Below are 50029 nucleotides of genomic sequence, written 5' to 3'. Positions count from 1 at the left end.
ACGAAGATGCCCTACAACGAATCAAAATATTTAGAAGCATTAAACCGAAGAGGATCGCCACTGTTAAAATTTGCAATAAATAGCTAAATTTTACTAGTTGTCCACCTCAGGGCGTGTTGTTATGTACATTTTATTGACCCGAAAAATCTCTATGAACTGTTACGACTATTTGTCCATCAGTAACTACTGGATTAAAATTAATGCTATCATTTTTATCATACCAACTTTGTTCTTGAATAACTTTTGAAAGCATTGCGCCTAAATACATACTATTAGACTCATCTGCTGTCATTTTTAATTTACACGCTGTAGTTTTACAAGAAAGGGACTGTATATCAAATCCATACTTGTCATCATTCTGAACTAATTCTCTAACATTTTGTTCGTATTCATAAGCCCATTCATGGTCAACTTCTTCTTGTTCAAACTCTTCATCAACATCTTGGCGAGAGTCATAATTACTTTCATCAATAATTTTTTTTGAAAAAGCCTGTAAATTCACCATCTCATCCTCAGATAGAGATTCTTCTTTTACTAAAACATCAATAGCTTCGACTTTCTCAGAATCCTTTAAATCAGTTTTTGCTACGATTAGCATTCCTTTAAATAGAAGAAATTCATTCTGCAGATTACTGAGAAGTATATTTGACTGCTCTAATTTAATTGAGTTTTTTTTATTTAATTTTTTCAAATCATTGATTATTAAATTCAATTCGTTTTTTTCTTTTTCCAGTAATTTAACAGTAACTTTTTCTGACATTAAATCATTGTACAAATATCCACCTAAGCAAACTAAAGTACTTATAATTACTGCATATACAACATTAAGCTTTTCCATTAAACATCCTTATTAAATTTAGTATGATCAGATATCTTGTCACATTCACTATCAAGTGACTCATACGATATGTACATAACGCCCCACTAAGAGGCAAATGATAGTTGGCTATAATAGAGAGCGCAGCGAACAAAGCCAACTGTTATTTGTCCTGCTTGAGTGGCTTGTTATACGAATTATTTGCCAAAAATACCAGAATAGATTTCATCTCTTAATTTATTGAAACTTGAGATAGAACTACCATTGGATAAACTTAAAACCACACCTACAATAATTAATAAAATAGGGATAAGTAAAGTAAATATTTTAGCCTCCATATCCTGCCTTACGATATCATTAACAATAACTGTAGAATTAGGGTCAAGAACAACTTCAAGGGCTGGGTATCCAATTAAAACACCGATACAAACAAATACGAAACCTATAATTTTAGGAAATTTTAAATGAGTTCTCTGCAGTTTAAACATACTCTGCCCTAATTTGTATAACAGTTTATTATGGAGACTTCTCAGTAATGTCCGTCCCATAAATATTATTTAATTGACATTAATATCCCATAATTTCATAGCTTTAGGAAATACAAATTTTATATTTTTGTCAGAACTTGGATATTACTGAGACTTCGCAGTAATATCCAATATAAAATTCGAGGTTATTACACATAAAATCAATGGATTAGGATATCATCTGGGTGTTTTTAGATTATTACTAAGACTTCTCAGTAATAAGACACGAATAATTGATTAGAAAATATATCGCAAATATTTTGAAGCTAACTTCCGCTTAGCGCACAAAGTGATCATTAATATGCTAAAGATAGTGTCAGTCTAAGCTTCGAAAAAGCTGACAATTTCGGATTTTTCATTAAAACCAGTATGAATCTTTATTACTCAGTATAATACTTTGATACTTGGTATAATACTTTGATACTTGGTATGAGACTTTATTACTCTCCCACATGTAGCGCTATGTTATATTAACCCTAAGCCTTTACTGGATGTGCTTAGAGTGGTCATAACATAATAAAATATAGGTCTAAAAACTAAGGAAAATTTAATGAAAAACTGTAACAATTTTATTTGCATTAATATCAACACCTTATGCATTGTTACACAAGAGAGGTCTAGTTAAAGAATGAGTGAACTCATTAGCACATGGTTAACTAACCAAGGTATCGCCGAAGCGTATTTAGCGATGGCCACCATTTTTGTTGGTTGCATGCTCATTTTTGTCATTTCAGCATTGGGATACTACCTCGCAAAATATCAGGTATTAGCTTTTGTTAACAAAATGGTCAGCAGAACAAAAAATACTTGGGATGATGTTTTATTAGAGCATAATGTTTTTTCTCGCTTCGCTTTTTTAATTCCGTTATTCGTACTGCTGTTTTTAACGCCTATTTTACTGCCCGAACAAGCATTACTTGGCGCCGTTTTAGTGGTTTTTGTAAAAATAGCTCTCAGCTTTCAAATTGCACGTTCTATTAGTGCTATTTTAAACGTCATTAGAAGTCTCTATCAAAATACTGCGCGTGACCGCTACTTACCCTTAAGCTCAACGATACAAGTGATAAAACTGGTTATTTATTTGGTTGCTACGATTCTATCTATTTCATTTATTTTAGATAAGTCACCTATTTATTTACTTAGTGGTTTAGGTGCATTAACTGCTGTTTTATTATTAGTATTTCAGGACACGATTAAAGGTTTAGTCGCTAGTATTCAAATATCAGCAAACAAAATGGTCGCGCCTGGTGACTGGATTGAAATTCCTAATTATGGTGCTGATGGCGATGTTATTGAGATTGGTTTAAATACGGTTAAAGTAAAAAACTTTGATAATACAGTGACAACTGTTCCTACGTACGCCTTAATAAACGGCTCATTTAAGAATTGGCGAGGCATGCTCAATTCAGGTGGTCGACGCATTAAGCGTAGCATTATTATTGATATCAACAGTATTTCATTTTATCAAAGTGCTGAGATTGAAAAACTTAAAGAAATCAGTTTATTAAAAGATTATTTACAGCAAAAATCTGATGAAATCACCACGAGTTTAAAAACGGCTAATTTATCTAACGATAATGTTAATAGCCGGCAGTTAACCAATGTCGGAACTTTTCGCGCTTATATTACCGCTTATTTAGCTAAACATGAAAAAATACATGATGAGATGACTTGTATGGTCAGGCAATTAGCGGCAACCGACTCAGGCTTACCGCTGGAGATATATTGTTTCAGTAATGACCAAAACTGGAAGAATTATGAGGGTATACAAGCCGATATTTTTGACCATTTATTCGCTATGGCGCCGGTATTCAGTTTACGTGTTTTTCAACATCCTACCGGCTATGACTGGCAAAAAAGTCGCTCGAGTCGACAACTTTAACGTTGACGAACTACGCCTTCTTGCATCGTTGAGGCAACAAGCTGTCCTTGACGATTAAAAATTTGCCCTTTAACTAAGCCTCGACCGCCACTTGCTGACGGACTATCCATAACGTAAAGCAGCCAATCATCAAAACGAAATGGGCGATGAAACCACATGGCATGGTCAATCGTGGCAATCTGTAAATTGGGTTGCCAATGACTCAAGCCGTGTGGAAATAAAGCCGTTGGTAAAAACAAGAAGTCAGAAGTATAAGCCAGCATATAGGTATGAATACGTAAATCATCAGATAAGGTGCCGTTTGCTTTTATCCACATCTGAGACTTAGGTGCTGTCTTTTCGGGTTGCAGCCAATTATAAGGTTTAACAGGACGCATTTCGATGGGCTTTTCAGCTAAAAATTTACCTCTAATTTCTTCAGGTATTTTATCTTGGTTGTCGAAAATGAAATCTGTGTAAGACGCTAAATCTTCAGGTGCGGGTACATCGGGCATAAGATCTTGATGCTCAATGCCTTTTTCATATTGTTGAAAAGAGGCCGTCATATAGAATATATCTTTACCGTTTTGAATTGCTTTAACACGCCGGGTGCTAAAACTTTTACCATCACGGATATTTTCGACTTCATAAACAACCGGCTTACTGGCATCACCTGGACGTAGAAAATAAGAATGAAGCGAGTGAACATTACGTGCTGAATCAACTGTTTCTTGAGCGGCAGAAACAGCTTGTCCCATTACTTGACCACCAAACAGCGCACGAAAGCCTAAATCTTGGCTTTGACCACGATAAATTCCTTGTTCGATTACCTCTAATTCTAATAATGAAGATAAATCATCCAACACTTGACTCATAATATTTAGCACTCACTGATATAAAATTTTGACTATAGCATATTTATAATTTATATCTTTAGCGACATTTTAAAATTGTTGAAAATTCATACGCTGCAAGGTAGTATCTAGGGAATAAGAAAATTATTGACTAAAAATACGAAGAGATCTCAATGGAAGCGCTATTAGAAAGAGAAGTATTGTTAGAAAGAAGGCAAGGTAGTAATGAGGAACAGTCGCTATGGGACAGGCTTTCTCTTGCACAAAAATTTGCCGCCAGTAGCATGACTCAGTTTGGTTACGACTTATCTTTTATTAGAAATAGCAATAACGGCAGCTTAGCCATATTACAATGCAATGGTAAAACAGCAACCATTAACGGTGAAGGTGAAGTAGACTCAACACCAAGTATAATTATTCGTCCTTAGTTATTCATCCTTGATTAAAGGCATATACCTAGCCTACTTTCAGAGATACATGAAAAGATGCCCCTATTAGGCATCTTTTTTAGTTTTAGTCAGTAATAAAGCTTCAATTAAAGAAATATACCCCGCTAAATTATTACTTGACCACATACGTCTTACGCTGGAATCTTGCTTAGCAACATGCGCCACGAACCTTTTAAAAGCGTCATCGTCAAAATTTCCATAACACTTTTTAGTGATTGACTGCAGTTTGCCTTTTCCTTTTAAACACTCAATAAAAATCGCGGCATAGTTATTAACCAGTGGTGAAATAATTTCAATCGTCTCAGGTTCTAATGCCTGGCAATTTTTAATTATTTGTAATCGATTTTTAACAAAATCTTCGTGTCGCTTGGCAATTATTGCCATAGAGTCTATATAAAACTTATTTTCTTTCTGACTACTACTGAGCTCTTTTTTCACACTAAATAATTCGCGTTGTAGAACTTCCGCTCGAAAATAAAAATAAATACTCAAAGCTACAAAAATAGCAGCAATGGACAATACAAAAATCATATTAAACCTATTAAAATAAAAAGTAATATTGACTACGCTTTAGTGGTTTCACTTAAACGCGATAAAAATATGTAAGGGTCTATATCTTGTGCTGTGGGTGATCCATAGGCGTAGCCAATTTTAAGTGAATAATCACCTAAATTGGCGAAGAATCTCAGTTTAATTGCGTTAGCTAAACTATTTAACTTAATCGCTATTTCAGCTTGAGTTTGGTGAGGACCTATCAGTAAATATTCACCATCGTTAATAGTACCCGCTTCATCAAATTCACCTTTTGACTCATTAAGTAAGATCGCTAATGTTTTTGAAACTTCGAGCATAATTTTATCATTAAAGTGAAAGGTAAGCTCTTGCCAGTTAACAACTGATAAGTAGCCAATCGCTAAGGGATAGTCGTATTTCCTCGCCATTTTATAATTCACTTGATAATTTCTTTTCGTTTGGGAGGGCGTTACCAAATAAGATAATGGCTGTTCCACTTCATCGTATACTTGATTTAAGCGCAACGTTCTTTGTCTTAATCCAAAAAAAACCAACGTAATGACTAATAGAATAACGATCACAATCAATAAATATATAACCTCTTTTTGCGCGATAAATTTTGCACTGAATTGAGTTTGTAACTTACTCTGTTCAGCGAGATTCAGGATTAAATTTCGACTTTTATCATTTGCACTTAACATTTGACTGGAGTCAATAATTAATGAGGGCTCAGCCTTTTTCTGAAACTGTTGAAGTAATTCAAGATAATTTTTATGGGCCATTAACGCATTTTTATAATCACCGTTTTGCTGATACATATGACTTAATAAAAGTAATAATTTAGCCTGCTTTTTTGATAGCTTTATGTGTTTAGCAGTTAATTCAGCTAATTGAAGGTAATGTTGATATACAGCTTTATTGTTTAATAGACTTGAGGTCTCTGCTAATAGAATTAACGAGGTTAAATAAGGCTTATTTAAGCTCTTTTCATTAAATGTAGCACTGGCTGATAATAGCCAATTATGTGAGTCACTAAATTCTCCCTGCTTTAATAACACCTCTGCCAATCCTAATTCAGCATAGGCAGCACTAATTGGAGCATTTTTATTTTTGCCGTGTTTTTGTGCTTCCCAAAAAGCATTGTAAGCATCATCAAATAAATTTAACTGAAAATAAGCACGGCCTAAGTGTAAATAAGTTTGGTCAATATTAGCCAGTTTGTCTAAATCAAATTTTAACGTTAATAGCTTATTTTGCATGGTTAGCGATGTTTGATAATCGCCTAAATAATAATATGCCGTTGCTAAAATTTCTAAAAGACAAAGGTGATCCTCATACTGAGGATTTACCGAAATCAGCACCTTAACTTGATTAAGATCATTCATCGATAAATCGTTTTTATTTTGCAACGCATAGGTAACAGCTCGATAACTCAAAGCAATTAAACGATATTTTAGCACTTGTGGAGAATCTGCCATTAAAATGACATTGGTTGCTATATTTTGAGTTTGCTCATACTTCTCCTGTAAAAAATAGCCATCTGCAACTTTCAGTAATAAATTAAACTTTATGGCTGGTTCGAGTCCTTGCAGAGAAATTCCATCTTGCGCAAAATGAAATGCTTCGCTATTTTCACCTTTATTATTGGCAACATCAGCAAGAAGGATGAAGGTTTTCCCACGAATTTGGACGGTATAATTTTCTTGAGACCCCAAAATTTTTTTTGAAAGTGTAATGATCTCTTCGTAGGGAAGGTTTTCAGCGTCTTGTAAAAAATAGCGTTCAACATCTTTAATGTTTTGCTCAACGTTTAAAGCATCATTGGCAAAACAAAATAAAGGGGCTATAAAAAAACAAAGGATCAACAACAGTTTACAGGGCATTATTAACTAAAATCCTTTATCTAATGATCAGTAGAGTGATCAGCCATAACCTATAAATTTATCTATTACTTATAGGCTTTCGTTACGGTTCAACAAATTATTCATAATAAAGGTTTACAAGCATAGTTCAACGCTTATAATGAATTTAGAGTTTCTAAAACTCGAAAAGGGCAAATCTAGTGAAAGCTAGAGACGCAAAGTTACCGGTCTAAGGGGAAACCTAGGATAGCGGAACTGCCAAGTATAGATATAGTGGGGGCTTGTCTTTATTTTGAACAGTTTGCTTTCGGTATACTTTGCGGTCCTTCCCTTCTTTTTAATTATTTTCTGTCATATATTACCTTCATTTAAAATACTATATAACTAAATATATGTTTTTTATAGACAAAAAATATATGTGGTACTTTACTTGTTTATACTAGAAAATGGTCTATTGATATTGTTAATTGGGTGTAAAAATTGAGATGGAACAATGAAGTATCATGATTCCATAAAACAAGCTGAACTAAAAATGAACATGGCCGTAAAACAATTACAGCGATGGTTTTTACCTGTCAGCCCAATTAATTATTCAGTTAGCTACGAATATATTAATAAAAAAAACATTCTTCTTAATACTGCCATTGAAAATAAACTTGCCACGGGTAAAAAGCTTGATGATTTTTTCATTGAAGAAAACTATCGTCAATTCATTTTAGGCCAAAGTAAATTCAGAGATGAACTCATTGACGACCTTGATGACGTTGTCACCCATGTTGAAAAAAACAGCCAAAAATCATCGCAGAGTATTAATAAACTTATTACCACGCTAGACAGCAATATTTCTGATCTACAATCTGCCGATAAAGAAAAAATAGTCGTTGCGGTAAATAGTATTCGCCAGGCATCTAAAGCCTTTAAACTACACCAACAAAAATTTGCTGAACATATTTCTTTTACCCGTAAAAAGACCCAGGCGTTAAAAGTTGAATTAAAAGAAGTACGTGAAGAAATTTACATGGATCCACTTACCGGTCTTTATAATCGTAAAGCTATGTCTAAGCATTTAGATTTATGGCTAACAGAAGATCCAAGTCGGCAAGTTGCCGCAATTGTCGTCTGTGTTGATCAAATTTCAGAAGTTAATCTGCAATTCGGTCATTTAATAAGTGATGTTCTCTTATCAAAAATAGCCAGTAAAGTGAGTAGTTATGTTGATGGCAGCGGTCTACCAATACGTTCAGGTGGCGATGAATTTTTAATTCTGTTACCTGATATTGACAAAGAAAGTGCTCGAGAAATTGCCAGTAAAATAACACATGGCGTTGAAAAGCTTCGCTTTGTTAGTAGTAAGTCTGGTATTAGATTACCTCAAATGACATTGTCTACTGGTGTAGACACCTTTAATATTGCTGAAAATGCCAGCAGTATCTTAAAAAAATCACGTCTGTTACTACCCGATTTATACAAAAAAAATAATACATTAAGTTCTTAATCGCTCAACAAGATTCTTTTTGCTTGATGACATTTTTCTCTCGCTGATATTTTCATTTCAATAAATAATATCAGTGATAGTATGCCCAACTTTACTCAATATAATCGGTAATAATCTTAATATACTCGGTGGTAAATCAAAGAAGATTACATTGCGAGTGCTTAGCTAAAAATAGTCGACGACAGCCTCCTTGTTTTCTCATATACTGAATGCAGTGTAAAATTCCTAACGACTAAGAGAGAAATAATTTATGAAAAAAATTACTTTAGCTGTTGCTGCTACTTTAATGATGGCGTCTCCTGTTTTTGCTGGTGATGCTGCTGCTGGTAAAGCAAAAACTGGTATGTGTGCTGCTTGTCATGGTGCTGCTGGTATCTCTGCGGTACCTATGTACCCAAACCTTGCTGGTCAAAAAGAAGCTTATCTTGCTAAACAGTTGAAAGACTTTAAAGCGGGTAAACGTAAAGATCCTGTTATGGGACCTATGGCTATGGGTTTAAGTGATGAAGATATCGCAAATATTTCGGCTTATTACGCTAGTTTAAAATAAACTCAGTAGTTATTGTTGAACCTGGTTCATCAAAAATAATATTAAAAAACGCTCAATTGAGCGTTTTTTTTTAAGCATTATGCTGTTGAATAACTTGCAAAAAGTCATGTCCATAACGGGCAAGTTTTGTATCACCAATACCATTAATATTTAGCATTTGTTGTGATGTTTTTGGCTTTATACGCGCAAGCTCTGACAACGTTGCATCATTGAAAACAATGAATGGCGCAATATCCTCTGCATCTGCAATCGTTTTACGCAAACTTCTTAATTTAACAAATAAGACACGGTCATAACGTTTATCGGTTTTATCTTGTTGCCAATAACTCGCTTTTTGCAACCTTGGTGAAGCTAACATTAAGGGTTCATCCCCTTTCAACACCGAGCGCGATGCTTGTGTTAAAAATAACGCAGATTGTTGAGAAATATCTTGCTGTAAAAATCCCAAATGAATCAATTGTCTAATAATAGCAAACCAATATCCCGGAGTTTTACTTTTACCGATAGCGAAAGTTGACACTTTTTCATGCTGCAGTTGCCTAACTTTTTCGGTTAACTCCCCTCTGAGCACTTGCACAACATGTTCAATATCACCTTGTTGCTGGATACGAAACACACAAGATAAGACTTTTTGTGCCGCTTCAGTAGCGTCAAATTGAGTGGGTGGATCTAAACAAATATCACAGTTACCACATTTTTTAGTGGTAAATTCTGCAAAATAATTAAGTACAACTTGTCGACGGCAGGTTTGAGCTTCAATAAAACCTTTTAACGCTTGAAAACGCTGTTGTTCAACGTTCACCCTTTCTTCATTATCACCATCAGCTATATACTTGGTAATGCGTTCTACATCTTTTTCATCATACAAAAATAACGCTTCTGCCGCTAAACCGTCTCGGCCAGCACGGCCAATCTCTTGATAATATGACTCGAGTGTTCTTGGAGGTTCAAAATGAATCACAAAGCGGATATTTGATTTATTGATGCCCAATCCAAAAGCTACGGTGGCAATAACCACTTGAATATTATCTTTGGCAAAACCGTCTTGGACAATATTGCGCATCTCTGTTTCCATGCCAGCATGATAGGCAGAACAATTTATACCCGCACTTGCTAACATTTTAGATAATTTCTCAACTTGCCAGCGGCTACTACAGTAAACAATGCCGCAATCATCACCACGCTTTTTAATGTAGCGTAACACCTGGTGATCGCCCTTATATTTATCCGCTAAGGTAAAACGAATATTAGGCCGGTCAAAGCTATCAAGATGAATATAAGGATCAGTCAATGCGAGTTGAAGAAGAATATCTCTTCGGGTTGTAACATCGGCAGTTGCTGTTAACGCCATAACCGGTACCGATGGAAATCGTTGTTTAATTGTATGAAGTTGTGTGTATGCCGGCCGAAAATCATGTCCCCATTGTGAAATACAATGTGCTTCGTCAATAGCAAATAAACTTATCTGTATGCTTGCCAAGCGTTGCATAAAATAATAATTTTTTAAGCGCTCTGGAGCTATGTATAACAACTTAAGCTCACTACGAGATAAACGCTCAAAAATATCATTGATTGTTTCTTGATCTAAACTCGAATTAACAAAAGCCGCTGAAATACCTTGTCGAGTCAAACCATCAACTTGATCTTTCATTAAAGCTATTAAGGGTGAAACAACGATGGTTATTCCTGGTAATAATACGGCAGGCAGTTGATAACACATCGATTTACCACCACCCGTTGGCATAAGTACTAAACTGTCTCGACCTTGAAATAATTGCTGAATAATTTCTAATTGTCCACTTCGAAAAGTTTGATAACCAAAATGATGCTTTAACGCATCTTCAAGCTGAGCTTGTGAGACTGTGGGGGGGGCTTTTAGCAACGGAGTAAACTTTATTAAACGACAATTATTGTTATTTTACCCCAGCCACAAAAAAAGTCGAGAGCACTATTTTAGTATTTATTGAATGCTTAGAAAGATAAGTGCTAAGCTACAATGAAGACATTAGACCAGTTAGAAAAATCTGCTGGTTAAATTGGAAGGATTATGACAAATAATTTAGATGAAAAACAAATGATTGAGCAACTTACTCATTTTTGGTCACACAACCTTCCCTTTAATAAATTACTGGGCCTAACCGTTAGTAAATTTGATTGTAATACCTCTGAAGTACGTTTTTTATGGCAAGATAAGTTAATGGGCAACCCATTACAGAAAACGCTACATGGTGGTGTCACTGCATCAGCCCTTGATTTTGCCGGTGGTGTTGTTGTGGCAGCGAATATGATTGAACAACTTGAGCACAAAACACCAACAACAATTCAACAAAGTTTGAGCTGCCTAGGAACGATAGATCTGCGTACCGATTATTTACGACCAGGTCGTGGTGAGGAGTTTATCGCTACAGCTCATATTATTCGTAGTGGCAATAAAGTCGCGGTTGCTCGCATGGAATTACATAACGAAAAAGGTGACCACATTGCTTTTGGCACCGGTACTTATCTAGTTGGTTAATATTCACCCGTTAATTTTTAAAGTGCTGGCTTTGTGTTCATACGATAGCTAGATTCAGGTCTATTTAAAAACGTACAACAGATATTCATTGTAAATGAGTAGTTATTAGCTAATTAAAGTGAATAACGTTAGCAAAAGTATTATCAATATACAGCCGACAGTTTGCGGTTATCGAACAAGTAAAGCGCTGAAATTAAAATCATTGTGTTATAATTCGGCTCTTTATTTTTGCTGCTAAAGTTTACTGAAAATCATGACTGTAACTGATAACAAAGACCGTAATGGCGTAATTAACGCGATTAGTGCTTATCTGCTTTGGGGTTTAGCGCCCATCTATTTCAAATTAATTTCTTCTATCAGCCCTGATGAAATTATGGTTCATCGTATTATTTGGTCGAGCCTACTGTTATTTCTAATCGTTATCATCAGTAAAAGATTTCGGGTATTAATCGATACACTCAAACAACCTAGGTTATTGGCTAAACTTGCCTTATCCGCTACTTTTCTATTAGTAAATTGGTTTTTATTCATCTGGGCGATAAATAATGATCATCTACTAGATGCGAGTTTAGGTTATTTTATCAATCCTTTATTTAGTGTCGCACTCGGTGTTATTTTTTTAGGTGAGCGTTTGCGAAAAATGCAGAAGTTTGCCGTTGCGCTGGCATTATGTGGCGTGTTAATTCAACTGGTTGCATTAGGTTCATTACCGGTAATTTCATTAGCACTTGCTGGAACGTTCGGTATTTATGGCTTGTTACGTAAAAAAATGCACCTTGATTCTTTTGTTGGTTTATTAATTGAATCAAGCATGATGCTACCGCTCGCGATTGTTTATTGGTTGTTATTTGTTAATACTAATACCGCTAACATGTTTGAAAATAGCTCAAATTTAAACCTGCTATTGATCGCTGCTGGCGTAGTTACTACAGCGCCACTGTTATGTTTTACTGCTGCGGCAAAGAGATTAACATTATCAACGCTAGGTTTTTTTCAATACATTGGACCCAGTATTATGTTTTTTTTAGCAACCTTCTATTATCAAGAAACATTGCAACCTGCTAAATTAGTCACCTTTGCTGCGATTTGGTTAGCTTTAGTTATTTATAGCCTTGACTCACTAAAAGCCAGAAATGAAAAACGTAAATTAGCATTGAATGAAGGATTAAGCCGTTAATTGTATTACCGGGATTATATCTAAGGTTGGTTAAGTACTGGCCTTAAGCTTTTTTGCCAGAGTAAGCTGAACACTAGAAACTTGTGCTAGTTTACTTTCAAGCTTTATTGGCAGGGTGATCTGAAAACTAGACCCTAGTGCTAGTTTAATTTTGATCTTACTTTGTAGTTTTTAACTGTTAGTAATGCTGTAGAGACTATTTAAAAACCATGTGATTTAGTTAAGTTAAGTATTGGCTTTAAGCTTTATTGGCAGGGTAATCTGAAAACTAGACCCTAGGGCTAGTTTACTTTTAATTTTGATATTGCCTTGTAGTTTTTGACATATAATATTATAAACAATATTCATTCCTAAGCCAGTACCGCCAGAATTTCTTTTGGTGGTGAAGAAAGGTTCAAAAATATTATCTAGCACATGTTGAGTCATGCCATGGCCATCATCTTTAAAGACGATAACAACATGACCGTCTTGGGTTTTCGTTAAGTTGATAGCAATATTGCCCTGTGCTTTATTTTCAAAAGCGTGCTTTAACGCATTCGTGACTAAATTTGTTAGCACCTGCGCTAACGCTCCTGGAATGGTGGTTATTTTCAATTCACTTTCACCGCTATATTGATAACTCACTCTAAAGCGCTTCATTTCTGCCGATAACGTAGACATGACCTCTTCAATATAACTGACTAAATCAATTTCTCGCTCTTCTCCCACCATTTGATCGGCTGCGACTTGCTTGAAGTTATTCAACAACTCAATAACACGCTCTAAAGCGTTAGTATTCAAGTTAGAAGCCTTCTCCATACCACTAAAGTAATGTTGCATTGCCGTGCGGGTTAAGTTGCCTGTTTCAAAGTTTTTACGAATCTTGAGAGTACTTTCTAAAGCTGTACTTGTTGATGTTACTGCAATACCAAGCGGGGTATTAATTTCATGGGCAACCCCTGCAGTTAAGGTGCCTAACGACGCCATTTTTTCAGATTGAATTAATTGTTTTTGCATCTTTTGTAAATTTTCCAGCGTACGAGTTAATGTTCGTGTTGTCTGCCTATTTTTAACAAAAAGTACAACCACTAATCCTGAAATCAACACTAACAGGGTAAGAAAAGAAGCCATTACAATCAAATAAAGTCGCTGTTTATCAATGCGTTCTTCGCGATTTTCTAACTCTTCATTTTTTTTATTTAATTGCATGCCTTGAAAACTTATTTGTTGCTGTTGCCGTTGCAAAATATCTTTATTAGTCAATATTTTTTCAGCCATAGCCCTATTTTCTTGTTCTTTATTGACAACCGAGCTTTGTTGGTTCTCTAAGTTTTTTTTTGCTACTTTTAACTGGGTTGCTACTTGCTGTAATTGCAGCTCTTTGGTTTTTATCGAGCGTTGCTGTTGTTCAGTATCTATTTTTAGGATATTTAGCTCTTGCTGACGCTTACCCGCCATTTTTTCTTGCTGTGTTAAATTCTTATTTAAGGTATTAAGCTTTTCTTTTGCTGAGGATATTTGATTTTCTTGATCGGTTAACTTTTGGTTCAACCTTGCTTCACGCGCCCTAATGACTTGTAATGCCAACTCTGTTTCTCTATACAAGGTAGCCACCTGAAGTTCAGTCCCACCTGACAATAATAATTCAGCAGACATCACCAAACCCTCAAAGACAATATTTGATTTATTCACTTCAAAATCTATCGCAGAATTTTCAACATCGTTAACTAGGTTGATCATCACATTATGCTTATCAATACTGTTATCAGTAATCAAAAGTGTGCTGCTACTGCGAAGAATGGCAGCAATATCGGCTATTTCAGTATTGGTATTGGCCGCAGTAAAAAACAAGTCAGTTTGTTTACCCGCTTCGATATTTTTTATGACAATAACTTTGATTGGCTTGTTTCTAATGACACGCTTAGCCAAAGTTTTATTAAGCAAGGCAGCAAAGATATCATCACCATAAACACCAACAACAAATTGCTGTTTGTTATTTTCATTTTGCCAGCTAACATGTTTAATAAAATTGTAAATATAAGCGGCTTTAACTTGCTCACTATCAATTTGCTGTGCAAAAATTGAGTTTGAGGTGCTAATAAAAAAACAAAACAACATCAGCAAATGTTTGCTCATGAGCATTATTTTTTTCTTCATTTAGTGCACCCTGTTGTTAAAATAGTTTAACCACTTTACTTTTTTTTATAAAAAAAAGCACCTTTAAGTTAATTCAAGCTCGGCATCACTTTAACATCTACATTTTAACTAAAGCGTTAATCATCGACGCCAAAAAGACTCAATTGATTGCGGCCATTTTCTTTAGCATTATAAAGCGCACTTTCCGCTTGATTCAGTTGTTTAGCAAACGTCTCTGTACTATTACAAACCAAGCCTATACTGATGTTAAAGGCAATATGGTGCTCTTCAAAAGTTAGCTGAGAAACAGAAATGTCTCGACGAAGATCGTCTAATTTAGTGTAAAGTTGATCCTCATCAGTACCGTACATTAAGATGGCAAACTCCTCACCACCTAAGCGGGCTAGCAAACCTGATCCTAGATGTTTACGCATATATAATGCCAGTACTTTTAAGACATGATCGCCGGCATCATTTCCGTAGTTATCATTGATTTTTTTGAAAAAATCAATGTCGAGCATAGCAACACAATAAGGCATGTCTCTTTTAATATATTGAGGCACCAGCTGCTCTGCTTTAGAGAAAAAAGCCCGTCTGTTAGGTAAGTCGGTTAAATAGTCTACGTTTGCTGCTTTTTGTATTTGTTCAATATTGTTTAAATTCTCAATATTTTGGGTAATTCGACAATAAAACTCTTCTGGGCAAAAAGGTTTACGTAAAAAGTCATCCGCACCATTTTTAATAAAGCGTGCCGAATGCATACCGTTGTCTGCTCCAGATATACCAATAATAGCGAGTTGATCACGACTATAAATTTTACGGATTTCATTAGTTAATTCGATACCGTCCATGATGGGCATTTCCAGATCGGTGATCACCAATTTAATGTCTTTGTGCTGCTTTAAGCGTTCTAGCGCTTGCACACCGTCATTGGCTAAATAAACATTAAAGTTGCGGCGTTTTAATAGCTGAGAAACATAATTTCGTGCCGCTAAAGAATCATCAACAACAAGAATACCTGTACTGCTGTTGGTTATTTGCCAATGTAAAATACGTTTTAAATAAAGGAAAGCTTGGCTATTCTCTTTAGGGATATAGTCAACAACGGGCTGAGCAAGTATTTGCTGTCGAGTCGTTTCATCCATTTTACCTGTCATAACGACACTTGGAATACCATGAGAGAGCACACAAGCTATTGCTTCGCCATTGGGAGCATCTGGTAAGGCATAATCTATAGTGGCAGCAAAAAAGTCATTTTTGCCCTGTAAAATTTCTTCTACTTCAGCAAGTGTGGTAGCAATAGTTACCTGATAATTTAATGCCTCGCCAATTTGCTTAATAACACGAGCAATAGGCTTACTGTCTTCTACTACGAGTAACTGCATTGACATATAATTTCATACCTTTTTTTATAATGGCATCACATGAAAGAACTAATTATTTTTATGTAATATTAAACGTTGGCTTGTAAATTAGCATAGGCGACCACCAGCCATTTACTACCTACACCAGCAAAATTAACTTGAATACGACTTTGAGCTCCTGAACCTTCATAATTTAAAACAACGCCTTCGCCAAATTTAGCATGAACGACTGACTGTCCTAAGCTAAAACCGCTGTTCTCAAAAGTTTCCAGTGTAAAAGTCGAAGAAAACTTACCTTTAGTTGATGGACGAGTCACTTGATTTTGTAATCTTATTTCTTCGGTACATTCAGGAGGTAATTCACGTAAAAAGCGACTGGCTTTATGAAATTTTTCTTGTCCATATAGTCGACGGCTTTCTGCATGACACAAGTATAGCTTACTCATAGCACGTGTCATGCCGACGTAACATAAACGCCTTTCCTCTTCTAAACGTCCTATTTCTTCTACTGATTTTTGTGAGGGAAACATTCCCTCCTCTAAGCCGGCAATAAACACTAATGGAAACTCTAAACCTTTCGCAGAGTGCATAGTCATTAACTGCACAGCAGGTTCATAATCATCGGCTTGTGACTCGCCAGCTTCAAGGGCAGCATGTGTTAAAAATGAGGTGAGTTTTGTTTGTTCTTCTATTAACTCTGGGTCCGCTTCGAAGGTTTGACAAGCGGTAACAAGCTCATTTAAGTTTTCTATTCTTGCCTCGGCACGTTCACCTTTTTCAGCTTGATACATGGCTTTTAAACCACTGTGTTGAATAACATAGTTGGCCTGTTGGTCGAGGTCGAGGTGGCTAGAGTCATCTTCGAGAGTGTCGATAATATTAATAAAATTTTGAATGACTTTCGCACTTCGTCCTTTCAATTCATCATTTTTTAGCATGAATTGACAGGCTTGCCATAATGTCATTTCTAAACTGCGCGCAGCGTCACGTATTAACGATAGGCTGGTATTACCAATGCCACGTGTTGGGGTATTAATAATACGTTCAAAAGCCGCATCATCATCGCGATTATTTAATAAGCGTAAGTAAGCAAGTGCATCCTTAATTTCTAAACGTTCAAAGAAGCGTTGACCACCGTAAATACGATAAGGTAAGCGACTCTGCAAGAGCGCTTCTTCGAGTAAACGAGATTGCGCATTACTGCGATATAAAATAGCGACATCATCTAAGCTGCCTTCTTTACGCCAATCCGTAATTCGACCCGCAATAAAGCGAGCTTCATCTATTTCGTTGAATGCCGTATAAATAGATATTTTTTCACCCGCTTCATCTTCGGTCCATAACTTTTTACCTAAGCGGTTATTATTATTGGCGATAAGTTTATTAGCCGCATTAAGAATATTGGCTGTGGAGCGATAATTCTGCTCTAAACGTATCGTTTTTGTGTCGTCGAACTCATTAAGAAAACGCTGAATATTTTCAATTTTTGCGCCACGCCAGCCATAAATTGATTGGTCGTCATCACCAACAATCATCACCTTACTCGATGCGTTACCCAGAATGTTTAACCAGGCGTATTGAATGGCATTGGTGTCTTGAAATTCGTCGACTAAAATATGCTTAAAGCGTTGCTGATAATGGGCAAGCAAAACGGGGTTGTTCAACCAAAGTTCATGGGCACGCAATAATAACTCGGCAAAATCGACTAAACCGGCTCGATCACAAGCTTCTTGATATCCTTGATAAACTTTAACAAACGTTTGCTCAGTGGGATCATCGTAAACTTCTATGTGCTGTGGACGAATACCTTCATCTTTTTTTCCATTGATATACCACTGCATCTGCTTGGGTGGCCAACGTTTTTCGTCAATACCTAATGAACGTACAATGCGCTTAACTAAGCGCAGTTGATCATCTGAATCAAGTACTTGAAAATTTTGTGGTAATTTAGCTTCTTGAAAATGCATACGAAGTAAGCGATGGGCTAAACCATGGAAAGTACCGACCCACATACCATGAACATTACCCTCAACTGTTTTTTCAACACGCACTCGCATTTCTGCTGCTGCTTTATTGGTAAAAGTAACGGCTAAAATACTATGAGAAGAGGCGTTTTCAACTTGCATTAACCAGGCAATACGTTGCACTAACACACGAGTTTTACCACTTCCTGCGCCAGCTAATACCAACATATTTTGTAGTGGAGCGGCGACAACATCTCGTTGTTTTTCATTGAGTGACTCAAGTAGTTCAGAAACGTCCATAACGGAAAAATAACCTTAGAAAAGTAGAAAGTAAGTATAGATAAAATTATAACAAGTGACACAATTCGCTAATATCTGCTAGCTCAATATTAGGTAAAACAGTTAGTGGTTTGCCAACATCATAGCAGGAAATCCATGCGGTTTGGCAGCCAGCATCGATAGCACCTAGAATATCAGAGCGACCACAATCACCAACATGTAATAGTTGTGACGGTTTTATTATTAATTTTTTGCAAGCTTCAACAAACATATCTGCTGCGGGCTTTTGTCGTAGTCGTTGATTTTTATTTAAAGCTGTCGTTGATAAATCCCCGGCATGAAATCGATAGCTAAAGTAAGCTGAAATACCTATTTTATCAGTATCAACATTGCCGTTACTGATGGCCACCAAGGGATATTTTTTTTGTAAGCTTTGCAATAATTGATGCACAGCTTCTGGCACAACAAAATCACTGCGTTGTTGAACAAAATAATCTAACGCTTTATGTGCTTGGTCATTCGCAATGTCATCAGCTAAACCCAATGCTTTCATGCCTAGAGTGTAAGTGGCTAAACGTATATCACCCACATGATGTATTAATTGTGGATTCGCTGCTATAGCTTGCTCGCGAAAAGGTGACCAAAACCGGTAATCAAAAAGAGTATTTTTTGTCGCATGAGTGGCGATTATCTGTAATGAGAAAAGTGCCGAAAAATAAGCAACCATTTTGGCATCTGTTGCCATCATTACCGGATAATTACTATACAGGGTATCATCAAGGTCAAAACTAATGGCTTGAAAGGGGGCTAAGCGACGATAAAATTTCATTGTCTGTGTTATTTATACAGTTGTTGAAAAAGTAATTTTGCCACCAGCTTTCTAAATTGACTAAGCAATAAAGTATCCATGCGTGGATCAAAGTGGTCGGCGTCGGCACTGCTTATCGCCATAAAACCAATGTCATCATTAATATGATTTAGCTTAATTAAGACCACAGAGCCTTCTTGATGTTGCGAAAAAATAAGTTCTTGCTCGCTTTTTTGTAAGCGTCCAAAATAATAATCATCTTTGGATAAACGATTATTCATCACCCCTGCACAATCGTTTTTAACGATGCTAGCATGGTCAACCTCAGTATGCTCTTTTAACCAGACTTTCAAACCCGATAATGACAATAATTCTGTGGTTGCTTGATACAAACAATCAAGCAACTCAGGCGCGGAGCTGCAATCTAATAAGCGTAAATACAAGTCGCTATACAAAGCAAAAAGCTGTTCATTATGGTTAGCTATCGCCATAAGTTGAGTAATTTCTTCTTCTAGACCATGAATTTTTTGACGTTGCTGGCTTTGTTGTCTTTGCACTAACGAGACGGTGCCACGATTAACATCGGATAAACGTAGACTAGTGATCAGCTCAGGATTACGATTAAAAAATTCTGGGTTATCATGTAAGTAATCAACAATGAGATCATCCGTTAAACTTACTTCATCTAATTGCATTGGGGTTGAGTCGTTCAAATTAATTCTCTATATCTTGAATAGTTAAATAAGCTAACTTTATGCTGATTATAAATTTAATTGCCCGTCAAATACATGTACGGCTGGGCCGGTCATTTTGACTGAATTACCCGGTCCTTTCCAATAAACCTTTAACTTACCGCCCGGTAATTCCACCGTAACATCTCGACCTAATTTATTTTGTATCTGGCCAATAACTACTGCTGCACAAGCACCACTACCACAGGCTAACGTTTCAGCTGAACCACGTTCATAAACACGAAGTTTAATATAGTCAGGAGCAACAATTTCCATAAAGCCAACATTCACTTGCTGGGGAAAGCGTTCGTGATGTGACAAAGCTTTACCTAACGTCTCAACAGGAGCCTCATCAACCGAGTCAACTGTCAGCACACAATGCGGATTACCTAAAGAAACCACGCCACACAATACGGTGTCTTCATCACTGCGAAGAATGTAAGTACCTTCTACTTTTTGGGCAGTAAATGGAATTTGGCTTGGTTCAAACTTAGGTGTTGGCATATTCACTGAAACGTTACCATCGCGCTCAACAAATAAGGTCATCTTGCCTGACTGTGTCGACACCTTAATTTTATTTTTATTCGTTAAGCCTTTTAAACGCACAAATTTAGCAAAACAACGAGCTCCATTGCCACACTGACCAACTTCACTACCGTCGGCATTAAAGATGCGATAATGAAAATCTAAATCGGGATCGTACGGTGGCTCAACCACTAACACTTGATCAAAACCGACACCGAAATTACGATCGGATAACTGCTTTATTTGCTCATTAGACAAATAAACATTCTGGGTAACATTGTCTAGTACTAGGAAGTCGTTACCTAAACCGTGCATTTTTGAAAAATTAACTAACATTTACTTCCCATATTCAATTTAATACTTATTTTGGTAACAAAGACTCGCCTTGCCATAATTGCTCAAGTGTTTCCCGAGCACGGATCAAATGATTTTCTTCACCATCGACCATAATTTCAGCCGCTTTTGGGCGACTATTATAATTTGAACTCATCGAAAAACCATAGGCACCCGATGAACGGATCGCTAAGAGATCACCGGCCACGATACTTAGTTCTCGAGCTTTACCCAGAAAATCACCCGTTTCACAAATAGGACCAACAATGTCGTAAGTTTTTTTACTGGTGAGTTCATTTTTTTCAACTTCGATAATCGCTTGCCATGCTTGATAAAGCGACGGACGAATTAAATCATTCATCGCGGCGTCAACAATCGCAAAATGTCTATCTTGATTCGTTTTTAGTAATTCAACTTCGGTCACTAAAATTCCGGCATTAGCCATAATGGCACGACCGGGCTCATAAATCAGCGTAATATCACGATCAGCTAACTTATCCGCAATCGCTTTCGCGTATTCGTTAGGATGAGGTGGTGTTTCGTCGTTATAACATACGCCTAAACCACCGCCAACATCGATATGCGATAAGGCAATATTTACCTCTGCGAGGCGGTCAACAAGTGCGAGTACTCGGTCAAGTGCGTCTAAAAAGGGTTGAACTTCAGTTAACTGCGAACCAATATGGCAATCGATGCCCTTTACCGCAATATTTGATAAACTATTGGCGTGTTGGTAAAGCTCAAAGGCATCATCAATGCTAATACCAAATTTATTTTCTTTTAAGCCTGTCGATATATAAGGATGCGTACCAGCATCTACATCAGGGTTTACTCTTAAAGAGACTGGTGCAGTCATTTTCATGCGCTCGGCTACCTGCTGAATACGCGTTAGCTCTGCTGCTGATTCAACATTGAAGCAGTAAATCCCCTTTTCTAAGGCAAAAGCAATTTCATCTGACTTTTTGCCAACGCCCGAAAACACCACTTTACGGGCATCGCCGCCGGCTTGTAATACACGAGCAAGTTCACCTTTTGAAACGATATCAAAACCACTACCTAAACGTGCCATCACATTGAGTACGGCAATGTTACTGTTGGCTTTCACCGCATAACACACTAAATGTGGTTTATCACCAGCCGCTTGGTCAAACGCATGCCAGTGGCGCTCAATAGTCGCTCGTGAATATATATATAACGGCGTACCATGTTGCTTAACAAGTTGAGTAACGCCACAATCTTCAGCATACAGAGAAGTGTTTTTGTAATTGAAAAAATCCACGATTAATTTTCCTGCGATTTTGGTGCTGGTGAGTTTTGTTTTGGCTGTGTATTAGCGTGTTCAGTTTGCTGCTGTACTTTTACTTGCACAGATTTTTGCGATAGTGGACCTTTAATTCCACATCCACTTAAAAGCACTGATATAATAAAAAACGCTAAAATAATTGAATTTTGTTTACGCATACTTGATTTATTCGATTTTTTTCTCATGATAGACGTTTTATAATCTCATGACCAACAAATAGCTAGCAAAGATGAATAAATTTCATTGCGCTAGAAAAGGAAGCATTAATGAACGACAGCCAATACAATTTACTTGCCGATGAAATTATTCTTCAAATAGAAGAAGCCATTGAAGATTGTGGTACCGACATTGATTATGAGGGTGTGGGTGGCATGTTAACACTGACCTTTAAAAGTGGCAGCAAAGTCATCATTAATAAACAAGCACCCTTGCAGGAAATATGGGTAGCAACTAAATTTAATGGTCATCATTTTCAGTGTGAAGATGGCCAATGGACAGACAAACGTGGTGGTGGCGAACTTTGGCAATTCTTATCAAAAGCGATCAGTATTCAGGCCGACACCGAAATAACTATTAGCGCAGGATAATTTAATGAGCACAACAACCGTACGCATTGCCACACGTAAAAGTGCACTCGCTTTATGGCAAGCCGAATATGTAAAAGCACAATTAGAGCATTTCCACGCTGGCATTATTGTTGAACTTGTTCCCATGACCACCAAAGGCGATATTATTTTAGATACACCTTTAGCTAAAGTCGGTGGTAAAGGTTTATTTGTTAAAGAACTCGAAGTTGCCATGTTAGAAGACCGTGCTGATATCGCAGTTCATTCAATGAAAGATGTCCCCGTAGAATTTCCTGAAGGGCTAGGCTTAGAAGTGATTTGTCCTCGTGAAGACCCTCGTGATGCCTTTGTTTCTAATACCATTAACAGTTTAGCCGAACTGCCACAGGGTGCTGTTGTCGGTACCTCAAGTTTACGTCGTCAATGCCAAATTAAAGCCATACGCCCAGATTTAGACATTCGTGATTTGCGCGGTAACGTAAATACCCGTTTAAAAAAATTAGATAATGGCGAATATGATGCCATTATACTTGCCGCAGCGGGATTAATACGTTTGGCAATGCCTGAGCGAATTCAAGAGTTTATTGAACCTGAGGTCATGTTGCCAGCAAACGGACAAGGTGCTGTCGGAATTGAATGTAGAACGAACGATGAAACCCTTAAAGCTTTACTTGCGCCATTAGGTTGTGAAACTACCCGTATTCGAGTGTTAGCAGAACGAGCGATGAACCGCGCTTTAGAAGGTGGTTGCCAGGTCCCTATTGGAAGCTACGCTGTTATTCAAAACAATGGTCAAGTTTTTTTACGTGGTTTAGTGGGCGCAACTGACGGTAGTGAAATACTGACCAGTGAAATAACTGGTGATAGTAAAAATGCTGAACAACTAGGTAATACACTGGCTGATCAACTCCTTGAAAAAGGCGCTGATAGAATATTGCGTCAGGTTTATGCACAACAGTAACACACACGTTTTAATCACACGTCCTGAAAAAGTAGGACGTGCTTTAGCGCAACAGTTAAAAAGTATCGGCATTGACAGTCACTGCCAACCGTTCTTTGACTATCAATCATTTGCTTGTAAAATCACCACTAAAAAGCTCATCAAACAATATCCGCAAGCCATTGTTATTTTTGTCAGTGTCGCTGCGGTTGAGTTTGCTCATTGCGCTGTTGATTTTTCTCAATGGCAACAAAAACGCATTATTGCTATCGGTAGCGCAACACTAAACGCTTTAAAAGCAAAAGGGCTTAGTGCTGTTTCCCCTGAACTTCATACCAGCGAAGGTTTATTAACACTTAATATACTCGATGAAAAAACAATCAGTGGCGAAACCATTATTATTGTTCGTGGTGACGGTGGTCGAGAGCATATTGCCCAGCAACTCACCTTGCGAGGCGCCAAAGTTCACTATTTAGAAAGCTATAAAAAAGTCTGGCTTACCGTCACGCAAAAACAGGTTCAACAATGGCGAAATCAGCGAATAAATTGTATTGTCATAACCAGTAACGCTTTGCTAGAAAGCATAGTACACTTAATAAAGCATTCAGAGAGTTATTGGCAAACCACTTGTTTATGGATTGTTGCTAGTGAGCGCATTGCCGAACAAGCGAAACAACTAGGATTACTCAATATCATTAATGCTAACGGTGCTAATGATCAAGCCATGCTTAGTGCAATCACTTCATATGGAAAAAATAATGACTGATAAAAAGCTAAACGAGTCAAATACTTCAGAAAAAAAATCGACTGACGAAAAGTCAGAGCAAGGTTTTTCAACTTCTATTTCACTAGCGTCAGCGACAACAGCATCCTCGAGTGAAGAACAGAAGTCCCCAGAAAAAAATAAAGCCTCAGGTGTGGTTAACGAGAAAAAACCAGCCATTAAAACCTCGGAAAAAAAAGCTAAATCACCGGTGGCGAATGATACAAAGATGAATAAACAAAAATTATCTAAGACTGCCGTAGTTTCCTTAATCATAGCTTTAGCAGCAAGTGTTGGTGTCGGCGGTTTATATTACTGGGATATACAGCAACAAGCACAGAGCAAAGCAGAGTTTTTACAAAAAACTCAGCAAATTTTAGCCACTAGTGAGCAAAAAACCCAACAAAGTTTGGCCAGTAGTGAGCAAAAAGTTAAGCAGTTATTTGCTCAGCAACAAACCATGTTTTCACAGCGCTTAAACCGTGAGATTGCAACAATAACAACAGACAGCCAAGTTAAAATCGCTAAACTTGAAAAGACTGTTGAACGATTATCACAAAATCAACCCAGTGATTGGTTATTGCACGAAGCAGAGTACCTTATTCGTATTGCCACTCGCACGATGTGGCTAGAGCAAGATACAAGAGCAGCAATTGGCTTGTTACAAGATGCGGATATGCGTCTCAAAGAACTTAAAGATCCGCAGTTTTTACCTATTCGTCAATTAATTCGTCAAGACATCGCACAGTTAACATTAATACCTGTTGTAGACAACGAAGAAACCGTTATGACCTTAATGGCGATGAGTCATCAACTGGCAAACTTACCCTTGGCTATGGTTAAAATTCCAGATAATGACAACAAGAGCAGTGATTTCACATTATCTGAAAGCACCAATGATTGGCGAGAAAACCTCGCTAAAACATGGCAAAAAATTCTTGCAGATTTTATTACTGTCCGCAGAAGTAGTGGTAATGTAAAACCATTAATGTCGCCACAACATCAACAAAACCTTATTGAGAACCTTAGCTTAAAGTTACAATTAGCTCAGTGGGCAGTGACAGAGAAAAAACAGAAAATTTATAATCAAACCTTAAATGACATTCAACTATGGTTAACAGAATACTTTGATATGCAAAAAGTTGAAAATCAAAACTTTTATCAAGCTATTCAAAAACTAAAAAGTAAGATAATCACTTATGATTACCCCAGTACGCTTTTATCGCTAAAAGCGATGAGTAAAGTGCTAGCAGAAACGCCTTTAAAACCAACACTTGAACAATTAACGCCTCAAGTAATGCCTGATAAATTACCCGAGGGCAAAGAAAAAGCACTTAATGGCTCATCTCAAACACTACCTGAAGAAGTTGCACCACAAGAGTCAAAAGTGCAGCCTAACAGCACGAATGAGGCCTTATAATGAAAAAATTAATACTGTGGATATTAATGTTTTTTGCTGCGGTTGCTATTAGCCCACTACTAATAAATGAAAAAGGTTATATCTTAATTGCGATGGGCGATTTAACCATAGAATCAACCGTAGTAATGGCATGTATTATGTTAACGCTATTATTTATCGCCTTAGGGTTATCGATGACACTTGTGCGTGGCAGTCTACGTTTGGGTTTTGGCGGCTGGAACAAAATTGCTTTTGCTAATCGCCGTCGAGGTTTAAGAGACTTTAATCGCGGCATTGCTGCTTTTATTCTTGAAGACAACCAACAAGCAGAGCATTTGTTTGCTAAAGCGGCTGAACCCTCAAGATTTACTCATACGTCTTATCTATTGGCTGCTGCTGCATCGTCGAAACAATCGCTGCGATCAAACACTAATCACTACTTAGCTTTATTAGCACAAGAAGACAATGGCGTTAAAGGCTCTGGTTTAGAATCAGTACTCGTGACGATTAAATTATTAATCTCTCAGGAAGACTTTGCACAGGCACGGAGTATTATTGATAAACATCACAAACAAATTGGTCATGATGCAAGGTTATTAAGCTTAGAGATCATCTTAAGCTTGCAAGAAAAACGTTTTGATTATGTAATAGAGCAACTTGTTTCAGCCCGTAAACAAAAAGCCATTACGAATGAAAAAATAGCACTATGGGAAGCAAGCGCTTTCTATGGTGCTTTTAATGAAACAATACGCAAAGAAAATAACGATTCATTGGCACAGCGGTGGCACAAACTTACTCGGAAATTAAAACATAATGAAGTTATTCTCTGGGCTTATTGTCAAGTATTAGCCGAGCACAAGATCACTGAACCACTCAATAAAATATTATTACCCGTGATTAAAAAAGGCGCAGACGATACTTTTTTAAAGAATATTCGCCAGCTACCTATTTCGGCGACTGATGAATTAATCAGTGCTGTTCAAAAACAGTTACATAATGATCCTCACAGCGGAAAATGGTTAAGTTGTTTAGCTAATTTAGCCGCAAAATCTCAACAACTGCCGATGGCAGAAAAAGCCTTTAATAGCCTGATTAATTTAGCAGGTACACAATATGATGTTATTGATCTACTGAACTTTTCTCAAGTATTAGAGCAGCAAGGCGAATATAAAAAAGCCAATCAAGTATTAAATAAAGCTTTAGGTCAAATTGGCAGCTTTAACAATAATACCTTAGTTATAAATAACGGAAACGAACAAAAATGAATTTAACAGTCGACTTTAAAAAACCTGAAATTGCCGGTGCTTTTGATTGGCAATTATGTCAAGAAATCAATGTAAAAAACGAGCAAGGCGATATTATTGCTAAAGCTGAAATTGAGCTAATCACCCTCAATAAACACCGTGATGCTGTTGGCTCTTATACTTTATTAGCCAACGAAGATACTGACTGGGAAATTCCACTTAACCTTTATTTTAAAGGCCAAAACCTTGAACAAGGCTTATGTGAACAATTAAGCATTACTGCTGAGACCAAAAAAGCTAAAACACATATTTTACTTGAAGCGATCAGTGTTCTGCCACAATATCGTAAACAAGCGATTGGGCAATACCTGCTTAAAGAAATTGTTAAACATCATCAAAAGGCTCAATCTATTACGGTCTTAAGCATGCCAATGCATCTCTTTGTTGATGCCGATGAATGTGAGGATGAAGGTATTAAAGCTTATTATCAAGCGGCTGATTTGCAAACTGAAAAAGTGGCGATAGATGATCTCACTCACTTTTTTACTAAAAGTGGCTTCGTTGAGTTTACCGTCGACGAAAGTTTACTGGCTGAGCCTTTACCCTATCAAATATTTGTTGCTAGCCCACAAAGTATATTAAAAGACTCAATCTAAAAATATTTTCAGCTTAAGCACATTATATCAAAAGCAAATAAAAGAGGCCTATTATGTTTAGCATTCACGGAGAATGGAAAATTGAAGTTCGTGGCAATGTTGTTGTGCAATGGTTTTCTGGCACTTGGAACGAAGAAGCTATTATTGCTTATGTTAAAGAGTTTCGTGCTAAAGCGAGCCCGCTTAAAGGTAGTCCTTGGGCTATTGTTTCTTCTTTTGAGGATTGGGAGTTAGGTGTTCCTGCAATTGATAAACATATTGAAGAACATTGCCAGTGGTTCAAGGACAATGGTTGCAGCAAAGATTGTCATATTTACACAAAGAGCGCAGCCAAAGAAATGCAATTAGAAAGGCTAATACCCCATACTGATGCGTCTTATGAACGGCAAGTGTTTACCAATGCTAAAGATGCATCAACTTGGTTAGCGAGTCATGGCTTTTTAATTGATGGTTTAAGTATCAATCGAATCGCGAATAAATAGCCACTTAATCTAGTCATTCATTATAAAAAATAAAATAGTCATCGGCACCTACGCCATGATGACTATCTTCACAAAGCCCTATTTAATAAATACTAACGTACTAAGCATTTATTAAATAAGGTTCTCTACCTTGATGTTTGTTGTTACGTTTGAATGAACCTTTACCTTTTTTAGCCTGCACAACTTGCAGTTTATAAACTTTCGATGTGACAAGAGCCGCGAAAAAATTATCTTTGATTTTCCCTCGTCCTAAGTCTGTTGCTAAAGTATTTTGCAATACTTGACCCTGTTTATTTTTACTCATTAATTTTACTCTTCAATAATAAAAGCCATCGGTATGATGGCTTTATCGGTCATTCATTTAAAAACTTTATCTAATATTAAATATAGGCAAAAGCATCAGCAAACATATGTTCAACTAAGGCTCCTTGCGCTAAAAAGTCGGTGCGAACTGCGCCTACCATATCAAAACGTCCGGCCAAATAAATATCATAATCGGCTAAATTTTTAATATCTTTCATCACAACGTGGTGAACCATGCCAACTTGACCTTGCCAATTGTCATCAGGGTTCTCTACCACCGGGTGAAAAGTACCATTTTCTAGACCTGCAATAATTTTAGCTGTTTTTTCTAGTTCATAACAAGCACTTTGATCACGCAACCCCCAATAAACAGTAATCTTTCGCGATGACCTTTGTGACGCTAACAATTCATACATAGATTTTATATAAGAAAACCCTGTACCACCCGCCAAAAGTAAAAGCGGACGTTCGCTTTCACTGCGCAGCTGCGCATTGCCTAGTGGCATTTCTACAGTAACTGTATTATTGGCTTTAATATGTTCAATAACTTGCATTGGGTAACTGTCAGCACCTGAAGCACCAATTTGTAGTTCAATTAATTCAGCATTGGGTGCACTGGCAATAGAGAAAGGACGTTTATCATCCTCACTCATCACAAAATTTAAGTATTGGCCGGCTTGAAAATCGATTTGCTCACTTGGCTTTAATAGCACTTTATAAACAAACTCTGTCAGAGATGTTAATGATTCTACCTGACACTTAATTTTATTCATTTATTTAAACCTTTCATTATTCAGATCCTAAAACATGTTCAGGATAACAGTTACTAATTCTTTTTATCAGTTGTTGGAAATATATTAAGTTCATCCCAAATATTATCAACATCTGTTTTAACTTCTTCGGTCATCACAATAGGTTCACCCCATTCGCGATTTGTTTCACCTGGCCATTTATTTGTTGCATCCATACCCATTTTTGAACCTAAACCAGACACAGGAGATGCAAAGTCTAAATAATCAATCGGTGTGTTTTCAATTAATACTGTATCTCGACTTGGATCCATCCGCGTGGTCATTGCCCAAATTACATCTTTCCAATCACGAGCATTAATATCATCATCACAAACAATAACGAACTTAGTATACATAAATTGACGTAGGAAAGACCAAACACCCATCATTACGCGTTTTGCATGTCCGGCATATTGCTTTTTAATAGTAACAATCGCCAAACGATATGAACATCCTTCGGGTGGTAAATAGAAATCCTGAATTTCAGGAAATTGTTTCTGTAAAATAGGCACAAACACTTCATTTAATGCCACACCTAAAATGGCGGGTTCATCCGGTGGACGGCCAGTATAAGTACTGTGATAAATGGGGTCTTTACGATGAGTAATATGGGTTACCGTCATCACAGGGAAGTTATCAACTTCATTATAGTAACCGGTGTGATCGCCGTATGGCCCTTCTGGAGCTACTTCAGCTGGGTCTAGATAACCTTCTAAAATAATCTCAGCCGTCGCCGGTACTTCTAAATCGTTACTAATACATTTTGCCACTTCTGTTTTAGCACCACGTAATAAGCCAGCAAAAGCGTACTCTGATAAAGTATCAGGAACAGGCGTTACCGCGCCTAAAATAGTGGCAGGATCTGCACCTAAAGCAACAGAAATAGGGTATTTTTCACCTGGATTGGTTTGCTTAAATTCTTGAAAATCTAATGCGCCACCACGATGTGATAACCAACGCATAATAATTTTATTTTTACTGATTAATTGCTGTCGATAAATACCTAAATTTTGACGTTCTTTATGGGGACCTCGTGTAACCGTTAACCCCCAAGTAATTAAAGGAGCAACATCACCTGGCCAACATTTTTGAATAGGTAGTTTATTTAAATCTACATCGGCACCCTCAATAATAACTTGCTGACACAACGGCTTTTTAATCATTTTTACCGGCATATTTAAGACTTGCTTATAAACCGGGATTTTACTTATCGCGTCACGAAAACCTTTAGGAGGTTCAGGCTCTTTTAACATGGCAAGTAATTTACCAACATCACGTAAAGCACGCACATCAGGTTGTCCCATAGCCAAGGCAACACGATCAGGCGTACCAAATAAATTAGTTAGTACTGGCATGCCATGTGGTACACCATTTTTGTCGACGGGGTTTTCAAATAATAACGCTGGCCCCTCAGCACGTAGCGTACGGTCACTGATTTCGGTCATCGTTAAATCTGTAGAAATAGGCTGGGAAATACGCTTGAGCTGGCCTATTTTTTCCAACTGTTTTATAAAGTCTCTTAAGTCACTATATTTCATAAATTTAAATCACTCATCCGCTTAATAGTTTGACAGTGTTTTAAGCAAAAACGCCAGCTGTTATTGCTAACACTGGCGTTTATGTACGGGATGTACGGTATGTCGCAATCACACGGATGTGAATAAGCGACCAATAAACTATTTACGTTTCATAGAATCAAAAAATTCGTTATTCGTTTTAGTCATTGCTAGTTTGTCGATGAGGAATTCAATTGCACCAACTTCGTCCATTTCATGAACAATTTTACGTAAAATCCACATTTTCTGTAATTCTGCAGGTTTAGTGATCAATTCTTCACGACGAGTACCACTACGATTAATATTAATCGCTGGGAAAACACGCTTTTCAGACACTTTACGAGAAAGGTGTAATTCCATGTTACCGGTACCTTTAAACTCTTCGTAAATAACTTCGTCCATTTTAGAGCCGGTTTCTACTAGAGCTGTCGCGATAATCGTTAAACTACCACCGTGCTCAATATTACGCGCGGCACCAAAAAAGCGTTTTGGACGGTGTAAAGCATTGGCGTCAACACCACCGGTAAGAATTTTACCTGATGATGGAATAACCGTATTATAAGCTCGAGCTAAACGTGTAATTGAATCAAGTAGAATAACAACATCTTTTTTATGTTCAACTAAACGCTTAGCCTTTTCAATAACCATTTCAGCTACTTGTACATGGCGGTTTGCTGGTTCATCGAACGTTGATGCAATGACTTCGCCTTTTACCAAGCGCTGCATCTCTGTCACTTCTTCCGGACGTTCATCGATAAGCAATACCATTAACTCGGCATCAGGATGGTTATGAGCAATACTTTGCGCAATGTTTTGTAGTAATAATGTTTTACCCGCTTTTGGTGGAGCAACAATTAAACCACGTTGCCCTTTACCAATTGGAGAAGCCAAATCTAAAACACGTGCGGTAATATCTTCAGTTGAACCATTACCACGTTCCATGATTAAACGTTCATCAGGATGGATTGGGGTTAAATTTTCAAAGAGTATTTTGTTGCGAACATTTTCTGGCTTGTCGAAATTAACTTCTGCTACTTTTAATAACGCGAAATAACGTTCACCTTTTTTAGGTGGACGAATTTTTCCGTGAATAGTATCACCCGTTCGCATACTGAAACGGCGAATTTGACTCGGTGAAACATAAATATCATCAGGTCCTGCTAAATATGAGGAATCTGAAGAACGCAAAAAACCAAAGCCGTCTTGTAAAATTTCTAGAACACCGCCACCAAAAATATCATTATCGTTTTCGGCATGGGCATTTAATATAGCAAAAATTATGTCTTGTTTACGATTGCGGCCTAAATTATCAAGCTTCATAGATGCGGCAAGCTCGACAAGTTCGCTTATTGGTTTTTCTTTAAGTTCGATCAGGTTCATAGTGGGGTTCTTTAACTATTTATATTGAAGTGAGTTTGCCTGTTGGCATCATTGAAATTGGAGTTTGGTTTGAAATGTGGTTCATTAGAAAGCTAAATTTAGCACTAAAATTTAATCAGGTAAAGGATCAAAATTTGATCTATGGCTTTCTTCTTTAATTAATAAGCTAATATATACAAAAAAGGCTCGTAAATACGAACCTTTTTTTGAAAACTTATAAATTATTATCAATAAACTCTTTTAATTGAGTTTTAGATAAAGCGCCAACCTTAGTATCAGCGACTGCGCCATCTTTAAATAACAATAACGTAGGAATACCACGAATACCGTATTTAGGTGGAGTAATTGAGTTTTGATCGATATTTAATTTACCAACAGTTACTTGACCTGCATATTCTTCTGCAATGTCATTTAATAAAGGTGCGATCATTTTACAAGGACCACACCATTCAGCCCAAAAATCGACTAATATAAGGCCTGAGGCGGTAATTACGTCAGTATCAAAACTGTCGTCTGTTAACTGAACAATTCTATCGCTCATTTCTATCTCCGTTAAATGGTGGCATTTTGCCAATTGGTGGGGATTATAACGCCATCATTATGAATTACCAACTTTGATCTTATAACTGTTGGCTATTTCTAACATTAATTGAGTATTTATGAATACATTTACTCGATACCGTTTTTTATTAACTATATAACCTGTTAAGCTGTGCGCATGAATAAAACACACTTAACTGAAACTAAGTTCTCAGAACTTAACCTCGACACTAAAGTTGTCGCAGGTCTTGACGCTATGGGCTTTGAGTATTGCACTTCAATTCAAGAGCAATCTTTACCCATTTTATTGAAAGGTACTGATATTGCAGGCCAAGCACAAACAGGCGAAGGTAAAACAATCGCCTTTTTAGCTGCAACCTTTCATCACTTATTACAAAAACCAGATCCAAAGCATAATCAACCTCGTGCCTTAATCATGGCACCAACACGTGAATTAGCCGTACAAATTCACCGTGATGCTAAAGAAATGGCAAAAAGCACTGGCTTACGCTTAGGCGTAGTTTATGGTGGTGAAGGCTATGAAAGCCAACGCTTAGAGCTTGAAGCTGGTGTAGATATTCTTATTGGTACCTGTGGTCGTTTGCTCGATTATATGAAACAAGGTATTTATAACCTAAACAATATCGAAGTTGTTGTGCTTGATGAAGCCGATCGTATGTTTGATCTAGGCTTCATTAAAGATATCAGATATATGTTTAATCGTATGCCTGCCGCCACAGCACGTTTAAGCATGTTATTTTCAGCAACCTTATCTTTTCGTGTAAAAGAACTTGCATTTGAACACATGAATGAGCCAGAAAGTGTTGAAATCGCGCCAGAACAAAAAACAAACACTCGAATTTCTGAAGAATTATTTTATCCTTCTAACGAAGATAAAATGGCTTTGTTACAAACATTAATTGAAGAAGAATGGCCTGAAAAAGCGATCATCTTTGCCAATACTAAGCATGTTTGTGAAAAAGTTTATTCACATTTAGAAATTGATAACATCCGCGTTGGTTTATTAACTGGCGATGTACCTCAGAAGAAACGTTTAAAGATTCTTGAGCAATTTAGTGCCGGTGAACTAGATATCTTAGTTGCCACTGATGTAGCCGCACGCGGTTTACATATTCCTAGCGTAAGTCATGTATTTAATTATGATTTACCAGATGATTGTGAAGATTATGTACATCGTATAGGCCGTACTGGCCGTGCTGGTGCAACAGGTCATGCAATTAGTTTCGCATGTGAAGGCTATGTTTTTAACTTACCTCCTATCGAAACCTATATTGAACATGCCTTACCGGTAAGTAAATATAATCAAGATGCATTATTAACTGATTTTCCTACTCCTAAGCCTCGTCCTCGTCGCCATAAGCCTCAAAATGGTGGACAAAATCGTGGCAGAACGGGTGGCAACAACCAGCGCCGCCACTAAACGACTATGATGATCACCCATACTGAGATTTCCACACCTCTTTATGCGGTGATCGATTTAGGTTCAAACAGCTTTCATATGTTGATCACCCGACAGCTAGCTAATAGCGTTCAGGTGGTTGATAAAGTTAAACGTAAAGTTCGTTTAGCCTCTGGTTTAAATTCAGACAACCAACTAAGCCAAGCCGCGATTGCTCGAGGCCTTGAATGTTTAAGCTTTTTCGCTGAACGGCTGCAAGATATTCCTCAAAAAAACGTCCGTATTGTCGCGACAGCAACCCTGCGTCTTGCTAAAAATCGTGAAGAGTTTTTAACACAAGCTAATAAAATTTTGGGACAAAAAATAAAGCTACTCAGTGGTAAACAAGAAGCCAAAAATATTTATTTAGGGGTAGCACATACCAGTTGTGGTGCTAAACAACGCTTTGTTATTGATATTGGCGGCGCAAGTACTGAGCTTATTTTAGGTGATGGTTTTGTAACTAAGCAAGTCGAAAGCTTAGATATTGGCTGTGTCACTTTTAATAGCCGTTATTTCTCGGATAATAAATTAACGACTGAAAATTTTGCTCTTGCTATAGCTGCAGCAAAAAAAGTAATATTTCCTTTGGTTGAGCGTTTTAAAGAAACGGGTTGGAAGTTAGTGTTAAGTGGCTCTGGCACCATGCAAGCCCTGACCGAAATGCAACAATTTAACCATAAGAGTACTGGTGTTAATCTGCTTTTCTTACAGACTATTCAACAACAGTTAATACAATGTAAAACGATCAGTGAAATTAAGATTGCTGGGCTTAGCCAGGAAAGATCGCCCGTTATAGCCAGTGGCGTCGCTATTTTAATTGCCATCATTGAAAGCTTCAACATTGAGAACATTCAGTTATCAAGTGGTGCTTTACGTGAAGGTTTACTTTACAGCATGCTGCCTAAAAGGGTAGATATGAGTATCCGTCAGAGTACGATTAATTCTCTCACTGAAAAATTTCATATTGATAATCAACATTCCGCACGAATTCAAAGACAAGCGACAAGTTTATTTCACACCTATAAGGAAACTTGGTCATTAGATGAAGAAAACAGCTTAGCATTATTGAATGCTGCCTGTGAATTACATGAAATTGGTTTGTTATTAGAATTTAAGCAGCATCAGCATCATGGTGCCTACATATTACAACACGCTGATTTACCAGGATTTAATCAAATTGAACGACAATTACTAGTCACCTTAGTCCGGTTACACAAAGGTAATATTGATGTCGATTTACTAGAAAAACAAACGGCAGTAAATTTTCAGCAAGCAAGCTACCTGTTAGTTATTTTACGTTTAGCCATCATTTTATGTCGACGCCGCAAAGATGATGCTTTGCCCGATTATCAAACCGCTATTATTAAAAGTATGGGTGATGATATTATCAATTTATGTTTACCAACGACTTGGCTTGCTGCACACCCACTTATCGCTGACGAACTGCTCCAAGAAAGTGCCCATTTAACACCGCTTCATTTATCACTTAACATCCTTTGTGAGACTCAAGAAGCCCTTAAATAACCATTCATTTATCGTTTGACATCTACTCTAGAAAACTCAATAACACACTTAAACATCAATATTTAATGATCATTAGCTATTGGTTTTAGACGCCCAAAGATTGGTAAAAATAACAATACTGCCACCAATCACCATCATGAGCGTTATTTGTTCACCTAAAAGAAAATACGCGGCTATAGAACCGTAGATAGGCTCTAAACTTACCGCGATACTTGCTGTTTGCGCTTTAACCACCTTTAGAGAATGATTAAATAATGTATGAGCAACTGCCGTGAAAAGAACACCTAAAATAATTAATACCGACAACTGTTGGTAAGATATGGTGATCGGATATAAAAACATTAAGGGTAATAAACATACCGTGGCACAAGCGTTTTGATAGAAGGCCACTTTTTTAGCCGATGTTTTGGCAACAAACTTTCGATTTAACAGTGTTAACAAAGCAAAACTCATTGCCGATGTCATTCCCCATATAACACCATCGATATCCCCTGCACTTAAATGGTCAAGTGGTAGAATAAATAAGATACCAACAACCGTGAGTAAAGCCTGCAATAACGCCTTATAATGGAATTTTTCTTTAAACAACATCGGTTCGAGGAAACTAACAAAAACAGGGAAAGTTGCAAAAGTGATCAAGCCAATTGCGACACTTGATACCTGAATAGCATAAAAGAAACTGCCCCAATGAAAAGCTAAAACCAAACCAGTAAAAGCAAGTGGCAATAGTAGTGACTTTTCAACTTTTAGAGACTGCTTTCTTATCAGTAAAACAAAAAGCGCAATAGTTGCCGCGGCAAAAGCAGCACGACCAAAAACAATATGGCTGGCTGGCATATTTAGCCACTTAGCAAAAAGACCCGATATAGCGAAAAGTAACACCGCACTATGCAGTGAAAATAATGACTGTTTGTGACTGGGCATTCATGCTCGATTTAGTAAAATTAAACAAGCCATTCTACCAGCTAAAATAGCTCAGCTAATAGAATAAGTCGTTTGCCTATATATTTTTACTATCTACTTATAGCATTGCAAATTAAGATTTTTACAATAAGCCCCTTAAGATCGGGGGTTCACATTATTGTTCTTTTAACCAGTAAGCCACTTTTTTAGCAAAGTAAGTTAAAATACCATCGGCACCCGCACGTTTAAAAGCGAGCAAACCTTCCATAACACAGGGTTTTTCAGCTAACCAGCCATTTTGAATGGCTGCCATGTGCATTGCATATTCGCCACTCACCTGATAAGCATATGTTGGCACTTGAAAGGTATCTTTAACTCGGCGCACAATATCTAAATAAGGCATACCCGGTTTTACCATGACCATATCTGCACCTTCGGCGATGTCTTGAGCAACTTCATGTAATGCTTCATCACTGTTTGCTGGGTCCATTTGATATGAGAATTTATTACCGCCTTTAATGTTACTTGCAGAGCCAACAGCATCACGAAAAGGACCATAATAATTAGAAGCATATTTTGCCGAATAAGCTAAAATTCGCGTGTTTACAAAACCATGTTTTTCTAATTCTTGACGAATTGCCCCAACACGACCATCCATCATATCTGAAGGGGCAACCACATCGGCACCCGCTTGAGCATGAGACAACGCCTGCTTAACTAAAATTTCTTTGGTAATGTCATTTAATACGTAACCCTCATCTTTACCCTTTATGCCAAGAATGCCATCTTGTCCATGGGTCGTAAAAGGGTCAAGAGCAACATCGGTTATTACCCCTAATTCAGGAAACTTTGCTTTTAATGCACGAACAGTACGTTGAGCTAACCCTTCAGGGTTATAGGCTTCTTCAGCCATTAATGACTTTTTATTTGCTGGAGTGACAGGAAATATAGCAATGGCAGGAATACCTAAATCAACCAGTTCTTGCGCTTCTTCTAATAATAAATCAATACTTTTACGTTCAACGCCAGGCATAGAAGCTATAGCTTCGCGTTGATTTTCACCATCAAGAACAAAGACCGGGTAAATTAAATCATTAACGGTTAATTGATTTTCTGACATTAAACGACGCGAAAAATCATCACGGCGCATGCGGCGCATTCTGCGGGCAGGAAATTGCCCAAAAGCGTTACTCATAAAATTTTCCTATATAAATAAAGTTGATAAGTTAGCGGTTAACTATCGCTAGCTTTGACAACGTCTTGTTGTCTCACTTGATTGCGGCCATTATGTTTTGCTTGATATAAGGCTTGATCTGCTGCGGCAAAGAGATGCTCGGCTTGAACATCTTTTTGTTGTAAATAAGTACTAACACCACAGCTAATGGTTAGACTTATGATAGTGTTATTGTAGCTAACCTGACAGCTAGCAATACTTTCCCTTAATTCTTCAGCCAGTGCTAATGCCCCTTGGCTATCGGTTTCAGGCAAAATTAAACAAAATTCTTCACCGCCATAACGACAACTGATGTCTGCACTTCTTCGCAAGCAACTTTTAATGCAAGCAGCAACTACGATTAAACATTCATCACCGGCTAAGTGACCATAAGTATCATTCACTTTTTTAAAATGATCGATGTCAAGAATCACTAAGCTCAAGGGCGTTAAGTTACGGCGACTACGTCGATATTCAGCGAGTATTTTTTGATCATAAAACCTCCGGTTATACAAACCGGTAAGGTCGTCTAACGTATTCTTTTCTTCTAACTCTTTATTAACTTCTTCGAGTTCTTGCAAAGCAATATTGAGCTCTAAAGTACGCTCTTGTACTTTACTTTCAAGCTCATCGTTATCTTGAACTTCATTTTCAATGTGCTGATCTGCTGCATTGCTAGCAAGAGAGTTTTTAGTGTTTTTTTCTTGTGAAAAGACTAAAAACGCCATAAAGAGAGCCATAATTAATAACAGTAAGGTCAGCGATGAAAATTGCACAACTAACTGAATTATCGATAAAATCACCACTAATATTGCAACAATAAAAAGGTAAGAAGTTGACCGATTAAAGAGTGAGATCATTAACGCTCACCTAAGTTGAAAACTTTTCGCGCATTTTCACTGGTGGCATTAATAATGTCGTCGCTATGGCATTGGTACAAATGGGCGAGCTTTTCTATGACGTAAGGTAAATAGCTTGGTTCATTGCGACTGCTTTTGGGTTTAGGCTTAATGCTTCTAGGTGTTAAATATGGCGCATCTGTTTCAATCATTAACCTATCTAATGGGATTGATGGAATAAGCGCTTGTAATGGTTCTCCACGACGTTCGTCACACACCCATCCGGTAATACCAATATACATACCAGCTGACAAGCATTGATTTAACTCATTCTCATTACCGGTAAAGCAATGAGAAACCATAGCGGGCACAGCGGTTAAGTAAGGAGATAGTAATTGAAACCAGACAGGGAAAGCATCCCGTTGATGTAAAAAAAGTGGTAATTGAAGTTCTGCAGCTAATGATATTTGTTCAGCAAACACTTTTTCTTGTTGCTTTGGAGTAGAAAAATTACGGTTAAAATCTAAACCACATTCACCAATTGCTTTTACCGCTTTATTTTTAGCTAATAATCGAATGTCATCTAAATAGTTATCACTGACATTATCGGCATCATGGGGATGTATACCCGCTGTGGTATAAAGATAATCAGGATATTGTGCAGATAATTGTAAAGCTTTATGACTTTCAGAGATATTAGTTCCGGTAACCAACATAGCCCTGATACCAGCAGATTTAGCCCGCGCGATTAATTCATCACGGTCTTTATCAAAACGAGTATTTGTTAAATTAACGCCAATATCGATCATTAGCTATCCAGTTTCATCAAACTAAGCTTCTTCAGATTCGTTTTTTTTCTGGTAAATAGACGCTATAAAAACGCCTAATTCAAATAATAATAGCATGGGTACGGCCAATAATGTTTGTGAAATAATATCAGGCGGTGTTAACAACATGCCAACCACAAACGCACCAACAACAACATAGGGTCTTTTTGCACGCAAACTGTCGGGATCGGTAAAGCCGGTCCAACACAGTAAAATAATAACAATGGGTATTTCAAAAACAATCCCAAAGGCAAAGAATAATTTTAGAACAAAATCTAAATAACTGGTAATGTCGGTGGCAATATTTACCCCTTCAGGAGCTACAGAAGTAAAAAAAGCAAAAATTATTGGGAAAACCACATAATAGACAAAAGCAATACCACCATAAAATAGCAAGGTGCTGCCGAACATCAGTGGAATAACTAAGCGTTTTTCATTCTTGTATAAGCCAGGCGCAACAAAGGCCCAAATTTGATAAAGAATAAAGGGCATGGCAATAAAAATAGAAAGTACCATGGTTAATTTAAAAGGAGCAAAGAAAGAAGAGGCAACATCGGTTGCGATCATTTGTCCCCCTTCAGGTAAGGTTTCCATTAAGGGTTTGGAAACATATTCATAAATTTCATTAGCGAAATAGAATAAGCCTAAAAAGACAACCAAAACGCCCACCACAACGTTCAACAATCGGCTGCGTAATTCGAGTAAATGATCAAATAAAGTATAACTACTTGCTGGAGATGGATTCATGGTGTTACTTTTTATTTTCTTGTGAAGATGAAAGGTTAGCAGTGACTGCTGCTTCTTCAGTCACCTTATCATTTTTTTCAATATTTTCTGAGACAATACTTTGTGAGTCAACTTTTTCAGGCTCTTTATCGAGTTGATAAGGACGATTGACCATCTCAGCAGCTTCTTGTAATGTTTTTAATGATTCAGCAATCTCAGGTGATAGATTTTTCATATCCGCTTGTTCAGCTTTTTTCAAATTAGCATGTAATTCTTGTATGCGTAATTCTTCGGTAAGCTCGGTTTTTACACTATCACTAAATTTACGAACACCACTTATCCAACCGCGCACCGTTCTAATAGCAACAGGTAAACGTTCTGGACCTAAAACGATCATACCTATTATCGCAATCAGCGACAGCTCCCAAAAGCCAATATCAAACATCGCTTACGCCTGATCTTTTTCTTTTGTTTTTACTTTATCTTCGGTGTCGGTAGTAACAGACTTATCAGCAATATTTTCTGCACTTTCTTCTTCCTTTTTAGCGTTACTATCTGTCATAGCATTTTTAAAACCTTTAACCGCAGAGCCTAAATCGCCACCTAGATTACGTAATTTTTTTGTGCCAAATAACAACACTATAATAACCGCAACAATTAATAATTGCCAAATACCCATATTTCCCATGATAAACCCCTATTATTTAGAATGGATTCATTATAAAGTTTTAAAATGAAAAATCATCCTTTGATAGACAAAATAATGCGATAGGACAAACTTTGCAGAAAAAGCACCTTATTTATCTGAGTTGCTTGTTGATGATCAGCATTACCTTCACTACTTTTCAGAGTAATGCTAGACAAGATCAAAACATGGACAGTGACACTGAAAAGCAAATAGCAAAACCTATCAAACATCCACAAAGGCATGTTGTACCCACACTTGTGCCCGATGACTGGGGTCAAGACGTACACGACACCATCGCTAATTCCGTTTATCAATCGGCGACTTGGTTCGATAGTTTTTTTACTGATATTGATAGCCAACAAATTGAACCCAAAGCAACAGCCAAAATACGTTTTGGCTGGATACCCAAAGCACGTCATTTGGCGGAGCTTGACTCTCGTTTTCGATTAAAAGTAAAGTTACCGCACTTTAAAGATAAGATGAGCTTGATTCTTTCCGATGAAGATGACGTTGAAGACGGCCAGTTACCCCTCGATGGTATTGGTACTCGCCCAGAAATAAATGAAGAAAGCTTTGCCGCGGCCTTACGTTATGTGGTTAAAAAGAAGAGCGATAGCTTAGTCGATACTCGATTAGGAATTTCAGGCGGTGATATTTTTGTAAAAATACGTAAGCGCAAGTTGTATACCTTCAATGAAAAGCATGGTTTTAAAGTTGAACCTTCAACCTATTACTTTTTAGGCGACGGTCTTGGAGCCAAGTTATTTCTTGAATATAATTATCAATATAATGAAAAATCACAATATAGGATCAATTATACTATTCGCGGCTCTGAATCATTTAGTGGCATTCGATGGAAACACGGCTTTTATCAATTAAATCAATTAGATTCAACAACGGCCTCCGTTGTTGGTTTGCAAGTTGAAGGTGAGCGTAATGGTCAATATGGTTTTTTTACCGACAAATATACGCTGAGTTATCGTTATCGATTCAATGCACTAGAAAAATGGTTGTTTTTTGAAGTAGAACCATTTTTAGAGTGGTCAAAAGAGGATAACTACACCACCACACCTGGAATTGCGCTACGCATAGAAGGTTTTTTTAGTAAAATATAATTGATTGTTAACGAAAAATTAGGCGCTAACTTTAACTACAACCTCACTTTTGGTTATTATTCGTGGCATTTTTATCGGTCGACTAATATGAAAGCCCTGACCAAATTCACAACCGGCGTTCTGTAACTTTTTCAACATTTCCTCTGACTCGATTCCTTCAGCGACTAAATGGTAGCCAAAGTTACTGCCCAAATCATGCAAAGCCTTAACTAACGATAAATTTTTATTATTAGTATTTAGCGTACGAACAAAACTTCTGTCTAATTTGATAAATTCAAACGGGTAGTTGTGTAAGAAATTTAATGACGATGAACCCGCGCCGTAATCATCTAGAGCGAGTTTAACCCCAAATTCTTTTAATCGACGTAAGTTCTTCAGGGCTAATTCACTTTGTTGAGCAAATGCAGATTCATTAAATTCAAGAATTAAACGATGAGGCTCTATACCTGCGTCTTTAATTTGCTTGATCAACTTATTGAGCTGATTCGCTTGAACTAAGTGACGTCCCGATAAATTAATACCAATAAAAGCATTAAAATACTCGGTATTTTGTTGCCAGCTTTTTAATTGTTGACTAACTTCTTTAATAACCCAAGCTTCGATGTCTAATATCATGCCGGTTTCTTCGGCCATATATAAAAATTCACTTGGCGTTAGTAAGCCTTTAGTTGGATGCTGCCAACGTAATAAAGCTTCAAAACCAATGGTATTCGTTAACGTTAAGTTGGATATCTGCTGATAATGCAGTTCAAATTGACTCTTGGTAATGGCAACGCGTAATTCTTGCTCTAAAGTCATACTTGCCATAAGTTGTTCTCGCATGCTTTCATCAAAAAAGACATAACGACCACGACCTAAGTTTTTCGCTTGGTACATAGCGGCATCAGCATCACGTAAAATTTCATGAGAATCCTTATAATGACTGCTACATTGCGCAATACCTATACTGGCATTCGAGTAAAGTGTATGACCACCTAAACTGAAGGGTTTGGCAACAGCGGTAATAATGCGTGAGGCCACTTCTTCAATATCATCTTGACATTGTAGTGAATCAAGCAAAATAACAAATTCATCACCCCCTAAACGCGCTAAAATATCATTATCTCTGACACAGTCTTGTAATCTGAGTGCTATCTCAATAAGAAACTCATCTCCAGCATGGTGTCCCAATGTATCGTTAATCATTTTAAAACGATCTAAATCGATAAATAACACGGCAAAGCGTTGATCGGGATGACGCTTCAAATGTCGTAATGAGTAGCTCAATCGGTCTGAAAACATCGCTCTATTGGGCAGTTTTGTTAGGCCGTCATGGTGTGCTTCATAGTAAAGTTGCGCTTCTGCTTTTCGTCTCTCATCAATTTGCATACGCAAATTTAAATTACTCGCTTGTAGCTCTTGGGTACGTTGATTAACCGTATTTTCTAATTTTTCATGGTGTTTTTTTATTTCTGCTTGCGAACGCTTACGTAAAATAGCGGTATCAACGTGCTGGCTAATAAAGCGTATCAAGGTTAGGTCACTCTGTTGATAGGCTTGCGAATCTTGGTAATGCTGAATAGCTAAAATGCCGAATATCTTGCCATCTTCCATCAATGGTGCAGCAAGCCATGCTTGTGGCATTTTATTTTTAGGATAATCTATCGTCAGCGGTTCACTCGTTATTTCACCTTGCTCAGATAAATAAAAGACTTCACCTTCGGTGATCAATGTCGGTGCAACAGCATTTATCGCTAATTCTGTCAGACCAAAACCTAACATTCGAGGCAGAGGTGTATGCACTTTTTCATCGTCATAATAGGGGAAAGTCACGATAGAGTTATCTTTGTTATCACCCGTATCTAACAGAGCAATATATAAGTTCTTTGCTGGTAATAGAGTATTAATTTCTTGATGGATAGCTCGATAGAAGCAATCAATATCTTGTGAATTAGCCGTAATTTCTGAAATTGATAATAAGGCTTTATGCATTTTCACCGCTTTCTTACGCTCAGCAATTTCAACTTGTAACTGCTTATTCATTTCGGTTAGTGTTTCAGTACGCAGTAAAATACTTTCTTCTAATAATTCACGACTACGTACACGATCAATAGCGGTCACTAAATGCAAGGCAATAAATTCAAGCAACTGACAATCATATTCATCAAAGTAAAGTTTATCATCGTAACTTTGTAATGCCAGAACACCAATAACCTGATTCCCACGTCTAAGCGGAACACCAAGCCAATCAACACAGGATGAACCATAAAGAAAAATATCGCCTGATTTTGCTAATGCGAAACGCTCTTTAGCAGAGCAATGCATCGGCTTTTCATTTTCAAAAACCATACCTGTTAAGCATTTTCGCCAATCAGCAACTTTTAAATGATCATGTAAACGAATTTCTTCGGGGTTGTGACAATGAGCAAGCTCAAGATTATTTTTTGAATTGATCAGGGTGATGTGAAAACTATCGGTAATTAATAATGTTTTAATCACCGTTTTAAGCTCAGCATAAAAGGCTGCCATATCGGTAACTGTGCTTGCCAATTCAGACAACTGCAACAAACCCGACTGCATGGTTTTAACCTGCCGATACTTTTTAAGTAGAGACTTTAATTTGGGAAGCTGACGTAATGCCAGAATGTCTTCCTTTGCCTTTAATTCCGTCAAGGCGATTCCATAGTTAGTTATTAGTATTATTTTTAAGCGGTTAGTCTACCAAATTAATATCACTTGGCTAGTACCTTATTTGAATTGATAAGATCAATACAGTATATGTCTATTTTTTGTACACTATAATTGACGAGTTGCGCACGTTTACCAAAAAGGGACAAAAGACCGTTAATGATTAACATAAGCAAGCTAGTATCAGTGCTCAAAAGAGAAAGTCTACAAAAAGCAGACATAAAAAAACCGACGTAAATCGGTTTTTTTGTTGGTACAGACATGATCCAATAACTAAGCAGCCATTGAGCCTTTAAGTTTATTAAGGGCATTTTTTTCTAACTGTCTGACACGCTCTGCAGAAATATGATACTTGTTAGCTAAATCTTGTAACGTCGTTTTATCTTCAGTTAACCAACGGGTTCTTATAATATCTTGGCTGCGTTCATCAAGAATGACCAAGGCATTAGATAAACGCTTATTAGCATGAGAAGAGTGATCTTCATCTTCAACCTGAACAGCGAGATCTGACTGATGATCTTCAAGATATAAGGCTGGAGAGTAACCTCCACCAGCAGAATTATCAACATCGTCAGACGACAGCTCAAAAGCCTGATCTTGATTACTCATTCTAGATTCCATCTCTAAAACATCTTTAGGCGTAACACCTAGAGTCTCTGCAACATTATTAATTTCGTCGTTACTGAACCAACCTAAACGTTTTTTGTTTTTACGAAGGTTAAAAAACAATTTACGTTGTGCCTTGGTTGTTGCCACTTTAACAATACGCCAATTACGTAACACAAACTCATGAATCTCAGCTTTTATCCAATGAACAGCAAACGACACTAAGCGTACACCCACTTCCGGGTTAAAACGCTTAACAGCTTTCATTAAACCAACGTTACCTTCTTGAATTAAATCAGCTTGAGGTAAACCATAACCTGCATAACCTTTTGCTACATGAATAACAAAACGTAAATGCGACATAATAAGCTCTTGTGCCGCTTGTAAATCATTTTCTGAATATAAACGAGTGGCGAGTTCATTCTCACGCTGTGCAGTAAGCATAGGAATGCCATAAGCAGACTGCATGTAAGATTCAATACTACCGCTACGTGGAACTGTTAGCGCCATTGATTGTATCGGTTTACTCATTTTAAAAACCCCTCTTTATCGCTCTTTAATAACTCTTAAATAATTTTAACTTTCTAGCTCGCTATAATAGCATACATCGACCGTGTAGGCGAGCAACGCATCACACATTACCTTACAACACAAGACGAAACAACTCAGTCAAGTAGATTTATCTGTTTTTTTTGTGTACATTTGTTAACATAAAAGTATCAGAAAACACTTTAAACTTACAAAACAATAACTTAGCTTTTGTATCAAGATGTAATTTAACAAGGATGTGGCTATTACTTTATGTATTTAAGTAACTTATAAATGAATTTTAGAGGGTCATAATTTGTACTCATATGTTGCTCGTCAACCCATCTTAGATATTAAACAAAATGTTGTTGCCTATGAATTGCTTTTTCGTGATGGTAAAAGTAACAGTTTTCCTGATATTGATCCTAATCAAGCAACATCTAACATACTAACTAATAACCATTTAAGCTTAGGCATAGAACAAGTCACTGGTGATCTACCCGCATATATTAACTTTCATGCTGATACCTTGATTTTTCACTTCCCAAGCTTCCTTGATCCCAAAAACGTGGTATTAGAAATTTTAGAAGACGTTCCGGTAACCCCTGAGCTATTAGCTGCTTGCCAGTCACTTCATGAGAAGGGTTATAAATTAGCCTTAGACGATTTTGACTTTGATGAAAAGTGGGCTCCATTTTACCCTATCATAGACATTATCAAAATTGATGTCCTACAGTTTTCTATTCTAGAAATTAGCAAGCTGGTCAGAAAAATTGCTGGGCTAAACGTAACACTATTAGCTGAAAAAGTAGAAACTTCACAACAATTTGAACGATTAAAAATGCTGGGATTTACACTTTTTCAAGGTTATTTTTTTGCAAAGCCAGAAATGCTAAAACAGCGAAAAATCACCACGGCAAAACAAAATATCCTCGAACTGATCAGCCAAGCAAGCCAAGTAGAGTTAAACATTAACAAAATCAGTGAAATTTTTGCCGTTGATCCCGGCTTAACTTATAAATTACTGCGTTTTATCAATAGTCCTACCTATGGTAGTAGCCAGGAAATAACCTCGTTAAAACATGCTCTTGCTTATATCGGACAAGTTGAACTGAAAAAATTTATCGCGTTGCTTGCACTGTCAGATTTAAGCTCAGATAAAAATCCAGAAATTATGCGTCTTTCTTTGGCACGAGCTAAGTTTTGTGAAAAAATAGCCCTTTGCCGTTTTGAAAGTGAAAATCCGCCTAAAGCTTTTCTCACCGGTATATTATCGTTAATCGATGGTATTTTAGATCATGAATTAGAATATGTATTAGGTGTATTACCTATTCATCAAGGCATAAAATCGGCATTAAGAAGCGAGCAGTGTGACCTTGGAGATTACTTGTCATTAGTAAAAAACATTGAACAAGGCTTATGGGCAGAGGGTGAAGAAATTGCCAAGAGAATTACTTTAGAGAGTGAACTTTGTTTTCAAGCTTATAAAGACTCACTGTCATGGGCAGACGAAATGATCGCCTGTGGAACTTAAATCGACATTTAGTAGACTTTATTAATCAGCGGTAGGCTCTATGGCACGAATATGCTTACGCACTGAAATATAACTTCCTGATAAACCGAGTATAACGGCAAATAATATCAGTGTCATCGCTTCTGAAAAGCTTAAACCACTAATAATAAAGTTACTCTGATATAAGTGGGTTAATTCAGAGAGAGCCCCAGATAAATATTTAGCGAGCAGAGCCACACATAACCAAGAGACCACCCCCCCCAAAATACCATACCAAAGGCCCGCATATAAAAAAGGACGCTGAATAAAGCTATCCGTCGCGCCGACAAGTTTCATCACAGCAATCGCATCTTTTTGATTTAAAATAGCCAAGCGTATAGTGTTGCCAATAATGAGCACCACAGACAAACACAGTAATGCACCGATACCTACCACGATATCTTCAATAAGTTTAGCAATAGCTTCTAATCGAGAAAGCCATTCGAGGTCTAATTTTCCTTGCTGAACCTCTCGTTCTTTTTCTAGCTTCAATAATAACTCTCCAGCCGCCTGTGTTTGACTAGCACGCGTTGTTGGGGTCACTAAGAGTGTTGCTGGCAAGGGATTTTTATCTAAATATTCTAGCGCCTGTCCAAAACCAGATAAGGTTTTAAACTCTTGTAAAGCCTGCTCTGCCGAGATGTAAGTAACTTTGGCAACCTCAGGATAAAGTTCAATTCGATGAACTAAGTTTTGTGCCGCTTTCTCAGTCACTGACAATTTCAAAAACAAACTGATTTCTGAGGCGGTATCCCACTGTTCACTGATGGCTTTAGCATTTTTGACAAATAAATGTAACGTAGCCGGTAAGGTTAAACTGATACCTAAAACCAAAACCGTCATTATTGAGGTGAAAGGAGTACGCCATAAATCGCCTAAACTACCTACGGCTTGTTGAACATGTCGAATTAATCTATCTGTTATTTTTGCTGCAAAATTTAATTTCTGCGAAGGTTGGCCAAAACGGGTAGGTTTATTCATTGTTTTCATGCCTAACTTGTAAACCTTCAACGATACCATCGGTGATCATTGAACCTTGCTTAAGCGTCAGCGTTCTATATTTCATTCTAGCAATTAGCCCCAGATCATGCGTAGCTATGAGTACGGTAACGCCAAAATCATTAAATTCTTCAAACAAGCGAATAATATCTAAGGAAAGCTTAGGATCTAAGTTTCCGGTTGGCTCATCAGCAAGCAAGATTAATGGTTTATTCACTAATGCTCTAGCAATGCCAACTCGCTGCTGCTCTCCACCTGACAACATATTAGGAAAACAACGTAATTTATCGCTCAAGTGGACTTTATCTAGCGCTGCTTCCACGCGTTTTCGCGTTTCCTTGTGGCTATACCCTTCAATGACTAAAGGCAATGCAACATTATCGAAAATAGTTCTGTCCATTAATAGATTATGGTTTTGAAAAATCATTCCTATTTTTCGGCGAGCATAAGGAATATCTTTATACTTTATATTTGATATTTCATTACCGTTAATTTGGATTTTACCACTGGTCGGCTTTTCCATTAAGCTCATTAGCTTTAAGAGTGTACTTTTCCCCGCTCCTGAATGTCCGGTTAAAAATGCCATTTCCCCCGCAGCCAATTCAAAACTAACATTTTTAAGTGCTAGAAAGCCACCAGGATAGGTTTTACTGACATTGTTAAAGTGGATCATAAAATGGCCATACTCTTATTTTTGTTGTTCTTCACATAGTGTAGTCGGGCATCAAAACTATACCGTAAATCTTAGCTATCTTGGGTGAATAATGCATCAATAAAATCTTCACCGTTAAACGGACGTAAATCATCAATGCCTTCACCAACACCTAAATAGCGGATAGGAATCGCATTTTTATCGGCAATAGCAAACACAACACCACCTTTAGCCGTACCATCAAGCTTGGTTAATGTTAGTCCCGTCAAACCAACCGCTTCATTAAATAATTTTGTTTGGCTTAACGCATTCTGTCCAGTACCTGCATCTAAAGTTAACATCACTTCATGAGGTGCTTTATCATCAATCTTTTTCATAACACGGACAACTTTTTTCAATTCATCCATTAAGTGACTTTTGTTCTGCAGCCGGCCAGCTGTATCAGCAATGAGTACATCAACACCACGGGCTTTTGCGGCACTAATCGCATCAAAAATAACAGAAGCACTGTCTGCGCCAGTATGCTGGGCAATAACAGGAATATCGTTGCGCTCGCCCCACACTTGTAATTGCTCAACCGCCGCTGCTCTAAACGTGTCACCGGCCGCTAGCATGACCGATTTACCTTCAGCTTGAAATTTTTTCGCTAATTTACCAATAGTGGTGGTTTTTCCAACCCCATTAACACCGACCATTAAGATAACAAAAGGACCTGAATCATTATTAATCTCTAACGGCACACTTGCTGGCTCAATAATTTTCTTTAACTCTTCTTTGAGTAAATCATACAAAGCTTCAGCATTTTTAAGCTGTTTACGTGATGCACTTTCTGTAAGTGATTTAATAATTTTTGTGGTCGTTTCAATACCCACATCAGCTAACAGTAAATGTGTTTCAAGTTCTTCAAATAACTCGTCATCAATTTTTTTGCCACTGAATAAAGTAAATATTCCCCCACCAATATTTTGGCGTGTTTTAGTCAGTCCTTGCTTTAATCGAGCAAAGAAACCAGCCTTAGCTGCTGGCTCTGGCTCTGGCTCTGGCTCTGGCTCTGGCTCTGGCTCTG

At 37.3% G+C, this 50029-nt stretch carries 48 protein-coding genes and 1 riboswitch; of the genes, 17 read left to right on the top strand and 31 right to left on the bottom strand.

Annotated features, from left to right (window positions below):
- Positions 1-130 precede the first annotated feature (130 nt).
- Both H4J62_RS16115 and H4J62_RS16110 read right to left on the bottom strand, forming a co-directional pair.
- Complete coding sequence (locus tag H4J62_RS16115) at positions 131-838, bottom strand: hypothetical protein (protein WP_182217113.1); 708 nt, start codon at positions 836-838, stop codon at positions 131-133.
- A gap of 176 nt (positions 839-1014) precedes the next feature.
- Positions 1015-1305 carry a hypothetical protein gene (locus tag H4J62_RS16110; protein WP_182217114.1) on the bottom strand — a complete coding sequence of 97 codons (291 nt, stop codon included), beginning with the start codon at positions 1303-1305 and terminating at the stop codon, positions 1015-1017.
- A gap of 667 nt (positions 1306-1972) precedes the next feature.
- On the opposite strand from H4J62_RS16110, the gene H4J62_RS16105 reads away from it, so the two are divergent.
- Positions 1973-3226: a mechanosensitive ion channel family protein gene (locus tag H4J62_RS16105; protein WP_182217116.1), complete on the top strand. Its 1254-nt coding sequence runs from the start codon at positions 1973-1975 to the stop codon at positions 3224-3226.
- Here the strand turns inward: H4J62_RS16105 and tesB are convergent.
- Positions 3223-4080, bottom strand: a complete 858-nt coding sequence (gene tesB / locus H4J62_RS16100; RefSeq protein WP_182217117.1) for an acyl-CoA thioesterase II — start codon at positions 4078-4080, stop codon at positions 3223-3225. The two genes, H4J62_RS16105 and tesB, sit on opposite strands and share 4 nt — an antisense overlap.
- Before the next feature lie 152 nt (positions 4081-4232).
- Here tesB and H4J62_RS16095 point away from each other — a divergent pair, with 152 nt between their 5' ends.
- Positions 4233-4487, top strand: coding sequence for a hypothetical protein (locus tag H4J62_RS16095; RefSeq protein ID WP_070375371.1), 255 nt, complete (start codon positions 4233-4235; stop codon positions 4485-4487).
- A gap of 66 nt (positions 4488-4553) precedes the next feature.
- Here H4J62_RS16095 and H4J62_RS16090 read toward each other — a convergent pair whose 3' ends face one another.
- Positions 4554-5039 (bottom strand): hypothetical protein, encoded by a 486-nt coding sequence (locus H4J62_RS16090; RefSeq protein WP_182217119.1) that lies wholly within the window; start codon positions 5037-5039, stop codon positions 4554-4556.
- A gap of 32 nt (positions 5040-5071) precedes the next feature.
- Entirely contained in the window at positions 5072-6904 is a 1833-nt protein-coding gene (locus tag H4J62_RS16085; protein ID WP_182217120.1) for a hypothetical protein, read from the bottom strand.
- Between the two features lie 159 nt (positions 6905-7063).
- Positions 7064-7146: riboswitch (cyclic di-GMP riboswitch) on the top strand.
- Between the two features lie 230 nt (positions 7147-7376).
- Between H4J62_RS16085 and H4J62_RS16080 the strand changes: the two genes are divergently transcribed.
- Both H4J62_RS16080 and H4J62_RS16075 read left to right on the top strand, forming a co-directional pair.
- A complete protein-coding gene (locus H4J62_RS16080) occupies positions 7377-8378 on the top strand; it encodes a GGDEF domain-containing protein (RefSeq protein WP_182217122.1) in 1002 nt (333 codons plus the stop codon).
- Positions 8379-8628: 250 nt separating this feature from the next.
- A complete protein-coding gene (locus H4J62_RS16075; protein WP_182217124.1) occupies positions 8629-8928 on the top strand; it encodes a cytochrome c in 300 nt (99 codons plus the stop codon).
- A gap of 70 nt (positions 8929-8998) precedes the next feature.
- On the opposite strand, the gene recQ is transcribed toward H4J62_RS16075, so the two are convergent.
- Positions 8999-10810, bottom strand: a complete 1812-nt coding sequence (gene recQ / locus H4J62_RS16070; RefSeq protein ID WP_182217126.1) for a DNA helicase RecQ — start codon at positions 10808-10810, stop codon at positions 8999-9001.
- 165 nt (positions 10811-10975) lie between these two features.
- On the opposite strand from recQ, the gene H4J62_RS16065 reads away from it, so the two are divergent.
- Positions 10976-11443, top strand: coding sequence for a thioesterase family protein (locus H4J62_RS16065; RefSeq protein WP_070375365.1), 468 nt, complete (start codon positions 10976-10978; stop codon positions 11441-11443).
- A 253-nt stretch (positions 11444-11696) separates the two neighbouring features.
- Positions 11697-12620: an EamA family transporter RarD gene (gene rarD, locus H4J62_RS16060; protein WP_182217127.1), complete on the top strand. Its 924-nt coding sequence runs from the start codon at positions 11697-11699 to the stop codon at positions 12618-12620.
- Between the two features lie 225 nt (positions 12621-12845).
- Here rarD and H4J62_RS16055 read toward each other — a convergent pair whose 3' ends face one another.
- From H4J62_RS16055 to H4J62_RS16020, 8 genes are all read right to left on the bottom strand, one after another.
- Positions 12846-14756: a YfiR/HmsC family protein gene (locus H4J62_RS16055; RefSeq protein ID WP_182217129.1), complete on the bottom strand. Its 1911-nt coding sequence runs from the start codon at positions 14754-14756 to the stop codon at positions 12846-12848.
- Positions 14757-14872: 116 nt separating this feature from the next.
- A complete protein-coding gene (locus H4J62_RS16050; protein WP_182217131.1) occupies positions 14873-16126 on the bottom strand; it encodes a diguanylate cyclase in 1254 nt (417 codons plus the stop codon).
- 62 nt (positions 16127-16188) lie between these two features.
- Complete coding sequence (gene uvrD / locus H4J62_RS16045; RefSeq protein WP_182217132.1) at positions 16189-18363, bottom strand: DNA helicase II; 2175 nt, start codon at positions 18361-18363, stop codon at positions 16189-16191.
- Between the two features lie 46 nt (positions 18364-18409).
- Entirely contained in the window at positions 18410-19171 is a 762-nt protein-coding gene (locus H4J62_RS16040; protein WP_182217134.1) for an HAD-IA family hydrolase, read from the bottom strand.
- An 8-nt stretch (positions 19172-19179) separates the two neighbouring features.
- The gene (locus tag H4J62_RS16035) at positions 19180-19863 is read right to left on the bottom strand and encodes a DUF484 family protein (RefSeq protein ID WP_259364684.1); all 684 of its coding nucleotides are present in this window, start codon (positions 19861-19863) and stop codon (positions 19180-19182) included.
- Between the two features lie 48 nt (positions 19864-19911).
- Positions 19912-20742 carry a diaminopimelate epimerase gene (gene dapF / locus H4J62_RS16030; RefSeq protein ID WP_070375358.1) on the bottom strand — a complete coding sequence of 277 codons (831 nt, stop codon included), beginning with the start codon at positions 20740-20742 and terminating at the stop codon, positions 19912-19914.
- 25 nt (positions 20743-20767) lie between these two features.
- On the bottom strand, positions 20768-22018 hold the full coding sequence (gene lysA / locus H4J62_RS16025; RefSeq protein ID WP_182217135.1) for a diaminopimelate decarboxylase: 1251 nt from the start codon (positions 22016-22018) through the stop codon (positions 20768-20770).
- Between the two features lie 2 nt (positions 22019-22020).
- Entirely contained in the window at positions 22021-22227 is a 207-nt protein-coding gene (locus tag H4J62_RS16020; protein WP_182217137.1) for an LPS translocon maturation chaperone LptM, read from the bottom strand.
- An 81-nt stretch (positions 22228-22308) separates the two neighbouring features.
- Between H4J62_RS16020 and cyaY the strand changes: the two genes are divergently transcribed.
- The 7 genes from cyaY to H4J62_RS15985 are packed head-to-tail and all read left to right on the top strand — an operon-like array spanning position 22309 to position 28092.
- Positions 22309-22629 carry an iron donor protein CyaY gene (cyaY, locus tag H4J62_RS16015; RefSeq protein ID WP_070375355.1) on the top strand — a complete coding sequence of 107 codons (321 nt, stop codon included), beginning with the start codon at positions 22309-22311 and terminating at the stop codon, positions 22627-22629.
- Between the two features lie 4 nt (positions 22630-22633).
- The gene (hemC, locus tag H4J62_RS16010) at positions 22634-23569 is read left to right on the top strand and encodes a hydroxymethylbilane synthase (RefSeq protein ID WP_182217138.1); all 936 of its coding nucleotides are present in this window, start codon (positions 22634-22636) and stop codon (positions 23567-23569) included.
- Complete coding sequence (locus tag H4J62_RS16005) at positions 23556-24314, top strand: uroporphyrinogen-III synthase (RefSeq protein WP_182217140.1); 759 nt, start codon at positions 23556-23558, stop codon at positions 24312-24314. The genes hemC and H4J62_RS16005 overlap by 14 nt, the downstream gene beginning before the upstream one ends.
- Positions 24307-25731 (top strand): uroporphyrinogen-III C-methyltransferase, encoded by a 1425-nt coding sequence (locus tag H4J62_RS16000; protein WP_182217142.1) that lies wholly within the window; start codon positions 24307-24309, stop codon positions 25729-25731. The genes H4J62_RS16005 and H4J62_RS16000 overlap by 8 nt, the downstream gene beginning before the upstream one ends.
- Positions 25731-26975 (top strand): heme biosynthesis HemY N-terminal domain-containing protein, encoded by a 1245-nt coding sequence (locus H4J62_RS15995; protein WP_182217143.1) that lies wholly within the window; start codon positions 25731-25733, stop codon positions 26973-26975. Before H4J62_RS16000 ends, H4J62_RS15995 begins: the two co-directional genes overlap by 1 nt.
- Positions 26972-27610 carry a hypothetical protein gene (locus H4J62_RS15990; protein WP_182217145.1) on the top strand — a complete coding sequence of 213 codons (639 nt, stop codon included), beginning with the start codon at positions 26972-26974 and terminating at the stop codon, positions 27608-27610. Before H4J62_RS15995 ends, H4J62_RS15990 begins: the two co-directional genes overlap by 4 nt.
- A gap of 53 nt (positions 27611-27663) precedes the next feature.
- The gene (locus H4J62_RS15985) at positions 27664-28092 is read left to right on the top strand and encodes a hypothetical protein (protein ID WP_182217170.1); all 429 of its coding nucleotides are present in this window, start codon (positions 27664-27666) and stop codon (positions 28090-28092) included.
- A gap of 100 nt (positions 28093-28192) precedes the next feature.
- Here the strand turns inward: H4J62_RS15985 and arfA are convergent, their stop codons facing one another.
- From arfA to trxA, 5 genes are all read right to left on the bottom strand, one after another.
- Positions 28193-28396: an alternative ribosome rescue factor ArfA gene (gene arfA / locus H4J62_RS15980; RefSeq protein ID WP_182217147.1), complete on the bottom strand. Its 204-nt coding sequence runs from the start codon at positions 28394-28396 to the stop codon at positions 28193-28195.
- A 76-nt stretch (positions 28397-28472) separates the two neighbouring features.
- Positions 28473-29168 (bottom strand): NAD(P)H-flavin reductase, encoded by a 696-nt coding sequence (gene fre, locus H4J62_RS15975; RefSeq protein ID WP_070375347.1) that lies wholly within the window; start codon positions 29166-29168, stop codon positions 28473-28475.
- 53 nt (positions 29169-29221) lie between these two features.
- Positions 29222-30724, bottom strand: coding sequence for a 4-hydroxy-3-polyprenylbenzoate decarboxylase (gene ubiD, locus H4J62_RS15970; RefSeq protein ID WP_070375346.1), 1503 nt, complete (start codon positions 30722-30724; stop codon positions 29222-29224).
- Between the two features lie 138 nt (positions 30725-30862).
- Positions 30863-32122, bottom strand: coding sequence for a transcription termination factor Rho (gene rho / locus H4J62_RS15965; protein WP_070375345.1), 1260 nt, complete (start codon positions 32120-32122; stop codon positions 30863-30865).
- Between the two features lie 214 nt (positions 32123-32336).
- On the bottom strand, positions 32337-32663 hold the full coding sequence (gene trxA, locus H4J62_RS15960; protein ID WP_070375344.1) for a thioredoxin TrxA: 327 nt from the start codon (positions 32661-32663) through the stop codon (positions 32337-32339).
- A 177-nt stretch (positions 32664-32840) separates the two neighbouring features.
- Here trxA and rhlB point away from each other — a divergent pair, with 177 nt between their 5' ends.
- Both rhlB and H4J62_RS15950 read left to right on the top strand, forming a co-directional pair.
- Positions 32841-34103 carry an ATP-dependent RNA helicase RhlB gene (rhlB, locus tag H4J62_RS15955; protein ID WP_070375343.1) on the top strand — a complete coding sequence of 421 codons (1263 nt, stop codon included), beginning with the start codon at positions 32841-32843 and terminating at the stop codon, positions 34101-34103.
- A gap of 9 nt (positions 34104-34112) precedes the next feature.
- Complete coding sequence (locus H4J62_RS15950) at positions 34113-35648, top strand: guanosine-5'-triphosphate,3'-diphosphate pyrophosphatase (protein WP_259367898.1); 1536 nt, start codon at positions 34113-34115, stop codon at positions 35646-35648.
- A gap of 72 nt (positions 35649-35720) precedes the next feature.
- On the opposite strand, the gene H4J62_RS15945 is transcribed toward H4J62_RS15950, so the two are convergent.
- The 7 genes from H4J62_RS15945 to tatA form a co-directional block, all read right to left on the bottom strand.
- Entirely contained in the window at positions 35721-36572 is an 852-nt protein-coding gene (locus H4J62_RS15945; RefSeq protein ID WP_182217150.1) for a DMT family transporter, read from the bottom strand.
- A 154-nt stretch (positions 36573-36726) separates the two neighbouring features.
- On the bottom strand, positions 36727-37746 hold the full coding sequence (hemB, locus tag H4J62_RS15940) for a porphobilinogen synthase (RefSeq protein WP_070375340.1): 1020 nt from the start codon (positions 37744-37746) through the stop codon (positions 36727-36729).
- A 38-nt stretch (positions 37747-37784) separates the two neighbouring features.
- The gene (locus H4J62_RS15935) at positions 37785-38624 is read right to left on the bottom strand and encodes a GGDEF domain-containing protein (RefSeq protein WP_182217152.1); all 840 of its coding nucleotides are present in this window, start codon (positions 38622-38624) and stop codon (positions 37785-37787) included.
- Positions 38624-39412: a TatD family hydrolase gene (locus tag H4J62_RS15930; protein ID WP_182217154.1), complete on the bottom strand. Its 789-nt coding sequence runs from the start codon at positions 39410-39412 to the stop codon at positions 38624-38626. Before H4J62_RS15930 ends, H4J62_RS15935 begins: the two co-directional genes overlap by 1 nt.
- Before the next feature lie 21 nt (positions 39413-39433).
- Positions 39434-40177 carry a twin-arginine translocase subunit TatC gene (gene tatC, locus H4J62_RS15925; RefSeq protein ID WP_182217156.1) on the bottom strand — a complete coding sequence of 248 codons (744 nt, stop codon included), beginning with the start codon at positions 40175-40177 and terminating at the stop codon, positions 39434-39436.
- Positions 40178-40181: 4 nt separating this feature from the next.
- Positions 40182-40601, bottom strand: coding sequence for a Sec-independent protein translocase protein TatB (gene tatB, locus H4J62_RS15920; protein ID WP_182217157.1), 420 nt, complete (start codon positions 40599-40601; stop codon positions 40182-40184).
- 3 nt (positions 40602-40604) lie between these two features.
- Positions 40605-40844 carry a Sec-independent protein translocase subunit TatA gene (gene tatA, locus H4J62_RS15915; protein ID WP_070375334.1) on the bottom strand — a complete coding sequence of 80 codons (240 nt, stop codon included), beginning with the start codon at positions 40842-40844 and terminating at the stop codon, positions 40605-40607.
- A 92-nt stretch (positions 40845-40936) separates the two neighbouring features.
- Here tatA and H4J62_RS15910 point away from each other — a divergent pair, with 92 nt between their 5' ends.
- Entirely contained in the window at positions 40937-41959 is a 1023-nt protein-coding gene (locus H4J62_RS15910; RefSeq protein WP_182217159.1) for a hypothetical protein, read from the top strand.
- Between the two features lie 18 nt (positions 41960-41977).
- Here H4J62_RS15910 and H4J62_RS15905 read toward each other — a convergent pair whose 3' ends face one another.
- Together H4J62_RS15905 and rpoH are read right to left on the bottom strand one after the other, a co-directional pair.
- Complete coding sequence (locus H4J62_RS15905) at positions 41978-44611, bottom strand: EAL domain-containing protein (RefSeq protein ID WP_182217160.1); 2634 nt, start codon at positions 44609-44611, stop codon at positions 41978-41980.
- Between the two features lie 288 nt (positions 44612-44899).
- Positions 44900-45763 (bottom strand): RNA polymerase sigma factor RpoH, encoded by an 864-nt coding sequence (gene rpoH, locus H4J62_RS15900; protein ID WP_182175927.1) that lies wholly within the window; start codon positions 45761-45763, stop codon positions 44900-44902.
- A gap of 313 nt (positions 45764-46076) precedes the next feature.
- On the opposite strand from rpoH, the gene H4J62_RS15895 reads away from it, so the two are divergent.
- A complete protein-coding gene (locus H4J62_RS15895; RefSeq protein ID WP_259364687.1) occupies positions 46077-47294 on the top strand; it encodes an EAL and HDOD domain-containing protein in 1218 nt (405 codons plus the stop codon).
- A gap of 21 nt (positions 47295-47315) precedes the next feature.
- On the opposite strand, the gene ftsX is transcribed toward H4J62_RS15895, so the two are convergent.
- The 3 genes from ftsX to ftsY form a co-directional block, all read right to left on the bottom strand.
- Entirely contained in the window at positions 47316-48302 is a 987-nt protein-coding gene (gene ftsX / locus H4J62_RS15890; protein WP_404842420.1) for a permease-like cell division protein FtsX, read from the bottom strand.
- Positions 48286-48984, bottom strand: a complete 699-nt coding sequence (gene ftsE / locus H4J62_RS15885) for a cell division ATP-binding protein FtsE (protein WP_182217164.1) — start codon at positions 48982-48984, stop codon at positions 48286-48288. Before ftsE ends, ftsX begins: the two co-directional genes overlap by 17 nt.
- Before the next feature lie 71 nt (positions 48985-49055).
- A partial coding sequence (gene ftsY, locus H4J62_RS15880) for a signal recognition particle-docking protein FtsY (protein WP_182231347.1) occupies positions 49056-50029 on the bottom strand: 974 nt, incomplete at its 5' end.

Origin of the sequence: Colwellia sp. BRX8-5 (assembly GCF_014077325.1) — a bacterium.
Lineage (GTDB): Bacteria > Pseudomonadota > Gammaproteobacteria > Enterobacterales > Alteromonadaceae > Colwellia_A.
Note: the sequence above shows the minus strand (reverse complement) of the source record. Positions and strands in the feature narration are given on the sequence as shown.

Excerpts from the sequence above, each read along its gene's own strand:
- H4J62_RS16115 (WP_182217113.1), bottom strand. The coding sequence starts at position 838 with ATGGAAAAGCTTAATGTTGTATATGCAGTAATTATAAGTACTTTAGTT.
- H4J62_RS16110 (WP_182217114.1), bottom strand. The coding sequence starts at position 1,305 with ATGTTTAAACTGCAGAGAACTCATTTAAAATTTCCTAAAATTATAGGT.
- H4J62_RS16105 (WP_182217116.1), top strand. The coding sequence starts at position 1,973 with ATGAGTGAACTCATTAGCACATGGTTAACTAACCAAGGTATCGCCGAA.
- tesB (WP_182217117.1), bottom strand. The coding sequence starts at position 4,080 with ATGAGTCAAGTGTTGGATGATTTATCTTCATTATTAGAATTAGAGGTA.
- H4J62_RS16095 (WP_070375371.1), top strand. The coding sequence starts at position 4,233 with ATGGAAGCGCTATTAGAAAGAGAAGTATTGTTAGAAAGAAGGCAAGGT.
- H4J62_RS16090 (WP_182217119.1), bottom strand. The coding sequence starts at position 5,039 with ATGATTTTTGTATTGTCCATTGCTGCTATTTTTGTAGCTTTGAGTATT.
- H4J62_RS16085 (WP_182217120.1), bottom strand. The coding sequence starts at position 6,904 with ATGCCCTGTAAACTGTTGTTGATCCTTTGTTTTTTTATAGCCCCTTTA.
- H4J62_RS16080 (WP_182217122.1), top strand. The coding sequence starts at position 7,377 with ATGAAGTATCATGATTCCATAAAACAAGCTGAACTAAAAATGAACATG.
- H4J62_RS16075 (WP_182217124.1), top strand. The coding sequence starts at position 8,629 with ATGAAAAAAATTACTTTAGCTGTTGCTGCTACTTTAATGATGGCGTCT.
- H4J62_RS16065 (WP_070375365.1), top strand. The coding sequence starts at position 10,976 with ATGACAAATAATTTAGATGAAAAACAAATGATTGAGCAACTTACTCAT.
- rarD (WP_182217127.1), top strand. The coding sequence starts at position 11,697 with ATGACTGTAACTGATAACAAAGACCGTAATGGCGTAATTAACGCGATT.
- H4J62_RS16055 (WP_182217129.1), bottom strand. The coding sequence starts at position 14,756 with ATGAAGAAAAAAATAATGCTCATGAGCAAACATTTGCTGATGTTGTTT.
- H4J62_RS16050 (WP_182217131.1), bottom strand. The coding sequence starts at position 16,126 with ATGTCAATGCAGTTACTCGTAGTAGAAGACAGTAAGCCTATTGCTCGT.
- uvrD (WP_182217132.1), bottom strand. The coding sequence starts at position 18,363 with ATGGACGTTTCTGAACTACTTGAGTCACTCAATGAAAAACAACGAGAT.
- H4J62_RS16040 (WP_182217134.1), bottom strand. The coding sequence starts at position 19,171 with ATGAAATTTTATCGTCGCTTAGCCCCCTTTCAAGCCATTAGTTTTGAC.
- dapF (WP_070375358.1), bottom strand. The coding sequence starts at position 20,742 with ATGTTAGTTAATTTTTCAAAAATGCACGGTTTAGGTAACGACTTCCTA.
- H4J62_RS16020 (WP_182217137.1), bottom strand. The coding sequence starts at position 22,227 with ATGAGAAAAAAATCGAATAAATCAAGTATGCGTAAACAAAATTCAATT.
- cyaY (WP_070375355.1), top strand. The coding sequence starts at position 22,309 with ATGAACGACAGCCAATACAATTTACTTGCCGATGAAATTATTCTTCAA.
- hemC (WP_182217138.1), top strand. The coding sequence starts at position 22,634 with ATGAGCACAACAACCGTACGCATTGCCACACGTAAAAGTGCACTCGCT.
- H4J62_RS16005 (WP_182217140.1), top strand. The coding sequence starts at position 23,556 with ATGCACAACAGTAACACACACGTTTTAATCACACGTCCTGAAAAAGTA.
- H4J62_RS16000 (WP_182217142.1), top strand. The coding sequence starts at position 24,307 with ATGACTGATAAAAAGCTAAACGAGTCAAATACTTCAGAAAAAAAATCG.
- H4J62_RS15995 (WP_182217143.1), top strand. The coding sequence starts at position 25,731 with ATGAAAAAATTAATACTGTGGATATTAATGTTTTTTGCTGCGGTTGCT.
- H4J62_RS15990 (WP_182217145.1), top strand. The coding sequence starts at position 26,972 with ATGAATTTAACAGTCGACTTTAAAAAACCTGAAATTGCCGGTGCTTTT.
- H4J62_RS15985 (WP_182217170.1), top strand. The coding sequence starts at position 27,664 with ATGTTTAGCATTCACGGAGAATGGAAAATTGAAGTTCGTGGCAATGTT.
- arfA (WP_182217147.1), bottom strand. The coding sequence starts at position 28,396 with ATGAGTAAAAATAAACAGGGTCAAGTATTGCAAAATACTTTAGCAACA.
- fre (WP_070375347.1), bottom strand. The coding sequence starts at position 29,168 with ATGAATAAAATTAAGTGTCAGGTAGAATCATTAACATCTCTGACAGAG.
- ubiD (WP_070375346.1), bottom strand. The coding sequence starts at position 30,724 with ATGAAATATAGTGACTTAAGAGACTTTATAAAACAGTTGGAAAAAATA.
- rho (WP_070375345.1), bottom strand. The coding sequence starts at position 32,122 with ATGAACCTGATCGAACTTAAAGAAAAACCAATAAGCGAACTTGTCGAG.
- trxA (WP_070375344.1), bottom strand. The coding sequence starts at position 32,663 with ATGAGCGATAGAATTGTTCAGTTAACAGACGACAGTTTTGATACTGAC.
- rhlB (WP_070375343.1), top strand. The coding sequence starts at position 32,841 with ATGAATAAAACACACTTAACTGAAACTAAGTTCTCAGAACTTAACCTC.
- H4J62_RS15950 (WP_259367898.1), top strand. The coding sequence starts at position 34,113 with ATGATCACCCATACTGAGATTTCCACACCTCTTTATGCGGTGATCGAT.
- H4J62_RS15945 (WP_182217150.1), bottom strand. The coding sequence starts at position 36,572 with ATGCCCAGTCACAAACAGTCATTATTTTCACTGCATAGTGCGGTGTTA.
- hemB (WP_070375340.1), bottom strand. The coding sequence starts at position 37,746 with ATGAGTAACGCTTTTGGGCAATTTCCTGCCCGCAGAATGCGCCGCATG.
- H4J62_RS15935 (WP_182217152.1), bottom strand. The coding sequence starts at position 38,624 with ATGATCTCACTCTTTAATCGGTCAACTTCTTACCTTTTTATTGTTGCA.
- H4J62_RS15930 (WP_182217154.1), bottom strand. The coding sequence starts at position 39,412 with ATGATCGATATTGGCGTTAATTTAACAAATACTCGTTTTGATAAAGAC.
- tatC (WP_182217156.1), bottom strand. The coding sequence starts at position 40,177 with ATGAATCCATCTCCAGCAAGTAGTTATACTTTATTTGATCATTTACTC.
- tatB (WP_182217157.1), bottom strand. The coding sequence starts at position 40,601 with ATGTTTGATATTGGCTTTTGGGAGCTGTCGCTGATTGCGATAATAGGT.
- tatA (WP_070375334.1), bottom strand. The coding sequence starts at position 40,844 with ATGGGAAATATGGGTATTTGGCAATTATTAATTGTTGCGGTTATTATA.
- rpoH (WP_182175927.1), bottom strand. The coding sequence starts at position 45,763 with ATGAGTAAACCGATACAATCAATGGCGCTAACAGTTCCACGTAGCGGT.
- ftsX (WP_404842420.1), bottom strand. The coding sequence starts at position 48,302 with ATGAAAACAATGAATAAACCTACCCGTTTTGGCCAACCTTCGCAGAAA.
- ftsE (WP_182217164.1), bottom strand. The coding sequence starts at position 48,984 with ATGATCCACTTTAACAATGTCAGTAAAACCTATCCTGGTGGCTTTCTA.